The organism is Bacteroides sp. B1-V-101, from assembly GCF_023656585.1.
Taxonomy (GTDB): domain Bacteria; phylum Bacteroidota; class Bacteroidia; order Bacteroidales; family Bacteroidaceae; genus Bacteroides; species Bacteroides thetaiotaomicron.
The window spans coordinates 1-42,150 of sequence record NZ_JAMOKH010000051.1 but is presented as its reverse complement, the minus strand read 5'-3'; the positions used below and the strand labels follow the sequence as shown (position 1 = coordinate 42,150).

Genomic DNA, 42,150 nt, shown 5'->3' with positions numbered 1-42,150 from the left:
CGAACGATAGAAATCGCCAAGAAGTTCAAGCTGATAAGGACTAAAGGTCATGTCACTCTTTTTCATCTTTTATTCATTTTAGTTGATACTTATAGTAGTCAACCAAATCCAGGGTAAGACATTAGTTGATAAACAGGTTAAGCCAGGGTATACTGCATGCAAAGAAGCGGTAAACGGGCAAATAAACACCATCTTGATGGGGAATTATTCGATGAACCGATTGGGTATCCCGCTATAGGTCAATGTGATTTTATGCATCGCCCTTGTCACCGCCACATAAAGCATACTTTTATCTATGGTGGAGTGATAATTCTGATTATCAGCTTGTGGAACGATTACTTCATCAAATTCCAACCCTTTTGCCATGTGTGCGGAAGTGACAACAATGCCTTTTGTATAAGCTGAACTTAGACTTGACAAAAGCGATATGTTATCTGTATGGACTTGGAGTTTCTGGGCAAGTGCTTTTGCCTGAGTTTCTGTTTTACAGATTATTCCCAAAGATGTATATCCGGAGTTTCTGAAGTCCGATATCAAATTAACAAGGCCTGTCGTTTCTTCTTCTGTATTCTTGAATGGAAGAATTTCAGGTTGTTCTCCATGTCGCATAATGGGTTCCAGTTCATTGTTTGCCTGGATTTTCTGTGCCAGACTGGTAATTTCAAAAGTAGAGCGGTAACTCTTACATAGTTTCATTACTTCTCCGGTGGTAAACGTTTTTTGAATCATGGCAGCAGTTGAAGAACCATAGGGATTGACAGATTGAGAAGCATCTCCAAGAATTGTTTTCCGGCAGGGATAAAGTTTTTGGATCACCTTGTATTGTATGGGAGAATAGTCCTGCATTTCATCTATCAGAAGATGTCTGATATGAGTTTGAGTTCTATTCCCATCCAATGCGAGATGCAGATAAGCCAGGGGAGCCATATCTGCATATTCCAGCATACGATTCTTTCGCATCTTGAACATTTCAGGTTTTCCGGCCCATTCGAAAAAGTCTTTATAGATCTGGAGGTCGTTATTTCCTGAAAACATATTCTTAATTTCTTTTCTCAGCAGGTTTTTCTCAGCGGTAGTCACTGTAAGGTTATACTGGATTTTCATCATTTCCAGAATGTAATCTGCCATGGTTTCAAATCGTTGGCGTATGGGGTAACGATGGAATCGTTTGAACTGTTCCCCTACGAATTCTGCGGGAATAGTGATATACTTGGTGAGTTTTACATCAGTCGCTCTGAAATAGTGATTTTCCATATGGAGGATGAATTTGTCGAGTCGGGAAACAAATTCGAAAGAAGCTTTGTATTGTATCCGTTCGATAAAATCCGGAGCCGGCTTTTCCAGTAGTTCCGAGACTTGTCCGAAGAAATTCTGAAACTTATATTTGTTGTCAAGGACGGTGGAGAGAATCTGTTCCATGCTGGTTTCTGGTACAGTCGTTTCACCAAGTTCTGGAAGGACATTGGATATGTAATCGGCAAATACTTTATTAGGTGAGATGATCAGAATGTCTTTGGATGAAATTTTTCCTTTTTGTGTATAGAGCAGGTAAGCAATACGGTGTAAGGCAATAGACGTTTTTCCCGAGCCGGCGACTCCCTGTATGATGAGTACGGGCGTATCTTCGTTGCGGATAATCCGGTTTTGTTCGCGTTGGATGGTCATAACGATGTTTTTCATCTTGTCGTCTGCATTGGAACAGAGCTCTTTTTGCAAGATATCATCATGAACAGTGACGGAACTTTCAATCATATATTCCATCTTACCTTTGCGAATGCGGTACTGACGCTTGAGTGAAATCTCTCCATGCACTTCACCTGACGGAGAAGAATAAGTGGCCTCACCTGACTCATAGTCATAAAACATACCCGAAATAGGTGACCGCCAATCATATATCAGATTTCTTTTGTTTTTGAAATCGTAGAATGTGTGTATACCTATATATACAGGAAGTTTTTTGCCGCTGCTTCCATTTTCCTTAAAGTCGATTCGTCCGAAGTAAGGAATATCCAATATCTTACTCAGGCGATTGCGTTTGTCTATCACATTTTCGCCTCGTGCAAAATGATTCAGTATACTTTCACGCATGGAACGGATTTCATGAGGATCGATGTCTTTATTGGACCATAGATAATCTTTGTATTCCTGCAGAGTATCTATGTGCTCTTTAACAGACTTGTCTGTGCTGTTTATCGTATCATTGATGATATTGAGCACCTGTTGCAAATATGCTTTTTCCTGCTCTTCTGTTTCGTTGAATATCATATATAAATTCAGTTTGGGTATTAAAGTTGATTGAAAGGGTGGCAAAGTTAGCTAGATCCGGTGGGGTATTAAATAGTTATTTATAGCTATATATCAAGTCTTTTTCTTATTTTTGCGTGCTCATTTAATCTAGAAGAAAGATGGATATCCTTGATGTTGCAAGACGAAATCAGCAGAAAGCATGGGAAATAATAGAGAAAGTCAATGTTATACCGATATGGGAAAGCATTGGTGCACAGGTTAATCTGGTTGGTTCTCTTCGTATGGGGTTGCTGATGAAACACCGGGATATTGATTTTCATATATATACGTCTTCTTTAAGTTTAGCCGATAGTTTCAGGGCGATGGCGAAGCTGGCGGAAAACACGTCAGTGAAGAAGATAGAGTGCGTGAATCTGCTGCATACTGTTGAGGCGTGTGTTGAATGGCATGCCTGGTATCAGGATTCGGATAATGCACTCTGGCAAATTGATATGATACATATCCGGAAAGGTTCCCGATACGATGGATATTTTGAGAAAGTAGCCGAACGTATTTCTTCCGTCTTGACAGATGAGATTAAGCGGACAATTCTTCAATTGAAAAATGAGACACCCGAAAGTGAAAAGATTATGGGGGTAGAATATTATCAGGCTGTCATACGGGATGGAGTGCGGACTTATGCCGGGTTTGAAGAATGGCGAAAAGAGCATCCGGTGGGAGGAGTGCTGGAATGGATGCCTTAATCAGCTTAATATCCCCGTCTCATATCCTATTCGGATGGCTTCAATGGAATTTTGTACTCCTAATTTCCGTAATAGATTCTGTCGGTGAATATTGACGGTATGAATGCTGACACACAGTTTGTCTGCTATTTCTTTACTTAACAGTCCTTTTTGGATCAGGCGTAAAATTTCAGCTTCCCGTTTGGTGAGAGGATTGAAGGTCTGCAGTGACGGAGAAGGAGAGAACATCTCTCCATTTTTCAGATTGAGTACAGTACAGTCTACCGTTTCGGCCTCTTGTTGATCAGGTGAGATATCCATATTCCCAATTACCAGCCATGCTTTTCCATCGATGGTCTGCTCCAGAACCTGATGCCTGCTGACAACACGCACGTATTGTTGCCTCGCATTGAGAACACGAAAACTGTAAATATTAGAATAGTCATTTCGTTGTTCCGGAGGCAAACTGTATATAAACTGACTTAATTTTATTTGTAAGATGAGCAATTGCTCGCGGTCGTCGGGATGGATGCGCGATTCCAGATAATCACCCTGCCTTTCCAATGTTGCTATCTTGTGGGCATCATATCCCAGTAAATCTACAAAGTTCGGAGAAGCATAGGCATATCTGCATTTATATACGTCTACTACAAATGTACAGTTCCGGTTCATCTTCGAGAATTGATGAAGCATGGATTTATTCCGTTCCCACACGGCATAGTCGATGTCGGTAAAGGACAAACGTTGCTTTGCCCACAATTCTTCCCGTGTGATATCTGTTAGCTTGATTTCCCGCATGTATGGAACTGTTTTTTTGATTGAAGTATGACAAAAGTAGATATAATCCGTGATATTATCAAGGAAGGAGTAGAGATTTGCTTATTCTTATTGTTTCCATACAATAATCGTGCTAACAAATGATAATTATTGAACATCTCTTGAAAAATAAATAATAAAAAGATAGTTATCTAATTAATTGTGTTATCTTTGTTCCCAGAGTTTGAGTCACGAATCATTATTGTGTAGTTCTTCTTTATAATATATTATTAGTAAGTAGTCCTCTTCTGTAATTATCCTCCTCACTCCAAATTAGTATTTATTTTTAATAAAATTTTAGATGAACATTTACATTTCAGGTTTAAGTTATGGCACAAATGATGCTGACTTGACAAATTTATTTGCAGAGTATGGAGAAGTTTCTTCAGCCAAAGTTATTTTTGATAGAGAAACCGGCAGATCCAGAGGATTCGCTTTCGTAGAAATGACGAATGATGCAGAAGGACAAAAAGCTATTGACGAATTGAACGGAGTTGAATATGACCAGAAGGTTATTTCAGTGAGCGTTGCACGTCCTCGCGCTGAAAAACCGTCATACGGTGGTAACCGTGGAGGTGGTTATAACAATTCAAGAAGATATTAATATCAGAATAAATAAAAGCAGAAGATAATGTCTTCTGCTTTTATACAGACTATTACCGTTTCATGATTCAACGGAGGAATTTCTGTTATACGGAGAAAACGAAAAATCATTTTACATTTAAGTTCTGCTAATTCTGCCTCTTTTATGCGCAATATCAGGAGTATATAATCCTGCACTTTCCATTCTGACAATAGATTATTAGGCTTTTTTGTAATACAATGCTCTTGGAAGAAACAGGAGTGAGAGTTTAATAAATAATATCCAATCAAGCGAACAGCCAATGATGAAGGCGACTTTGAATACTTGAATAGAGTATGTTCGGAGTGTGTTGATTTTGAAATGGCCAAGCACAGAATAAAATATATGAAATCATTTTTTATAGGAAATATTGAAATTAAAGTACCTGTTATACAAGGTGGAATGGGAGTTGGGATATCATTGTCCGGTCTGGCGTCAGCAGTAGCAAACGAAGGAGGAGTGGGAGTTATATCGTGTGCAGGTCTGGGGTTGCTTTATCCCAAAGAAAAAGGCACTTATACTGAAAAATGCATCAGCGGCCTGAAAGAAGAGATTCGCAAATCACGCATGAAAACAAAAGGTATTATTGGTGTGAATGTCATGGTTGCCTTATCGAATTATGCTGATATGGTGCGTACTGCGATTGATGAAAAGATTGATGTGATATTTTCCGGTGCCGGGCTTCCACTTGATTTGCCTTCCTATTTGACTACGGGGAGTATTACGAAATTAGTACCTATTGTATCTTCTTCAAGAGCTGCCAAAATAATCTGTGACAAATGGCAAAAGAATTATAACTATCTGCCGGATGCGATAGTGGTAGAAGGTCCCAAAGCCGGAGGGCATCTGGGGTTTAAGAAAGAACAGCTGCAAGACCAGAATTATGCTTTGGATGTATTGATTCCCGAAGTGGTGGCGATTGCGGCCAGTTATAAAGAACAGAAACATATTCCGGTGATTGCCGCCGGTGGAATTTCGACAGGGGAAGATATTGCGCACTTTATGGAACTGGGAGCTTCGGGAGTGCAGATGGGAAGTATTTTCGTGACGACCCTTGAATGTGATGCTTCGGAAACTTTCAAAGAAGTGTATATTCACTCCAAATCCGAAGATGTTCTTATTATTGAAAGTCCTGTTGGAATGCCGGGACGGGCTATTGACGGAGAATTTATTCATAGTGTGAATAATGGTCTGGAAAAGCCGAGGAAATGCTCATTCCATTGCATTAAGACGTGTGACTATACAAAAAGTCCTTATTGCATTATTAAAGCGCTGTATAATGCGGCCAAAGGAAATATGAAAAAAGGTTATGCTTTTGCCGGTAGCAACGCCTTTCTCGCAGATAAAATAAGCAGTGTGAAAGAAGTGATGAATACACTGGAACGCGAGTTTTTCTTAGCGACTCACAAACTGGTTTAATATCGGAGACCTTGCATATTCAGTATTGAATGTGTTGTGCTCTCTTACTATATATAAAATTAACCGCTGTGCTGAAACAGCAAAAATAACATTTATGACATTTAAAGAATTAAATATAACCGAACCTATTTTAAAAGCAATTGAAGAAAAAGGATATACAGTACCTACTCCTATTCAGGAGAAAGCGATTCCTGTAGCATTGGCAAAAAAAGACATTTTAGGCTGTGCGCAGACTGGAACCGGAAAGACTGCTTCATTTGCAATACCTATTATACAACATTTGCATCTCAATAAGGGAGAAGGCAAGCGTTCGGGAATCAAAGCTCTGATTTTGACTCCTACCCGCGAACTCGCATTGCAAATCAGTGAATGTATTGAAGATTATTCAAAGTATACACGTATCCGTCACGGAGTCATCTTCGGAGGCGTGAATCAACGTCCGCAAGTGGATATGCTGCATAAAGGAATCGATATTCTGGTTGCTACTCCGGGGCGTTTGCTCGATTTGATGAATCAAGGACATATACGATTGGATAATATTCAGTATTTTGTTCTGGACGAAGCAGACCGTATGCTTGATATGGGCTTTATACATGATATTAAACGAATATTGCCGAAACTTCCGAAAGAAAAGCAAACTTTGTTCTTTTCGGCTACAATGCCTGATACGATTATTGCTCTGACTAATTCCTTGCTGAAGAATCCGTTGAAGATTTATGTTACACCGAAATCATCAACGGTAGATTCTATAAAGCAACTGGTTTACTTTGTAGAGAAGAAAGAAAAGAGCCTGTTGCTGATTTCAATTTTGCAAAAATCGGAGGACCGGTCGGTACTTATCTTTTCGCGTACCAAGCACAATGCTGATAAGATAGTTAAAATATTGGGTAAAGCCGGCATTGGCAGCCAGGCTATTCATGGAAATAAGAGTCAGGCGGCGCGGCAGTCCGCATTGGGTAACTTCAAGTCGGGTAAAACGCGAGTGATGGTTGCCACAGATATCGCTTCCCGGGGAATTGATATTAATGAGCTGCCGTTGGTTATCAATTATGATCTTCCTGATGTTCCTGAGACATATGTACATCGAATCGGGCGTACGGGAAGAGCAGGAAATGCAGGTATGGCACTTACATTCTGCTCTCAGGAAGAACGCAAACAGATTAATGATATTCAGAAATTGACAGGCAAAAAACTAAATAGGGCTGATTTTACAATTTAAGGTCATTCCCTTACATTATTCATTAAAATATAGTATAAATTAAATATAAGTTCTATGGCAAAATCCATTACGGTAGGTAAACGTGAAAATGAAAAAAAGAGACTCGCTAAACGAGAAGAAAAACAAAAGAAAAAGGATAGCAAAAAGTTATCCAGTAAAAGCAGCTTCGATGATATGATTGCTTATGTGGACGAGAATGGAATGATAACTTCGACTCCTCCGGCTGAAAACATTAAAAAGGAAGAGATAAACCTGGATGAGATAATCATTGCAACTCCGAAGAAAGAAGACGAGGAACCCGTTATATTGAGAGGGAGAGTTGAATTCTTTAATGGGGCAAGAGGCTTTGGTTTTATAAAGGACCTTGCCGGAGTTGATAAGTACTTTTTCCATGTTAATAATGTCGTTGGTAATATCTCGGAAGGTAATATTGTAACATTCGATCTTGAACGTGGTGTGAAAGGAATGAATGCGGTCAATATCTGTCTCGAAAAGAAACCGGTGGAGAATTAAAACAAAAAATGTAAGTATTGAAACTTATTTTTAGATATTCATTTGCTTAAGTGTAATATGATAAAATAAAAATCCCTTGAGTCTCAGAGGTTCAAGGGATTTTTTATGCGTAAAAATAGTATTGCAGGTAGACAGGGGAACGGAGGGTAACCGGAAGAAGAATGCAGCATATCGTACAAAAATGGCAAGAAATAATGATTCATTATCTCTACTATTTCATACCTTTGCCCGCTGAGTCTGAAATATTATTAACTTTTAAACGCAGAAAACATGAAGAACTTATTGATTACGGTATTTTTTCTCAGCTTGACTTTGCAGCTCTCTGCGGAGACAGGGGGAAGCAATCCTGTAATTGTAGAAAAAACTACAGCAAGTCTGGCGGAAAAGACGCCTGTTTATTGGCAGAAAATGGCAGATGGTATGTCGCAAGCCCTTATCAAGCATTTTTGGGGCGCAAACTTCAAAGGGTATGAGAATCGGTTTTATTTTAATTATGGTAGTGATCTTTCCAATATGACTACCAATCATTATTGGCCACAGGCACATGCTATGGATGTCATGGTAGATGCATATATGCGTACCGGAAGCAAACAGTATTTGAATATATACCCGTTATGGTGGGAAGGTGCACCGAAATTCAATTTTGCGGGCAGAGAGGAAGACCCATGGTGGAATGTGTTTGTAGACGATATGGAATGGATTGCTCTGGCACAGATTCGCATGTTTGAAAGCACTAAGAATACCAAGTATCTGAAAAAGGCGAGACAGACCTACGATGATTGGGTTTGGTCTACTTGGGGACCGGAAGATGAGGCTCCGTGGTTTGGTGGCATTACCTGGAAGACGGATGTGGTAAAATCTAAGAACGCTTGTTCCAATGGTCCTGCTGCCCTTATTGCTGCCCGGTTGTATAATTTTTATGATGCTATGGGCAAAAAGGCCGGAAAACCCAAACAGGCTTATCTGAATGAGGCCATTAAAATATATACATGGGAGAAGAATAACTTGTTCGACCGTCAGACAGGGGCAGTGTATGACAACATGAATGGAGAAGGCAAGATTACCAAATGGGTATTTTCGTACAACTCAGGTACTTTCTTGGGAGCAGCTCATGAACTGTATAAGATTACCGGTGATAAGCAATATCTGACAGATGCAGTAAAAGCGGCCAATTTTGTGATTGACCATTTGTCGACAAATGAAGGTGTACTCTCCGATGCAGAAGGTGGTGACGGTGGCTTGTTTCATGGCATCTTCTTCCGTTATTTTGTGAAACTGATTAATGACCCTGCACTGGATAGTGCCAATTATAATAAGTTTCGCGACTACATAACTCATTGTGCTACGGTTATGGCAGAACAGGGGGTGAATCAGAAGACTATGTTATATAGCGGTCGTTGGAGAAAAGCACCTGCTGATGATGAGAGTGTGGGATTGACATCGCATCTGACCGGTTGTATGCTGATGGAAGCCATGTGTGTACTTAAACACCGATAGAGTGAATAAGAAAAGAGATAAAACAAAAATCCCTTGAACTTTTGAAGTTCAAGGGATTTTTGTTACTGAGTTGATAGTGGTGCCACCAGCAACCGAAAGTCGGCTTGTATAGCACTATTTCTCAATAAGTTATATCTTTATTACGATGTTAGTCCCTTGAATAAGGTTTTCACAACTTTGCACCGTTCAACACAAGTTTGTGTCTTAGGTTCGATTTCTGCGTGCAAAGGTAGATATTTATTTGGAATTATCAATATTTCCAAGAACTTTTTTTGTATTTACTGCTAAAAGTCTGTTTGAATTTTGTTCAGTATTCTTTTAGGAGTTGTTTTGAGGATTTTTCTCTGTATCATTAAGAAGAATTGCAGGCTATGTGACGGAAGGTTTTCAATATCCATGAAGTATATAGAAAGAACTTTAGTCGAAATGTCAGGTATCAATTTTCCCAATAGATTGAATCGTAAAGGAGTATTTTTATCGAGTAATATGTATAACTACATAAACCCCACTGGTTTCGAAACGTGCAGCCACATTACAAATAGGGTAAATTTCAATAATGGATTGTTTTGATGAAAAAAACTCTTCAATATTAGACTTACTGACATAGGGCTGTCATAGAAGACGCTATCTTTGTATCAAAAAGTATTCAACTTAATATTATAGAATATGAAAAGATTATTTTTATGCTCATCATTTGCTGATGTTGCTAATCTATTTGTCGATTGTGCCAAAGAAGATTTGCAAGGGAAAATTATAGCTTTTATACCAACTGCAAGCCTTACAGAACCAATACGATTCTATGTAAAAAAGGGGAAAAAGGCTTTAGAAGAAGCAGGAATGATTGTTGAAGAAGTCGAGATTACCCAACTGCCCAAAGAGGAAATATCTTCTATATTACATAAATGCGATTATATCTACATAACAGGTGGAAATACATTTTTCCTTTTGCAAGAGTTAAAAAGAAAAGGTGTTGATAAAATTATATCTAAACAAGTGAAATTGGGTAAACTGTATATTGGGGAATCTGCCGGAGCAATAATAGCCTCTCCCGATGCAGAATATATGAGAAGTGTGAATTTTGATCCAATAGAAAAGGCTCCTGAATTGAAAGACTGTACTTCTTTAGATTTGGTCGATTTTTATACGATTCCCCATTATGGAAATTTTCCATTCAAGAAAAAAGGTGAAAAGATAGTTCAACTATATAATGAGAAGTTGCAGCTTATTCCTATAAGTAATAAACAAGCTGTTATTATTGAAGATTCAAATATTCAAATTAAAGATGCAAAATGAATAGAATAGACCGTATTTCTGCTATATTGATTCAGTTACAATCGTACTCGTTAGTGAAAGCACAGCAAATTTCAGAACGTTTTAATATAAGCATTCGCACTGTATATCGAGATATAAGAACATTGGAAGAGGCAGGCATTCCTATCATAGGAAATCCCGGTATTGGTTATTCACTTGCAGAAGGATTCAAATTATCTCCTCTAATGTTTACTCAAAAAGAGGCTTTGTCCTTTTTGATTGCAGAGAAATTAGTACATGAACTAACTGATTCAAATAGCAACGAACATTATAAGTCTGGAATAGAAAAGATTAGGTCTGTCATGCGTTTTGCAGACAAAAATATGTTAGAAACAATGGAAAAGTGCATGTCTGTATTGGATACTTATAAATCATCTACCTATAAACCTGATATTCTTTTACTTATTTTACAAAGTATATACCAAAAAAGAATTATTGAAATATCTTATTTGGGAAGTAATGCGTTAAGTGTTTCAGAACGAAAGATTGAAGCTGTTGGAATTTTCTTTTCGAGAACTAACTGGTATCTAATAGGCTTTTATCTTCCCAAAGAAATCTATCTTACATTTCGGATAGATAGAATTCAAAAAATGCACATTCTTAATGAATTACAATCACGGGAACATCCTCCTTTGGAAAAATTCATACGCGAGTTTTATGATAAAGAAAAATTACATGAAATCGTTATAAGAATAGAAAAGAATAAAACCTCCATAATGAATGATGATAAATATTATTACGGATTAACATCTGAGAAAGAGATAGGGGATATGTTTGAGCTTCATTTTCTAACATTTTCAATCAGTAAGTTTGCACATTGGTATCTGTCTTTTGCAGATAGTGCAACTATAATAAGACCAGATTCTTTAAAATATGAAGTTAAAAATATTATCAATAACATTTCTATTTGATTGCTGTCAAATAGTATTTTTAATCGACTAAATGAAAAAAATATTCGACCAAAGATTTTTCCGCTTATTGTCGGAATGCTCACAACGTAAAGTGTCTGCATCTGAATTTGCAGAAGCTATCGAAGAATTGGCGACCCATGTAGCCGATTTCAGTATCACAGAACAAGATTATAGCATTTTACTCCGCTATTTCTCTTTTGGTTTGTATCGTCTTAAATCATACCGTGTATGGTTTGAGCAGGAAAAAAATATCCTATTTGCATCTAATTGATGAAGCGATAGGGTTACTGAATACCGAAATACGCCTAATCGAATGGCGTATCAAGTACCCGGAACAGTTGCAGCAACGCACCAACAAACAAGCCCTTTCCCCTCTATATCTCGCTGACAGAACCACTCTTATCAATATCATGGAAATAGTTAGCGGGCTGTTCCTTTCCCAAAAGATTGTGTATCAAAATGGCAAGCCTGTTTATTTAGTGGACTTGACGAAAGCCTTTGAATGGCTTTTCAATATCAAGATAGGTGATTGTTACCAAAAGCATGAGGACGTGATAAAACGAAAGCCGGGCAAGCTGACAGAGTTTCTTAATGGACTGGCAGAGCTTATTCGCAAGGAACATGACAAGAAAGGGTACAGATAACCAACGGCTTACGATTTATTTATAGGGGATTCCATTAGCTCCCCCGTAATTTCTTTGCGTCCGTTTTCTGAACTTTGCTTCATCAATCGATTGACAGACCATAATGTATAATCAGAAAAATGAAGCAATCATGTATATAGACAATGACGATTTCAGCGTATGGATGCAGAAGCTGTACGCCAAATTGGAAGAACTCTGCAAGGATGTACGGGTACTGCGCAATGCCGACAGGGTGCTGCCCGAAGATGACAACCTGCTGGATAATCAGGACTTGTGCCTGCTCTTCAAGGTGAGTATCAAGACCCTGCAACGCTACCGGGCTATCGGTGCGCTGCCGTATTTCACAATCAGCGGAAAAGTGTACTATAAGGCTTCCGATGTCCGGGAGTTCATCAAGGAGCGGTTCAGCGTTACCACGTTGCGCCAGTTCGAGAAAGAACACTGCACGAAGAAAAAGAAGTGAATTAGAAAGCCGGGGCGGTTCTGCTCCGGCTTTGCTTTTGTTTTATGGCTTGCCTAATTTGTCGGCTTCCTCCTTTAGCTGCTCGGCTTGTTCGTTCAACAGCCTTGCCCGTTCCAACGCTTCCGCCTGTTTCCTGCTGCGGTATTCAAAGCCTTTCACCGAATTGGTCAGGCTTCGGATGAAAGCGTTGTCCCGTTCCCGGCTGAACTTCGTTTCCAGCAAATCAAGGCTGCTGCCGTCTGCCTTTCCTTTCATCAGGATATAGCGGTATTTTATATCGTTGTCCTGTAACCGTTGCATCCGTTCCGTAAAACGAATATTCAAGATTAGCGAAATGATACAGATAATAAAACCTGCTGAAAGAAGAAAAAACTTGGGTTTCAGGTAGGGAGTTACCCGATATATCAGTTTGCCGTACCATGAAACGGGCGTTATTTCTCCGGCTGGTGTATCATCAGCCGGGAACAACACCTTTAACCGCTCCTTGAAATATCGGTGCGAGGTCACGATAAGCCCCTTTATATCTTCAAGGTCTTGTTTTTGGTTCTCGGACTGACCTTTTCTGATACTGCCGATTTGGTTTAGAATCTCCTGCACCATGTTTTCAGGAATGCCGGATTTGCCCTGCATTTCCGAAATGCGCTGTTCGATAACGTCCAGTCGGTTAATCGTTTCCTCCCGGCTGGCTGGCGTTACCTGCTTCTCCTGCCGTTCTTTCAGTTCCGTAACCATAGAGAGAAGTCCCTCCAAAATTAAGTTATTTTCCATGTTCCTATAATTTTAAGTGTCGTTTCTTTTTCTTCTTTTTTCTTTCACCGGGATTGTCGGGTGTTTCATCAGCCGGAGAGGACGGGGCGGAGAACAGACCGCCCAAGCCTGTCAGTAACGGACTGTCGGCTTTGCCCAGTGTCTGCGATAGCTCCTGAACAGGTGCGGAAACCGTCTGTCGGTTGTTTCCGGCAGTGTTCAGCCCCGCATCCCCGAAACATTTATCCAGTTTGGAGAAACTGAAACTGCGGTCTATCTCCGAACCCTTGAACGTGTATTCACCTATGGAAAAAGATATGCCCTGCACTTCGCCAGTCTGTCCCCTGTGCTTGAAATGAATCCCGATACCCTTTTCTGCCAGCCGGGTTTGTAACTGCCGCCAGTTCCTTGATTTCCCGATTTCATCCTTTACGGCATTGTAAATCTCGTATTTGGATTTGTCCGGCTCTCTCAAACGGTGCTGTTTTACATGCTCCTTGCCTTTAGCGAAATAAAGCCCGTGTTTGGCTTTCAGCTTCTTGCATACCTGCTCGTTGCGGTACATGTCGTTCCTGTCCGAAATGGTCTTGCCGTTGTTGTCTATACGGTTGAACACGATATGTACGTGCGGATGTTCCCGGTCTTGGTGGCGCACGATGATGTACTGCGTATCGGTGATTTTCATTTCACGCATGTACTCCTGCGCAAGCTGTATCATTTTCCCGTCTGTCAGCTTGGGTGCGTCCACCGGGGAATAGCTTAGCGCAATATGTCCGACTGGCTTTTTCAGGTCGGGGTTCATCCCGGCTTGCAGTATGAAACTGCGTATGATGTCCCGGTTGCTTTCGGCTAATATTCCCTCCGCATGAAGCAAGGCTGCCTGTTCCTTGCCGAGTACATAGTTCACGCAGCCTTTAAATCCGCTTCCCTTTCTTATTTTTCCAATCATCCGACAGTTGGTTTATGATTTCAACAATCCTGTTCTTGAGTTTCACCAGTTCCACCGCTACCAGTGCAAACCCTCCGGCATTCGCCCGGTGCGCCAGCTGGTTGATGTTGTTGGCTTCGCCCGCCAGCTTGCGGATAGTGTCCGCATCCTGCCTGTTCAGCCGGGGCGTTACCTCTGCCGAAACGACCGCCTGCCGGACGTACTCGCTGACACGCAGCCCGGCTTCGGTGGCTCGCTTCCTGATTGCGTAGAACTGTAACTCGGTCAACTTCGTGCTGACTACCCGGTTCTGCTTGTCTATCCGGCTTTTTGCCGGGCGACCTCCCGGTTTGTTCCTTATCCCTGTCATACGTTTTTACTTTTAGGTGGTATCTTAAAAATTGCGACCAACGGGAGAAATTTTCTTTGCTGTCAAGCAAAGCAAGGTGTTTCGGTCTACCGAAACATAACCTTGCTCTCCCTAATCACACAGCCTGCCGTCGGTTCATGCCGCCAGCCTTGCAGGTCACATCCTTAGCCCTCTCTTTCTTTTTTCACCCGGATTTTGTCTGTTATCATGCTCCGGCTGGGGCTTGTCGGTAACTGTCAAATCTTGGGATTGCTTCACTTTAAGGCTACGCAGATAGTCGTTCAGGTCATTGTGACCGCTGTACAGGTGTGATGCGTCACGTACACGCCATTTGTATTCCTGCCTTATGGCTTCAACCGCTTTCCTCCCGGCTTCGTCATTGTCAAGCATACAATGTATATGCCCGTAACCAGCCAGCGGATATAAGGCTTTATCCGTGTTGGCGGTGGAGTTCAGGATAACGTAGTCCTGCCAGTCGGTGCAGGGTATATCCGGGCTTTTCTGTTGCCGGATAGTGAGGAATGAGAGGAAATCCAAAAAGCCCTCGAACACGAAACAGGTATCTCTCGGCTCTCCCTGCTGCCGTATATGGGTGATGTCTTTCGATGTGCTGCCCTTGAAACGGGGATTGCGAAGCTCGTAACCTCCTGAATCATTCCTGAACGCCAGCGCAAAATAAGGCTTGCCACCGATGCGGTAATACATTTCCTGCACGTATGGGGATGCCGTTCCGGGGGAAATCCCCCTTTCCTGCAAATAGCGTATGAGTGCCGGATTCTGTAACGGCTGTATTCTGCGTATCTCTATCGGGCTGGCTGCCTGCCTTTTCGTGTCCCTTTCGGGCAGTTCTTTCCCGTGAAAGGAAAAAGAGGCGGTGTCGCCCTGTTCCAGTCGGCAGATAGCACCGTAGGCGTTGCACTGTTGTTGCTTCATTACAAGGTCGATGAGCGTCCCGCCCTCACCAGTTCCGTAGTCACACCATAAATTGGCGTTATAATCCACCTTGAAACTTGGCGTGTTGTCCTCCCGTAAGGGGCTGCGGTACATCCCGTAGCTTCCCTTTTCCTTGGCTGGCTGGATTCCCAAAGAGTTCAGGTAATCTTTGATACTGATATTGTTGGCTTCCTTGTAGGTCATAATCTTTATTTTTTTATTTAACGATAGTAATAATGAAGCAAGAAGCGAGTAAGAAGAAGTACGGGACACTACTACATCTATCTTTTTCTTTTTCAACGGATTGTAGTACATGTAGTAACATAGTAATTATTTATCCTTTAAAAAAGGAATAAATATATTCTATATATTATATTGCCGTTTTTTCTTTTTCCCGGATTTTCCAAAAGTTTGGGATTCTATCTTACTTCATACTACATAATTGGTAAACTGTTGTTTATTAAATCATTATGTGTATATCAGACAATATGTAGAAGCTACTACATTCCGGTTCTACCCGTAATCATCCCCTGTACGGGAAGCCGGAACGGGCTTTATCCTGTACCCATATACCGGATAATGGTTGTTGTTGATGCGCTTCTGTACCCGCTTGAAACCGATTTTCCGCAATGATTCGCCCAGCCTTTTTTCGGATAGCTGGACGGGGGATATATTACGCAGGTATGCGAGTACCTGTGCCGTTGTCATGAAGAACAGGGCTTCTTCCTCCTCTGTCGGCTTCTCAAAGTATTGTGTCAGCATCTCAAACTCGATTGTCTGTACCTCAAATTCCGCATTTGTCAGGTGCAGTTCTTCAATCTCCGCATCATTGAACCAGTAGCGCACGCCCTGACGGTACAAGTACATGATTTCGGAATAGACGTTATCCATGCGGATGCTTTCTGCCGTGGGCTTGTCTATGTGCAGCACCTCGAACGGCAAAAAACGCCTGCTGCCTGTCGGGTCGGTCAGGAACTCGTTGCCGTTCACCGAAGCCATGAAGCTGGCGAGGTGCGGGTATTCCTCGATGTAAATATCATACGGTCTGCGGTACTTCACCGCCGGAGTGGTGATAAGATTCTTCAATGCGTTCTCGTTCTGCTTGTTGAGTTCCTTTAGCTGGTCGTCAATGTTGATGAATAGGTATTCGGCTATCAGTGTCAGGATATCTTTGCCCTGCGGGTCTATCTTCCCGGTGAACAGGTAGTTCTTAAGCGGTGTCGGGCAAAGGTTGTCCAGCCACCACGATTTGAATTGTCCCTGCCTGTCCCCGGTCAGTACCAAACAAGTATGGTTCTGACACCCCGTGTCGTTCATCGCGTTGGCTACCACACCGATAAGCCATTTCGTGAAATATTCCTCCCATTTGCCGGGGTTGGCTACCTGTACCGTGTTCAGAAGCCTGCCGATATGCCCGTGTTCGGCAGGATTAAGTAAGGGCAGGGCGTTGAAATACTCCTGTATGGGGTGAGCCTTTCTTGCGAAGTCGCTTTCCAGTATCATGCGTATGTTGTCGGTTGAGGTGGCTATGTCAGCCGTTGCGTCCAGCCTGCGCCTGAAAGTGTTCAGGGCGAATTTTGTAACGGGCTGGTACAAGTCCGAAGAACCCGCAGCCCGGTATTCCGTCCGGCTCTTTACGGTGTTGAACCGGAAATCGTACAGGACGTTCAACAGGCTTTCGATGCGCTCGTTCTTCGACTGCCAGCCCTCGATATGCCGTGTTTCATCACCTCTTTTCTTTTTCATCGGGAAGTCTGTTAGAAGCCGGGACATACTGCTGCTGCATCCACTTTTTGAGTTCCTCCATGTCGAAACGCAGGGTACGCCCACGCTTGACGCAGGGTATCAGTCCCTTGCTGGCTAAATGATACAGGTAATTGACCGAATACCCGGTTATGCCGCTGGCAACGGATATTTTGACTAACACAGGCTCTTTTCCGTCCTGCCGTTCTTCGGGCTGTGCGCCCATGACCGGGGCAATCATCTTTTCGATGTTCTCCAGCCGTTTGAAAATTTCTTCGAAAGGATTATTCATAGGTGCTTGTTTTTTGAATTAGCACCACAAATAAAATAAGAAAAATCGGTAAAAAACAAAGCGTCAGCCGTTTGGAATCGCTTTGCTGCGCTCTGCACCAAATTAATGTCGGTAAATAGAAAACGGCTTTGTGTTCATTACCTTACTTAATAAGTAAGTGGGGGAAACCGGGATTTCTGTTCTCTTATTGTTTCTTTCCTGCTCGTTTGGGGCAGTGGTGGACATTTTTGGACACGCAAGGTCATTTGCGGACAGAAAGAAACAACCTGTCATTCAGTCTTATATATTTGCACCAGTGAAGAAAAACGGAGTATTGATAATAATAAATATATCGGTTATGGAAATAGTGACGATTGAAAAGAAAACTTTTGAATTTTGGAAACAGAGGTTTGAAAATTTTGTGGGGCGTGTGGATGCGCTCTGTGTGCCTTTACGCAGGAAGCGTGACAAATGGCTGGATAACTGCGAGACCTGCCGTTTGCTGAATGTTTCAGCCCGGACGATGCAGACCTACCGTGACACGGGGAAACTGCCTTATTCGCAGATTAACAATAAGATTTACTATAAGGCTTCGGACGTGGAAACATTTCTGCTTAGCCAAGTAAGGGACAATTCTAAAAAGTAGGCGTATGGATTTGATAACGAAAGATTCCGAAACCACGCTGGTACTGTTTTCCTCCCTTGACAGGGTGCTGGAAAACGTGGAGTACGTGGTAATGAACTATCGCCCGGTATTGAACGGTGAACACTACTTGACGGGCGAGGAAGTGTGCAGACGGCTTTGCATCAGCAAACGAACGTTGCAGGATTACAGGGACACGGGACTGCTGGGATATGTGCAGCTTCCGGGAAAAATCATCTACCGGGAAAGCGAGATTTTAGACCTGCTGGAAAGGTATTACAGAAAATGAAATCTTGAAAACGTGAAATCTTGTTTTCTGTATTTATTGTTTGATTAATTAAAAGCCAGCAATCATGGTTTCTTGAAAACTATGTTGCTGGCTTCTTCATGTTTATGCGGATAGTCTTTTCAATATCTTGTTAATTTTGAATTTTTATGAATGCTTTCCCATTTTGATTCTCTATAATTTTCATTGCAGGTGTTGATGAAAATGTATGAGTTGTAGCATGAAACACAGACAGAACTAAATCTTGTAATTGAGAGTCTTTTTCAAGATATTCTATTTTTAACCCTTTTGATTCTGCTTTTTCACGGGATATATGGCGACCATGACTTTTAAAGTTATCGTGATTAGCCAAAAAAGATGCTATATTCTCTATAATAGGAGCTTTGACATCTGGAGCTTCTGTTTTGAACATGAATCTATTAAGCCAATCTCTAATTAAGTTTTCAGACATTTTGATATAATTTTCACATTGTGTAATGACAGAAGGACCATATTGATTAAGTAATATAGCCCATGCTTGTTTATTGGGTTCGTTTACTTCTTGTAATGCTTTATAGAATTGGTCAATTATTGCTTTTGCTGGATTACTTGTGGGACCGTTAGGACTATTAATAATCAACTGTGGGTCTACGGGACCTATATTAGAATGTTTTCCCATGACAATACTAGCTCCTGAACATGCAATCATTGTGGCAGCAGACATTGCTATTTGGGGAATAATAACTCTTACTTCAGGAAATTGAGCATGCAAATATTCGACAATACCTTCTGCTGCTTCGGGAGAACCTCCCGGACTGTGTATAATTAAATCTACAGGCTTTTTTTCAAGTCCGTATGAAACTTCCATCATTCCTTGCACATCTTCCTCTGTTACCGAAAGTAATTCGGGAGCTCCACCTTTTTGGGTAAAAGCAGTTGCGTACAAAATAATATTTCTGTTTGTATATTTAGATAGTTCAGAAAGGTATTTGCGTCGAATAAAATCAAAAGGAGCAGAATTCCCTTGGGCACTTTCGACTTTTAATTCTGTTAATATTTCACTCCATGTTGGCATAATTGATTCGGTTTAGATTTAATGTTATATTCAATTGAAGAATTTGCAGAAACAGTGTCACTGACGGTTTTATAACGAGTTCCACTAGTTATTTCCCATTTTTGTTTTTCTTGCTCTTGCAATATTTGATATATCGCAGGATTATTTACTTTTAAGTTTTCTATGATTCTGTTCATGGCTGTTATAACGATTACTTTAAATGCAAATATAGGCCTTTTTCCTTTTAAAAGTTTACAATTCAGCATTAAAGTTGCTGAAAAATGATATTTTTCTCTCTACGTATTGCATATCCCTTAGTATCGTTTGGTCTAATACCTTTGCGTAGTGCTGCGTCATTCGGGTGGATGAATGCCCCAGCATTTTAGCCACGTTCGGCAGTGACACGTTGTTAGCCAGCGCAATAACCGAAGCGAAACTGTGCCGGGCTGTGTGCGTGGTCAGGTTCTTTTTAATACCGCAAAGGTCGGCAATCTCTTTCAGGTAGCTGTTCATCTTCTGATTGCAGGGAACGGGCAACAAAGTTCCTTTATCCATGCAGTAGGGGTTATCCTTATACTTTTCAAGTATCTGTTTGGGAATGCTCAAAAGCGGGATGTTACAGAGGTTGTTTGTCTTTTCACGGGGTTTCACTATCCACAGGTTGCCGTTGCTGTCCTCTGAAACGTGTTCGGGGCGTAAGTTATACACGTCTATGAATGCCAGCCCGGTATATACGCAGAAGATAAAAACATCCCGTACCAGTTCCAGCCGTTCAATCCTGAACTCTTTCTGCCATATCCGGTTTATCTCGGCTTGGCTTAGGAACTGTTTGTTTACCTCCACCTCGTGAAACTTGATTCCTGCAAACGGGTTCTTTGTCAGCCACTCGTTGGCAATGGCAAGGTTTATCACTTTCTTAAAACATTTCATGTACCGGATAACGGTATTCTGTGCGCAATGCTTCTCCGTCTTTAGGTATAAATCGAATTTGCGTACCAGTTCCCCGTTTACCTCACGCAGTAACATATCATCTACCTTGTAATCCCGTTTAACCAGTTCCATGAGGTATTTAAGGCAATTGTCGTAACGTCTTACGGTGATGTCGGCATAGTCTGTCCCGATTAGCTTCCGGCAGTTGTCATTATGTTCCTTGAATACATTATACAATGTCTTGAAAGTTTCGTCCTTTCCCTGATAGCGGTTCACTATGGCACGTGCGGAGATAATCTTTCCCTCCAGTTCCAAGTCTTGGTAAATCTGATAGAATTTCACACGCAGGGCGTCAATGTAATGGTTAAGTTCTACGGAGTTTCGGTCTTTGCCTGTCGACTTCTCTTTTTCCTGCGACCAAAGTGGGACTTTTACACTCCGCTTTAGTTGAAGTTCCACGTATAGGCGGTCATAAGTGACACGCACACGCACGGGTGCTTCCCCGTTTTTTAACAGTTTGCTACGCTTGATGAAGAACAACACGCTGAATCTTTTTCTTTCCATACGGCTCAATTTTTAATGATACAAAGTTAGGAAATCGAACCGAGAACCCTGTTATGTAAAATAGTGCAACGTGCTGTAAAAGAATGAAGTAAATACCTCGCAGTGGAACATTTCGGGCTTTTAAAAACAGTCCCTTGAATAAGGACGTATGGTTTGCTTCAATCCCACTAATTTTGCCTATTCTTGGAAAAGGAAAATCCCCGAACTTCTTTGAAATTCAGGGATTTACATCGTTTTGCCTTCTTAAAAAGTGGTGCCACCAGGAATCGAACCGGGGACACAAGGATTTTCAGTCCTTTGCTCTACCAACTGAGCTATGGCACCGTAAGGCTAATTCAACTCAGTTGTTTCTCTTTTGCGGTTGCAAAGGTAGTTAAACTTTTGGATTCTGCAAGGGTTCTATAAATAAAAAACACTGATAAAAAGCTACTTTGCTTATTATCAGTGTTGTATGGAATGAAATATTTTTCAGTATATAACTGAGAAAATCTATTTATCTTCTTTCAGCGGATTCCATCCCTGAGCTTTCAATTCAAATTCTTGTCCGTCACGGGTAATCAATGCGCAACCGAGTTCGGGTTTGGTGATATGCCCGATGAGACGGATTCCCTCCATCTGTGATACTTTCTCATGATCGGCAATGGGGACAGTGAAAAGCAATTCATAATCTTCACCGCCATTCATAGCACAAGTGGTTAGGTTCATGTTGAATTCTTCTGCCATGACAGCCGTCTGATAGTCAATAGGAATATGTTCCTCATAGACACGGCATCCGGTATTACTTTGTTTGCAGATATGCATTAATTCGGATGACAGGCCATCGGAGATGTCCATCATGGATGTGGGGACAATATTGGCAGCCGCCAGTTTTTCGATGATATCTTTACGGGCTTCCGGTTTCAACTGGCGTTCCAGCAAGTATTCTTTGCCGGTGAAGTCCGGTTGGACATCCTTTTCGCCTTTCAGTACTGTTTTTTCACGTTCCAGAAGTTGCAGCCCCATATATGCGGCACCCAAGTCACCGCTGACACAAATCAAGTCTGTTTCTTTGGCTCCGTTGCGGTAGACTACTTTATCTTTGTCAGCGTCTCCGATACAGGTGATGCTGATGGCAAGTCCCGTAAGAGAAGAGGATGTATCGCCTCCGATAATGTCAACATGATACTGTTGGCATGCCAGACGAATGCCTGAATAAAGCTCTTCCATGTCCTCTACGCTGAAGCGTTTGGAGAGAGCGAGCGATACGGTAATCTGTCGCGGAGTACCATTCATTGCATAAATATCGGAGAAATTGACTACGGCCGATTTATATCCCAGATGTTTCAGAGGGACATAAGTCAGGTCGAAATGAACACCTTCCATCAATAGATCGGTAGTCACTAATATTTGTTTCTCCGAAGGGTAGGAGAGGACGGCGGCATCATCACCCACTCCGTATTTGGTAGATTCGTTTTCTGGTTTAATTCCCTCGGTGAGGCGGTCGATCAGACCAAACTCGCCGAGAGTTGCTATTTCAGTTCGCATAAATAGAGTTTAGTATTAAGCACGGTTGATAAGTTCACGCATGATAGTGGTCATTTTAGGTTGGGCTGCGTCCGCTGCCTTCTGAACTTCTTCATGCGATACTTCTACAATTTTTCCTTCTACTCCCAAGTCAGTGATGACGGAGATTCCGAATACCTTGATTCCGCAGTGGTTGGCTACGATCACTTCGGGAACGGTAGACATACCGACTGCATCGGCACCCAGAATGTGGAATAGTTTATATTCAGCAGGAGTCTCGAAAGTAGGGCCTTGCGTACCGATATAAATTCCATGTTGTACCTTAATGCCTTTTTCCTGAGCAATCTCGTCAGCTTTACGAATCAGTTCCTTATCATATGCTTCGCTCATATCCGGGAAGCGTGGACCATAAGGAATATTCTTGCCACGAAGCGGATGTTCGGGGAAGTAGTTGATATGATCGGTGATAATCATCAGGTCGCCGATTTCAAAAGCTTCGTTTGTACCACCGCTGGCGTTGGACACAAACAATGTTTTGATACCCAGCTCACGCATTACACGTACAGGGAAAGTCACTTCCTTCATGGAATAACCTTCATAATAATGGAAACGCCCCTGCATTGCCATGATGTCTTTGTTGCCCAACTTGCCGAAAATCAGTTTACCGCTATGACCTTCGACAGTAGATACCGGGAAGTTAGGAATATCCGAATACTTTATTTCATACTTCTCGGTGATCTCGTCTGCCAAACTGCCAAGTCCGGTGCCAAGGATGATGGCTGTTTCAGGACTGGTGTGCATTTTCCCTTTCAGAAAAGCTGCTGTTTCTTGTATTTTCTCTAACATAGCCAATAATGTGTTGGTTAAATTTATCTTGTTGATTTTGTAATATCTCAATCTCAATCGGCAAGGCGTAAATAAACGGTTTCAGTTCCTCGCTCAATACCGGATGATGAATCAGGCGGGTTGCATCTTTCTCGGTGGTGACAATCAGTTTATGTTCACCTTTCAGTTTTCCGAATCGTTCCTTGATCTGTTGTATGTCCCGATGACTGAAATGATGATGGTCGTCGAATGAAAGCGAATCAATCTGATCGGTATACATTTTCAACTCTTCGAGAATAGGCGCAGGTGATGCAATGCCCGTTACCAGCAGAATATCCGTATTCGTTAAAGCACTCAGCGGTAACTCATTCACTGTAGAATCAATCTCTGAATTTGCTGATGGAAATACCGGTTGCAGATTTCCATAACGAAACGATGAGAAGTATAACTGCTGATAAGGATAGAGGTTCAGTCGTTTTGTGATAATATTATAGTCAATCGGCTTAATATCCTGCGGGCACTTTGTGACAATGACGATTTGTGCCCGGTTTTTACCGTTGACAGACTCGCGCAGACGACCTGCCGGAAGTAAAGTATCGTCGCAGAAGAGGCGGTGATAATCCGTCAGCAGGATGCTTAGTCCCGGCTTGACGTAACGGTGCTGGAAAGCATCATCCAGCAATACAACTTCAATGGACGGTTCTTTGATGGATAGTAATTGTTCTATGCCATGGCAACGGTTCTCATCGACAGCTAGTGTGACAGACGGGAACTTGGTATGCATCTGGTAAGGCTCGTCACCGATGCTGCGTGCAGTACTTTGGGGAGTGGCAAGCACATATCCTCGGCTATGCCTTTTATATCCCCGGCTTAATACTGCCACATGATAGTTATCACGAAGCAGCTTTATCAGATATTCGGTGTGCGGCGTCTTTCCCGTGCCGCCTACAGACAGGTTGCCGATGCAGATGACAGGAACACCAAAACTCTTTGACCGGAGGAATCCCCAGTCAAAGAGTTTGTTTCTTACTGTTACCACTGCCCCGTAAATCCATGAGACAGGGTAAAGCCACTTATGTATCTTGATAAAGTGTTCGTCCATGCAGTACAGTTTACTTGATATTTAGTTCAAACGGAATGCGTGCCTGAATCATGGAACGCTCTTTTAAATTTTTCAGCATACCGAATTGTTGATAATACTCTCCTAACTTGCTTTTCAATATTTGTGATTCCACATAATTAGTGGGTTTCGTATTGAGCAGTGAAGAAAGGAGGTCTTGTTTTGCCGGATAAGAAACAACTGTATATCCTTCGATTCCTGCTTTCCTGACAGCAATCTCCAAAGCTGTATCAATACCTCCGAGTACGTCTACCAGTCCAAGTTCTTTAGCAGCTTCTCCTGTCCATACACGACCTTCAGCTATTTTCTCAATGGCCTCTTTGCTCATATGGCGCCCCTCAGCGCAGCGATTGACGAATGTATCATAACCTTGGGTAATCATCATCTGCATCAGTGTCTTCTCATCCTGATTGAAAGGACGCATGATATTTCCAAAATCTGAAAATTTATTTGTTTTTACCACATCGTAGGTCAAACCGATCTTTTCTGATAATTCCTTAACATTCGGTACCATACCGAAAATTCCGATGGATCCCGTCAATGTAGTCGGCTCTGCAACGATTGTATCGGCTACACAAGAGATATAATAACCACCTGATGCGGCATAATCACCCATAGAAACAATTACTGGTTTCTCTGTTTTCAGTTCTTTCACGGCATGCCAGATTTGTTCGGATGCAAAAGCACTTCCACCCGGTGAATTAACACGGAGAACGACAGCTTTTACATCCTCGTCATCTTTTAGCTTACGCAAGTCACGAATAACTTTTGTGCCTACAATTCCCTCTTCAGAAGTTGAAGAACCGCTGTAATCTGTGATTTCTCCGGAGGCATAATAGACCGCTACGATGTTACCGCTTTTATCTTTCGGCATGTTTTTTTTCACATTGATCATATCACTCAACCCTAGCACCGGAAGGCGGTCATCTTCTTTCAAGTCCACCCACTGTTTAAGATAATTGCGAACATCATTGCGGTAAATCAATGTGTCCGCCAAGCCACATTGCACACTTTCCTCTGCCGGATAAAACATCAGCATACGGTCAGCTAAAGCATTCAGTGAATCTACGGGGAGGCTGCGGGAAGCAGATACCCCTTCGGTAACCTGTCCCCAGATCGAGTTGATAAAAGCTGTCACCTGTTCACGATTGGCAGGACTCATTTCTGTAGAAATAAACGGTTCTACGGCGGATTTATAAGTACCTACTTTAAATATCTGCATTTCTACCCCGATCTTTTGCAGTAAGTCTTTATAAAACAGAGGAGCGGAAGCGATGCCTTTCCACTCAATCATTCCTTTCGGATTGAGCAATACCTTGTCCGCTACACTGGAAAGATAATAAAGTCCTTGTGTATAGCTATCTCCGTAGGCTATGATGAACTTTCCGCTTTCTTTAAAGTCGAGCAATGCGTTACGGATTTCCTGCAAAGATGCATACGAAGTTCCGAGCATACTTGCCTGCAGATAAATTCCTTTGATATTTTCATTTTCTTTTGCTTTTTTGATGGAAGAAAGAATATCGTCCAGCCCGTATGTATTGGAGTCGTCGCTGAACAACTGTGATAAGATACCTAACGGACTCTCCTGAGTGCGTTCGACTAATACACCGTTCAGGTCGAGCATCATCACAGAATTCTTTTTCACTATTGTTTCTGTATCCGCGGTTGATACAATGCCGAACAATGTTACCATGCCGATAATAAATAATACAATGCTTGACAGGATGATACCGGTCACAGTGGCGAGCGTAAATTTCAAGAAATCTTTCATTATACTATTGTTTTTTTGAGTCAGCTTGTTTTAAAGCTAACAAAGATAAATAATTGAGTTGATATTTATTCAATAAGTCGTGCGAATTTTTGTTTTGTCACAATGAATCAGGTTTATTTGCTTTTAGAATGCTGCCCGGAACAGGGTAGATATAAATTTTGAATGATCGGACTTGGGGACCATTTTTCTATTGTATTTTAGTGTAGCATTGAGAATTATTCTCTAAATTTGTAGCATTAACTTAACATTATGATTATCATGAAAAGAAAATCCCCTGTGATGGCCGTTGCTTTGGCGGGACTGTTTATGTACACTTCCTGTTCTCCGACGGAGCAAGCGGAAACGAAAGATTACACTCAGTATGTGAATACCTTTATTGGTGCTGCTGACAATGGGCATACATTCCCCGGAGCTTGCTATCCTTTCGGAATGATACAGACCAGTCCGGTGACGGGTGCAGTAGGTTGGAGATATTGTTCGGAATATACTTATCAGGACTCTCTGATCTGGGGCTTCACTCAGACTCATCTGAACGGAACCGGATGTATGGATTTGGGGGATATTCTGGTGATGCCGGTTACCGGTACCCGTGCCCGTGCATGGGATGCTTATCGCAGCCATTTCCCGAAAGACAAGGAAGCTGCTACTCCGGGATATTATACAGTCGAATTATCCGATCCGCAGGTAAAGGCGGAACTGACTGCTTCTATCCATGCAGCTCTTCATCGTTATACATATCATAAAGCGGATTCAGCTTCTCTGCTGATTGACTTGCAGCACGGACCTGCCTGGAGAGAAGAACAATATCATTCACAAGTGAATAGTTGCGAAGTGAACTGGGAAGATGCTCAGACGCTGACCGGACACGTGAATAACACGGTCTGGGTTGATCAGGACTACTTCTTTGTGATGAAGTTTAATCGTCCGGTAATAGATTCGCTTTACCTTCCGATGGGAGAAACTGAGAAAGGAAAGCGAATCATTGCTACTTTCGACTTGAAGCCGGGAGATGAACTGATGATGAAGGTGGCCCTTTCGACTACCAGCGTAGAGGGAGCAAAGAAGAACTTGCAGGCTGAAATACCAGACTGGAACTTTGACGGTGTGAAGCTGGCTGCCCATGACGAATGGAACATCTATCTGAGTCGCATTGACGTAGAGGGTACGGATGATGAAAAGACGAATTTCTATACTTGTTTTTATCACGCACTGATTCAGCCTAACCAGATTTCAGACGTAGACGGTATGTATCGTAATGCTGCCGATTCGATTGTGAAGGCCGGAACAGGAACATTCTATTCAACCTTCTCTTTATGGGATACTTATCGTGCCGCTCATCCATTCTATACATTAATGGTTCCCGAACGTGTGGATGGTTTTGTTAATTCATTGATAGAACAAGGTGAAGTACAAGGCTTCCTGCCTATTTGGGCATTGTGGGGAAAAGAAAATTTTTGTATGATCGGCAATCATGGTGTATCTGTTATTGCTGAAGCCTACCGAAAAGGTTTCCGTGGTTTTGATGCGGAACGTGCTTTCAATATGGTGAAGAAGACACAGACTGTATCTCATCCGTTGAAGTCCGACTGGGAAGTGTATACGAAATACGGATATTTCCCGACAGATCTGACAAAAGCGGAATCCGTCTCTTCAACTCTGGAATCGGTATATGACGATTATGCGGCAGCTGACATGGCCCGTCGTATGGGAAAAGAAGAAGATGCTGCTTACTTTGCGAAACGTGCAGATTATTATAAGAACTTATTCGATTCACAGACGAATTTTATGCGTCCGCGTAAAGCTGACGGAACCTGGAAATCTCCGTTTAATCCTAGTGATGTAGGACATGCGGAAAGTACAGGCGGTGACTATACGGAAGGAAATGCATGGCAATATACCTGGCATGTGCAACACGATGTTCCCGGTTTGATTGCTCTCTTCGGTGGAGAAGAACCTTTCCTGAACAAGCTGGATTCCCTGTTTACAGTGAAACTGGAAACAACCCAGGCTGATGTGACAGGTTTGATCGGACAGTATGCACATGGTAATGAGCCCAGTCATCATGTTACTTATTTATATGCTTTGGCAGGGCGTCCGGAACGTACACAGGAACTAATCCGTGAAATCTTTGATACTCAATATAAGAACAAGCCTGACGGACTTTGTGGTAATGATGACTGTGGTCAGATGTCCGCATGGTATATGTTCAGTGCAATGGGTTTCTATCCGGTAGATCCGGTAAGCGGTGATTATGTATTCGGAGCTCCTCAGTTACCGAAGATTGTGCTACATCTGGCTGATGGAAAGACCTTTACTGTGATCGCTGAAAACTTATCGAAGGAACATAAATATGTGGATAGTATCACGCTGAATGGCGAACCTTATACAAAGAATACGATTTCTCATGAAGATATTCTGAAAGGTGGTACACTCGTATATAAGATGAAATAGACTGTATACAGAGTAGTATAAAGAAGATCCCTCCAAAGTTTTTTTTCTTTGGAGGGATTTTTGGCTTTATATGCTTTAAATTCGAATAATTCTCTAAATTTGTGCTATTAATCTGACTGGTACATTCATGGAGAATACTGAAACTTTAATAGTGGAACAACTGAAGATAGGCAATGAAAATGCTTATCGTTACATATATGATCATCACTATGCCCTGCTCTGTTATGTTGCCAATGGTTATCTAAAAGATCAGTTCCTTTCCGAAACCATTGTAGGAGATACTATCTTTCATTTATGGGAGATACGTGAGACTTTGGATATTTCAGTCTCTATCCGTAGTTACCTGCTGAGAGCTGTCCGTAATCGTTGCATTAACTATCTTAATTCGGAACGTGAAAAGAGAGAAATAGCATTTTCTGCTCTTATGCCCGATGAGATAACGGATGATAAAATCATACTGTCCGATTCGCATCCGTTAGGTATTTTACTGGAACGTGAACTTGAAAACGAAATATATAAGGCTATCGATAAATTGCCGGACGAATGCCGTCGGGTTTTTGCTAAAAGTCGCTTTGAAGGAAAATCATACGAAGAAATTTCCGGTGAACTGGGAATATCTATTAATACAGTTAAGTATCATATAAAGAATGCTTTAGCTTCTTTACACGCTCATTTGAGTAAGTACCTGATTTCTCTATTACTATTTTTTTTCAGGTAAAGCGAAAAAAAATCATTTTCTGACTACCCTTAATTAAAAAACAACTGTCTCCTTTATAGAAAGCATAAATATGGAAGAAGAAAATAAACATATTGATGAACTGATTGCCAACTATCTGACTGAAGGTCTGGATAAGAACGCTTTAGATGAACTAAAAACATGGATTGCCGCATCGGCTGAAAATCAGCAATATTTTATCCGTCAGCGGGAGATCTGGTTTTCAGCTGTAAGTCGTGAAGCCGCATCTGTCTATGATAAGGATAAAGCGTTTGAGAATTTTAGAAACCGTGTCGAAAGTCAGAAGGAAATTCAGAGCACTTCCCGTCGAGGTTTTAGCCTGTCAGCGTTGTGGCGTTATGCTGCGGTTGTTGTAATCATAATAGCGGTGGGATGTATTTCTTATTGGCAGGGAGAGGTGAATGTGAAAGATACTTTTGCAGATATTTCAGTAGAAGCCCCTTTAGGATCAAAAACAAAACTTTATTTGCCGGATGGCACATTAGTCTGGCTTAATGCCGGTTCACGCATGACATACTCGCAGGGGTTTGGTGTCGATAACCGAAAAGTAGAACTGGAAGGGGAAGGATATTTTGAGGTAAAGCGGAATGAGAAGATTCCCTTTTTCGTAAAGACTAAAGACTTGCAATTACAGGTGTTGGGAACAAAATTCAATTTCCGTGACTATCCGGAAGATCATGAAGTGGTCGTTTCTTTGCTGGAAGGTAAGGTCGGATTGAACAACTTGTTGAGAGAAGAAAAAGAAGCAGTCCTTTCACCTGATGAAAGGGCCGTATTAAATAAGGCGAACGGGCTTTTGACTGTAGAGTCGGTTACCGCATCCAATGCGTCTCAGTGGACGGACGGTTACTTGTTTTTTGATGAAGAACTCTTACCGGATATCGCCAAAGAATTGGAACGTAGCTATAATGTGAAGATTCACATAGCCAATGATTCCTTAAAAACATTCCGCTTCTATGGCAACTTCGTTCGTCGTGAACAAAATATCCAGGAAGTACTGGAAGCACTGGCTTCTACGGAAAAAATGCAATATAAGATTGAAGAACGTAATATAACTATCTACTAACCGGTTACCAGAGATTATAATGCTATGATTGTTTAACCTTAAAAATTGAAAAGTATGAATAAAGAGAAAAATACAGAATAATCTTTAGCTGACAAATAAGGAGAGACAAATAAAAAACCGGAAGATTTCGGACATCTCCCGGCTCCTTGAATCTCTTCTTTCAACAATCATCTAGTGTGAATATGTTTTCAAAAGAGAATGTGCAAAGTTAGCAAAATACATCTCTTTTAAAACGAGTTATTCAAGTTTTAATTAATAATTTGTTTATTTTATGAATTACAGGAAGAAGGCCATATTAATGGTCATGGCTCTGTTTTGCCTTAACATAGCAATACTAGCCCAGGCTGTTTCATTGAAAATGGATAACGTTTCAGTGAAAGAAGCAATGACCCAGTTGAAGAATAAAAGCGGATATTCTTTCGTTTATAAAGTCGGAGATCTGGATACAAAGAAGATTATAACTGTAAAGGCGAAAGAGCTGAATGAGGCTATCGATCAGATATTGTACGGACAAGACGTTGTCTATGAAGTGAAAGGGAAGAATGTAATTGTTCAGAAAGGACAAGCCAGGCAGAATACTTCAAAGGATGGTAAAAAACGTAAGATCACAGGTGTGGTGAATGATGTTAACGGCGAGCCTATTATCGGTGTTACCATCAAGGAGAAAGGGACAACTAACGGAACGGTATCGGATATAAATGCGAAGTTTACGTTGGAAGTATCACCGGGAGCGGTATTGGAACTGTCTTACATCGGCTATCAGCCTTTGGAAGTGAAAGTTGGAAATCAGACAGATTTATCCATCGTTTTGTATGAAAAGCAAGAATTGCTGGATGAAGTTGTGGTAGTGGGATACGGTACAATGAAGAAAAGTGACTTGAATGCTTCGATTGTTTCTGTAAAGTCTGAGAAACTCAATAAAGCAGCTTCACCGAACTTCTCTGAAATGTTGATGGGACGTGCGGCAGGACTTACTGTAAAACAGGGGAGTGCACAGCCCGGTGGTGGTATTGAAGTTCTGATTCGGGGTGCGGCTTCTACCGGTGCGGGGAATGATCCGCTGTATGTGGTCGATGGTTTCCCCATAGTGAATGCCGGTGTCAATCCGGGAAGCGGTAATCAGTGGACGGCAGGAAGCAACAGCCCTTTGAGCAGTATTAACCCTAACGATATCGAATCCATAGAGATTTTGAAGGACGCTTCGGCAACTGCCATTTATGGTGCGCGGGGTGCTAATGGAGTTGTTCTGATTACGACAAAAAGAGGTACTCAGGATACGAAAGTAGAGTATAACATGAATATGTCGTTTCAGACTATAAATAAACGACCGGAATTATTGACGGCCGGAGAGTTAATGACTACTCAGAACAGTTACTATAAAGAACAGTATTTAATGCAGAATCTGGTATATCCTTATGGGAATACAGATCCGGGTGCTGTCAGCCCTTATGTGCCTATGTACACGGATGAAGAAATAGCAAAAGCCGGAAAAGGGACCAACTGGTATGATATGATTACCCGTACAGGTCTTATCCAGCAACATAACCTCACAGTGACTTATGGTAATGAAAAGATGAGATCATTGATTTCGCTGAACTACTTCGATCAGAAAGGAGTGGTGAAAACATCCGGTTATAAACGCTATAGCTTCCGTTATAATCTGGACCATAAAATAACGAAATGGTGGGATTATGGTATTTCTGCCACAGCCTCTTATGTAGTCGATCAGAATGCGACACTGGGGGGAGGATATGACAGTACGGCAGGTATTATTGAATCGGCGTTAAGTTATAGTCCGACAGTGAAGGCGGAACGAGACCTGACGACCGGCAAATGGATGGAAGATCCTAAGCAGGCATTGCTCAATCATCCTTTGTCTTATCTCGACATTGAGGATGAGACAAAGACCAAGCGTTTTCTGGCAACAGCATTCACTAATTTCTATTTTATAAAAGATGTGTTCTGGTTGAAACTGTCTGCCGGTGCGGATATCCGCGACGGGTCCCGCCATAGCTACTATCCGATGACTACGAAATATGGAAGTAGTGTGAATGGAGATGCGAATATCAATTCCGCCAACCGTGAAGACTATGTGGCAGATATGGTTTTCAATTTTCAGAAGACTTTCAAGGAGAGACATAAACTTCTTGCATTACTGGGATATTCGTATCAGGTGCAGAATGATGACGGAGCGTATGCACGTGCTATGGGATTTATGTCTGATGCGTTGATGTATTATAAACTACAGGCAGGTGAAACGCGTCCGGTGGTCAGTTCTTATAAAAATAAACACGTGTTGGCTTCTTATTTTGGTCGTGCCCAATACTCTTTCAAAGACAAGTATCTGTTTACTTTTACTGCCCGTATCGATGGTAGCGACCGTTTTGGAAAGAACAACCGTTATGCTTTCTTTCCTTCGGGAGCATTTGCGTGGAGAATGAATCAGGAAGATTTTCTGAAAGATGTCAACTGGCTCTCCGATGCCAAGTTGCGTGTCAGCATGGGACAGGTGGGTAATGAAAATCTGCCTAACGATGCTGCTTCCGAGTACTTTGCCTTTGACGGCAGAAATTATTATCTGGGAGATACAGAAAAGAGAGGAGTAAATCTGGGAAAGTTCGGTAATCCTGATTTAAAGTGGGAAACGACTACAGAAGTTAACTTCGGACTGGATTTCGGTTTCTTCCGGAATCGTATCAATGGTAGTGTAGATGTTTTCTTTAAAGAGGTAAAAGACCTGCTGAGCTGGCGTTCGCTGCCGCATACAGCTGTCACTACCGGTATATGGTCCAACATTGGAAAAACAAAAAGTACCGGTTTTGAACTGACGCTGAATACAGTGAACCTGGAAGGACCGTTACATTGGGAATCGACATTGACGTATACTTCCTATCGTGACAGATGGAAAGAACGTGATCCGAAAGTAATCCTGGCTCCTTATGTCAAAGAAAACGATCCGGTAAGTGCTATCTATACGCTGATTCCGGACGGTATAAAGCAGGCGGGTGAAGATACGCCGGCTATGCCGGACTTGTTACCGGGACAGCGCAAATATAAAGATGTGAACGGACTCGATGAGGAAGGGAATCTGACAGGAAAGCCTGATGGGAAAATAGACCAGGCAGATGTCGTATATCTGGGGACACGTGCACCGAAGTTTACTATGGGATTCTCGAATGATTTCCGGTACAAAGGATTTGATCTGAATATCTATCTTTATGCTTCGGTTGGCGGATACTCCTATCCTTACACTCAGGTAGAACACGGGGTGTATGGTGGAAACGGCATCCAGAGGCTGAAAGACAATAATAACTTTTTGGCGGATATAAAAAATCGTTGGACTTCCGACAACATGAGTTCTGCTATGCCTAGTGGCGAAGTGAACAGCTATGATAGCTACGGTGCTCCGAACTGGGAGAAGAATACATATTTACGTCTGAAGAGCGTAACGTTGGGATATGATTTGAGCAGACTGTTTAAAGCTGATAAGTTGAAAGTAAGATTTTACTTTTCCGGTCAGAATCTGCTGACGTTTACCGGATATAAAGGACTCGATCCGGAAGTTGAAAACGACCGGGCGTCATATCCTCAACAGAAGACTTTTTCATTTGGACTTGATGTGAAATTTTAAACTGGAATGTCATGAAGAAATTAGCTAAAAAACTATTATTACTATTTATAAGCATTCAGTTTGTAGCCTGTGAGGGGAGCTTGGAACCTCACTTGTATGGAGTTGTAGATACTGGAAATGCGTTTAATACTCCTGCAGACCTTTCGGCTGCAACGGTTGCCCTTTATTATGAATTACGCCAAAAAGGCTGGGGACCTTATTTGTTTTGTGATGGAAGTTCTTTTGTAATGGATGAGGTTTCAACCGAAGAATGGACTACCAAATGGTCATGGGTTGCTTTTCTGAATGGTTCGTGGACGGATGCTGACCAGATGGTGAAAGGATTCTATAACTGGACTGCTCCTAATATCACCCGTTGCACTTATACGATAGCGAAAATGGAAGAGTCTCCGGTAACCCAGTCGGTGAAAGACTTGTATATTGCGGAGGTCCGGGCGCTCAGAGCCTTTTTCATGTTCGATTTATATCGGCTTTATGGTCCTATGCCAATGATTCTGGAAGCCGACCAGGCAATCAATCCGGATCCGGATTATAAACCTTACAGACCTACGTCTGAAGAAGTCGGAACTTTCCTGAGGACAGAACTGCGTGCTGCTGCCGACGCACTTCCGGTAGAACAAGCTGAATATGGACGCATCACAAAAGGAGCTGCCCTGCATTATTTACTGAAATATTATATGCATGAAAAGCAGTGGCAGAATGCTCTCGAAACGGCAAATGAGATTATCGGTCTGAATTACTATGAACTGGAGAAGGATTATGCAAGTATATTTTCAGCTCAGAACGAAGGTAATAAAGAACTGATGTTTGTTGTGAGGGCTGAACCACTGGCAGATTATGGTAATCATACATATGCAAATATTTTGCCGGGTGACTACGCTTCACCTTATGGAAACATCGTAGAAGGATGGTCCGGACACCGGATGCCGTGGGAATTCTATGATACGTTTGATGAAAATGACCGGCGAAGAGCTTTGGCACAGGCCGAATATACATCAAAGTCCGGTGCTACAGTTGATTTGAGGGCCAGTGGTGATGTAGGTGCTTTGCCTTTGAAATATGGGATTGATCCTGAAGCTACAGGCACATGGGCAGGCAATGACAAGGTACTCGACCGATATGCAGAAGTGTTGTTATTTAAGGCGGAAGCATTGAATGAACTGAATGGTCCTAATCAGGGGAGTGTCGATCTGATTAATGATATCCGGAAACGTGCTTTTGGCTTTGGCACCTCTCTGCCTGCAATACCCGTTTTTAAAGAGAGCTTTGACGGAGAGTTTGTTGACAATGTTATAGGGATATTCTCGATGAATAACTACGATCAGGCCGGTGGATCTGCCTGGAAGTATGATGTGGATAAAAACAACACGTTGAATAACGGAAACAGCTTACATGTGGAAGTTGAATCTTCGGGTACGGAATTCTGGACTTTGCAGATGCGAACAGAACCTTTGGTTGCAAAAGGGCGTAAGTATTCAATAAAGATGAAGTTGAAAGCCTCGAAAGACATTCAGTTTGAAATACGCGTTGAAGGACCATTGAGCCACATGGAATCCATCTCTTTGAAAGCAGGCGAAGTAAAGGAATTCTCCACACAGACAGGTAAAGCTACGGAAGATCAAAATTGTGCTCTGTTCCTTGCCTTGGGAAATTCCGGAAGCGGATATGAACTTTGGATTGATGAAATCGAGTTTACAGCAATGGAACAGGCTGCTGATGGTGGAGACGCTATCATAAAGCAATTATCCGATTTCCCGGATAAGGAGTCGTTGAGAGACTGGATTCTGAAAGAAAGAGGTTGGGAGTTCTGGTATGAAGGAAAGCGCAGGGAAGATTTGATCCGGATGGGGAAATATGTAGAAACCGGTAAGAAGTATAGTACTAATTTCTCAGAGAAGAATCTTTTGTTCCCGATTCCTACTTCGGTTATTATTGAAAATTCTCATATCGAGCAGAATCCTCATTATTGATCTTGAACAATTTATTTATCAGTTTTCAATAGGTATTTTATTAAATAATCATTGATATATGAAAAAGTTAAAGCATTCTATTCTTTCGCTCTTGTTATTGATGGGAGCGTGTATTGTCAGTTGTAGTAATGATGATGGACAGACTTCCTCCACCGATCCGGATGAAGTAGGGGGAGAAAGTTTCACGATTCCTGTATCGAGTTTGCGTTTGCGGGACCCGTTTATTCTGGTCGACAAGAAAACTTCGATGTATTATCTTCATTTCAATAATAACTTGAAAATCAGAGTTTATAAAAGTAAAGACCTGTCCACGTGGAAAGACGAAGGATATTCTTTTATAGCTAAAACTGATTTCTGGGGGCAACAGGATTTTTGGGCACCGGATGTGTATGAATATGAAGGACGTTATTATTTATTTGCTACTTTCAGTAATGCGGGAGTGAAGCGGGGAACTTCTATTCTAGTTTCCGATAGTCCGAAAGGTCCTTTCACTCCACTTGTAAACAAGGCGATTACTCCTTCCGGCTGGATGTGTCTGGATGGATCTTTGTATATTGACAAAGAAGGAAATCCCTGGCTGTTGTTCTGTCGTGAGTGGCTGGAGGCCATCGACGGTGAAATTTATGCCCAACGGCTGGCGAAAGATCTGAAAACGACAGAAGGTGATCCGTATCTGTTGTTCAAGGCTTCGGAAGCTCCCTGGGTAGGCTCTATTACAAGTTCCGGGGTGACAGGCAATGTTACGGATGCGCCTTTTATCTATCGTCTGGATGATGGAAAACTGATTATGCTATGGTCCAGTTTCCGAAAGACAGATGGAAAATATGCTATCGGGCAGGCTGTCTCGGCATCAGGTGATGTGCTTGGTCCTTGGGTGCAGGAGCCCGAAACGTTAAATAGTGACGATGGCGGACACGCGATGGTATTCAAGGATCTTAAAGGCAGGCTGATGATTTCTTATCATGCACCGAATTCGCAGACGGAACATCCGGTGATAACACCTATTTATATTAAGGATGGAAAATTTGTAGCTCTGAATTAATGTGGCTTTTTCTTTCTGAACCGTCTATTGTATATAGATTCAGTTGACAGAAATAAATAATCTATTTTGCGGGTATATGTCTCATTATTTAGAAGGAAGTGTTAACTTTGGCGAAATAGATTCTGTTGACCGATGTTGCCGTTATTGTATAGAAGGTAAAGTCAGAAAAGTAAATAAATAATTTGAAGAGCTTATGAAAATAAGAAATCTGGTGTTTGGTGCCATTTGTGGCATTATATTCTTTTCCTGTTCGGAGTCTGGTGGGGGAAAAGAGGTAGAGATGGATCGCTTTGTCACAGACCTGATGGGTAAAATGACGATCCGTGAGAAGCTGGGACAGTTGAACCTGCCTTCCGGTGGCGACTTGGTGACAGGCTCGGTGATGAATAGTGAGCTTAGTGATATGATTCGCAAAGAAGAGATCGGTGGCTTTTTCAATGTAAAAGGAATCAAAAAAATCTATGACCTGCAACGGCTGGCAGTGGAAGAAACCCGATTGAAAATTCCCTTGATAGTCGGGGCGGACGTCATACATGGTTATGAAACGATTTTCCCGATACCGTTGGCCCTCTCATGCAGTTGGGATACGTTGGCTATTCAGCGGATGGCGCGGATTTCTGCCATTGAAGCCAGTGCGGATGGCATTTGCTGGACATTCAGCCCGATGGTAGATATCTGCCGGGATGCCCGTTGGGGACGTATTGCCGAAGGAAGCGGTGAGGACCCTTATCTGGGTTCACTGTTGGCAAAGGCCTATGTGCACGGTTATCAAGGTGACAGTATGCAGGGAAAAGATGAAATCCTTTCTTGTGTAAAACATTTCGCCCTCTATGGAGCATCAGAAGCCGGTAAGGATTATAATACAGTCGACATGAGCCATCTGCGTATGTATAACGAATATTTTGCTCCTTATCGGGCGGCGGTTGAGGCTGGTGTCGGTAGTGTGATGAGTTCTTTTAATATAGTAGACGGCATACCGGCTACGGCAAATAAATGGCTGTTGACAGACGTGCTTCGTGACGAATGGGGATTTCAGGGACTTTTGGTCACAGACTACAATTCCATTGCTGAAATGTCCATTCATGGTGTGGCTCCTTTGAAGGAAGCCTCTGTCCGTGCTTTGCAGGCGGGGACGGATATGGACATGGTTTCCTGCGGCTTTCTCAATACGTTGGAAGAATCGCTGAAAGAGGGGAAAGTCACCGAAGCACAGATTGATGCAGCTTGCCGTCGTGTGCTGGAGGCTAAGTATAAACTGGGCTTGTTTGCCGATCCATATAAATATTGCGATACGTTACGTGCGGAAAAAGAACTTTATACACCTGAGCACCGTGCAGTTGCACGCGAGGTTGCGGCAGGGACGTTTGTTCTACTGAAAAATGAGAATCACCTGCTTCCGTTGGAGGAAAAAGGGAAAATTGCATTAATAGGTCCGATGGCAGATGCACGCAATAATATGTGCGGAATGTGGAGCATGACCTGTACTCCGTCCAGACATGGTACATTACTCGAAGGAATCCGGTCGGCAGTAGGAGACAAGTCTGAAATACTTTATGCCAAAGGCAGCAATGTATATTATGATGCGGAAATGGAAAAAGGAGCTGTCGGCATCCGTCCGTTGGAACGTGGTAATGATCAGCAACTGCTGGCCGAGGCATTGCGTACGGCTGCCCGTGCCGATGTGATTGTGGCTGCTGTGGGTGAATGTGCGGAAATGAGTGGTGAATCTCCTTCCCGTACTAATCTGGAAATCCCTGACGCTCAGCAGGACTTATTAAAAGCATTGGTGAAAACAGGTAAGCCTGTGGTACTGCTCCTGTTCACCGGTCGTCCTTTGATCTTGAACTGGGAAAGCGAACACATTCCTTCTATTCTGAATGTATGGTTCGGAGGTAGTGAGACAGGGGATGCCGTTGCCGATGTTCTGTTTGGCAAAGCCGTCCCGTGCGGCAAGCTGACTACTACCTTCCCTCGTTCGGTAGGGCAACTTCCTTTGTTCTACAATCATTTGAACACCGGACGTCCGGACCCGGACAACCGTGTTTTCAACCGGTATGCCAGCAACTACCTGGATGAGGGTAACGAACCTCTTTATCCTTTCGGATACGGTTTGAGTTATACCGACTTTGTATATGGCGACCTGCAGCTCAGTTCGGAAACCTTGCCGAAAAATGGAAACCTGACAGCTTCCGTTACCGTCACCAACAAAGGGAACCATGACGGCTATGAAACGGTACAAATCTATTTGCGTGATATCTATGCGGAAGTAGCGCGTCCGGTGAAAGAGCTGAAAGGCTTCGATCGTATCTTCCTGAAAAAAGGAGAAAGCCGTGAAGTGAAGTTTGTACTTACGGAAGATGACCTGAAATTTTATAATTCCGGGCTGCAATATATCTACGAACCGGGAGAGTTTGACGTGATGATAGGTACGAACAGTCGTGATGTACAGACAAAGCGCTTTATTGCGGAATAATTATTTTGAAATCTAATATATTAGTTACAACCATGAAAAAACTTACATTTTTATTATTATGTGTCTTGTGTACGCTTTCGTTGCAAGCTCAGAAGCAATTTACACTAGCCTCACCTGATGGAAATCTGAAAACGACAATAACCATTGGCGACCGGCTGACTTATGACATTACATGCAACGGCAGGCAGATTCTGACTCCTTCTCCCATATCAATGACGTTGGATAACGGGACTGTCTGGGGAGAAAATGCGAAATTATCCGGAACTTCCAGGAAGAGTGTGGACGAGATGATACCATCTCCTTTCTACCGTGCCAGCGAATTGAGAAATCATTATAATGGACTGACCTTGCGTTTCAAAAAAGACTGGAATGTAGAGTTTCGTGCATACAATGACGGTATCGCCTACCGTTTTGTGAATCAGGGGAAGAAGCCTTTTCGTGTGGTGACGGAAGTATCTGATTATTGTTTTCCATCGGATATGACTGCCTCCGTGCCTTATGTAAAAAGCGGTAAAGACGGTGATTATAACTCCCAGTTTTTTAATTCTTTCGAGAATACGTATACAACGGACAAACTGTCGAAGCTGAATAAACAGCGCTTGATGTTCTTGCCGTTGGTAGTAGATGCGGGCGATGGAGTGAAAGTCTGTATCACAGAGTCCGATCTGGAAAATTATCCGGGACTTTATCTTTCTGCTTCGGAAGGCGCGAATCGTCTGAGCAGTATGCATGCTCCTTATCCGAAGCGTACGGTACAGGGTGGTCACAACCAGCTTCAGATGTTGGTGAAGGAGCATGAAGACTACATTGCCAAAGTGGATAAGCCGAGAAACTTCCCCTGGCGTATAGCCGTGGTTACTACCACCGATAAGGACCTTGCCGCTACCAATCTCAGCTACCTGTTAGGTGCGCCTTCACGTATGTCCGATCTTTCATGGATTAAACCGGGAAAGGTTGCTTGGGACTGGTGGAATGACTGGAATCTGGATGGCGTTGATTTTGTGACCGGAGTAAATAATCCGACTTATAAGGCATATATAGACTTTGCTTCTGCAAACGGTATCGAGTATGTGATACTTGACGAGGGATGGGCAGTGAACTTACAGGCGGATTTGATGCAGGTTGTCAAGGAGATTGACCTGAAAGAACTGGTAGATTACGCAGCTTCTAAAAATGTAGGTATCATCCTTTGGGCCGGTTATCATGCATTCGAGCGTGATATGGAAAATGTGTGCCGTCATTATGCCGAAATGGGAGTAAAGGGTTTCAAAGTGGACTTTATGGACCGTGACGATCAGGAAATGACTGCATTCAACTATCGTGCCGCTGAAATGTGTGCTAAATACAAGCTGATTCTCGACCTTCACGGCACTCATAAGCCTGCCGGATTGAACCGTACTTATCCGAATGTGTTGAATTTCGAAGGAGTCAATGGGTTGGAGCAGATGAAATGGAGTTCACCGTCAGTAGATCAGGTGAAGTATGATGTGATGATTCCTTTCATCCGTCAGGTTTCCGGTCCGATGGATTATACGCAGGGGGCGATGAGAAATGCTTCCAAAGGTAACTATTATCCCTGCAATTCTGAACCGATGAGTCAGGGAACCCGTTGCCGCCAGCTAGCCCTGTACGTGGTGCTTGAATCTCCTTTTAATATGTTGTGCGATACTCCGAGCAACTATATGCGTGAACCGGAATCAACGGCATTTATCGCAGAAATACCAACTGTATGGGATGAAAGTATCGTTCTTGACGGTAAAATGGGAGAGTATATTGTGACAGCACGCCGGAAAGGGGATGTCTGGTATGTAGGTGGAATTACAGATTGGAGTGCACGTGATATTGAAGTCGATTGTTCTTTCCTGGGTGATAAATCTTATCATGCTACTTTGTTTAAAGATGGTGTGAATGCTCATCGGGCAGGTCGTGATTATAAGTGTGAGTCCTTTCCGATAAAGAAGGACGGTAAACTGAAAGTTCATCTGGCACCGGGAGGAGGTTTTGCCCTTAAGATAAAATAATTACTTTAGAGTTGAAACTAGTTTTTTATCGTCACCCGTCACCTTTTTAGAATAAAGTATTAATATATAAACCAATAGCGGTGACGGCAAATGCTGATGGCTAAGTGACGGCAAGAGTTTTACGCTTTTTGCCGTCACTTTTTGTGTTGTAAACTGATCCTTGGTCTAGCATATTATTCTCCTAGAGATAATCAGGCTCTCTCTTTACGCTCCACAGTGATTTGATAGCCGTTTTGCTCTCATGCTCTAACAGTTCGTCTGTATCCCTTTATTCATCGATGTTTTAGTAGTTAGAGATCCAATGGTAGCAGAGTGAGAGCAAGTGTTTGCTCTCACTCTTCCATGTATCATTATCTGTCATTTGTTTGATATTGTCATTTGATTTACAGTGTGTTAATATCTGAGGTATCAATTATTAACGATTGATGTTTCAGACATTAATAATTGAGAAATCAGTCTTTAATGGTTGATAACTCATCTGTTTTTGAGTGATAAGTGATTTATTGTTTCTTGGAAGAGCAGGTTAATCGAACAGTTGGTGCGGTCAAGTTAATTGAATCATATAAGTAAGGCATCAGTTCCTGCCTTGTGTCTTACCCTGGATTTGGTTGACTACTATAAGTATCAACTAAAATGAATAAAAGATGAAAAAGAGTGACATGACCTTTAGTCCTTATCAGCTTGAACTTCTTGGCGATTTCTATCGTTC

36 protein-coding genes and 1 tRNA gene are annotated in these 42,150 nt (G+C 42.2%); 21 read left to right on the top strand and 16 right to left on the bottom strand.

The genetic code is table 11. From position 1 onward, the window contains the following. Window positions 1–204 precede the first annotated feature (204 nt). Window positions 205–2,265 (bottom strand): HelD family protein, encoded by a 2,061-nt coding sequence (locus tag NBH01_RS23795; RefSeq protein ID WP_225680400.1) that lies wholly within the window; start codon window positions 2,263–2,265, stop codon window positions 205–207. Between the two features lie 140 nt (window positions 2,266–2,405). Here NBH01_RS23795 and NBH01_RS23790 point away from each other — a divergent pair, with 140 nt between their 5' ends. Further along, the gene (locus NBH01_RS23790; RefSeq protein ID WP_008765473.1) at window positions 2,406–2,990 is read left to right on the top strand and encodes a hypothetical protein; all 585 of its coding nucleotides are present in this window, start codon (window positions 2,406–2,408) and stop codon (window positions 2,988–2,990) included. On the opposite strand, the gene NBH01_RS23785 is transcribed toward NBH01_RS23790, so the two are convergent. Next, window positions 2,991–3,767 (bottom strand): helix-turn-helix transcriptional regulator, encoded by a 777-nt coding sequence (locus tag NBH01_RS23785; RefSeq protein WP_008765472.1) that lies wholly within the window; start codon window positions 3,765–3,767, stop codon window positions 2,991–2,993. 319 nt (window positions 3,768–4,086) lie between these two features. Here NBH01_RS23785 and rbpB point away from each other — a divergent pair, with 319 nt between their 5' ends. The 10 genes from rbpB to NBH01_RS23735 all read left to right on the top strand — a co-directional run bounded on the left by rbpB (window position 4,087) and on the right by NBH01_RS23735 (window position 12,384). Beyond that, window positions 4,087–4,389, top strand: a complete 303-nt coding sequence (rbpB, locus tag NBH01_RS23780) for an RNA-binding protein RbpB (RefSeq protein WP_008761179.1) — start codon at window positions 4,087–4,089, stop codon at window positions 4,387–4,389. 363 nt (window positions 4,390–4,752) lie between these two features. Then, entirely contained in the window at window positions 4,753–5,826 is a 1,074-nt protein-coding gene (locus tag NBH01_RS23775) for an NAD(P)H-dependent flavin oxidoreductase (RefSeq protein WP_177613324.1), read from the top strand. 94 nt (window positions 5,827–5,920) lie between these two features. Beyond that, entirely contained in the window at window positions 5,921–7,045 is a 1,125-nt protein-coding gene (locus NBH01_RS23770) for a DEAD/DEAH box helicase (protein ID WP_008761181.1), read from the top strand. A gap of 54 nt (window positions 7,046–7,099) precedes the next feature. Then, complete coding sequence (locus tag NBH01_RS23765) at window positions 7,100–7,558, top strand: cold shock domain-containing protein (protein WP_113748222.1); 459 nt, start codon at window positions 7,100–7,102, stop codon at window positions 7,556–7,558. Window positions 7,559–7,828: 270 nt separating this feature from the next. Further along, a complete protein-coding gene (locus NBH01_RS23760; RefSeq protein ID WP_062694655.1) occupies window positions 7,829–9,055 on the top strand; it encodes a glycoside hydrolase family 76 protein in 1,227 nt (408 codons plus the stop codon). Between the two features lie 666 nt (window positions 9,056–9,721). Beyond that, window positions 9,722–10,348: a Type 1 glutamine amidotransferase-like domain-containing protein gene (locus NBH01_RS23755; protein ID WP_004315354.1), complete on the top strand. Its 627-nt coding sequence runs from the start codon at window positions 9,722–9,724 to the stop codon at window positions 10,346–10,348. Next, the gene (locus NBH01_RS23750) at window positions 10,345–11,277 is read left to right on the top strand and encodes a helix-turn-helix transcriptional regulator (RefSeq protein WP_005645910.1); all 933 of its coding nucleotides are present in this window, start codon (window positions 10,345–10,347) and stop codon (window positions 11,275–11,277) included. Before NBH01_RS23755 ends, NBH01_RS23750 begins: the two co-directional genes overlap by 4 nt. Window positions 11,278–11,308: 31 nt before the next feature. Then, window positions 11,309–11,548, top strand: a complete 240-nt coding sequence (locus NBH01_RS23745) for a hypothetical protein (protein ID WP_005645908.1) — start codon at window positions 11,309–11,311, stop codon at window positions 11,546–11,548. Further along, window positions 11,502–11,921 carry an RteC domain-containing protein gene (locus tag NBH01_RS23740; RefSeq protein ID WP_005645906.1) on the top strand — a complete coding sequence of 140 codons (420 nt, stop codon included), beginning with the start codon at window positions 11,502–11,504 and terminating at the stop codon, window positions 11,919–11,921. The genes NBH01_RS23745 and NBH01_RS23740 overlap by 47 nt, the downstream gene beginning before the upstream one ends. Window positions 11,922–12,051: 130 nt before the next feature. Then, window positions 12,052–12,384, top strand: coding sequence for a helix-turn-helix domain-containing protein (locus tag NBH01_RS23735; RefSeq protein WP_005645903.1), 333 nt, complete (start codon window positions 12,052–12,054; stop codon window positions 12,382–12,384). 42 nt (window positions 12,385–12,426) lie between these two features. Here NBH01_RS23735 and NBH01_RS23730 read toward each other — a convergent pair whose 3' ends face one another. From NBH01_RS23730 to NBH01_RS23705, 6 genes are all read right to left on the bottom strand, one after another. After that, window positions 12,427–13,152: a hypothetical protein gene (locus NBH01_RS23730; protein WP_005645893.1), complete on the bottom strand. Its 726-nt coding sequence runs from the start codon at window positions 13,150–13,152 to the stop codon at window positions 12,427–12,429. Between the two features lie 4 nt (window positions 13,153–13,156). Then, window positions 13,157–14,080, bottom strand: coding sequence for a relaxase/mobilization nuclease domain-containing protein (locus NBH01_RS23725; RefSeq protein WP_057326903.1), 924 nt, complete (start codon window positions 14,078–14,080; stop codon window positions 13,157–13,159). Beyond that, window positions 14,046–14,429: a MobC family plasmid mobilization relaxosome protein gene (locus tag NBH01_RS23720; RefSeq protein WP_005645888.1), complete on the bottom strand. Its 384-nt coding sequence runs from the start codon at window positions 14,427–14,429 to the stop codon at window positions 14,046–14,048. Before NBH01_RS23720 ends, NBH01_RS23725 begins: the two co-directional genes overlap by 35 nt. Before the next feature lie 156 nt (window positions 14,430–14,585). Further along, window positions 14,586–15,566, bottom strand: a complete 981-nt coding sequence (locus NBH01_RS23715; protein ID WP_250700337.1) for a toprim domain-containing protein — start codon at window positions 15,564–15,566, stop codon at window positions 14,586–14,588. A 309-nt stretch (window positions 15,567–15,875) separates the two neighbouring features. Next, window positions 15,876–17,108, bottom strand: coding sequence for a virulence-associated E family protein (locus NBH01_RS23710; RefSeq protein ID WP_005645885.1), 1,233 nt, complete (start codon window positions 17,106–17,108; stop codon window positions 15,876–15,878). Next, on the bottom strand, window positions 17,089–17,397 hold the full coding sequence (locus NBH01_RS23705; protein WP_005645883.1) for a helix-turn-helix domain-containing protein: 309 nt from the start codon (window positions 17,395–17,397) through the stop codon (window positions 17,089–17,091). The genes NBH01_RS23710 and NBH01_RS23705 overlap by 20 nt, the downstream gene beginning before the upstream one ends. A 337-nt stretch (window positions 17,398–17,734) precedes the next feature. Between NBH01_RS23705 and NBH01_RS23700 the strand changes: the two genes are divergently transcribed. Both NBH01_RS23700 and NBH01_RS23695 read left to right on the top strand, forming a co-directional pair. Next, window positions 17,735–18,022 carry a helix-turn-helix domain-containing protein gene (locus NBH01_RS23700; protein WP_005645881.1) on the top strand — a complete coding sequence of 96 codons (288 nt, stop codon included), beginning with the start codon at window positions 17,735–17,737 and terminating at the stop codon, window positions 18,020–18,022. Between the two features lie 4 nt (window positions 18,023–18,026). Then, entirely contained in the window at window positions 18,027–18,308 is a 282-nt protein-coding gene (locus NBH01_RS23695; RefSeq protein ID WP_005645879.1) for a helix-turn-helix domain-containing protein, read from the top strand. A 130-nt stretch (window positions 18,309–18,438) separates the two neighbouring features. Here NBH01_RS23695 and NBH01_RS23690 read toward each other — a convergent pair whose 3' ends face one another. The 8 genes from NBH01_RS23690 to sppA all read right to left on the bottom strand — a co-directional run bounded on the left by NBH01_RS23690 (window position 18,439) and on the right by sppA (window position 26,051). Then, the gene (locus tag NBH01_RS23690; RefSeq protein WP_005645877.1) at window positions 18,439–19,359 is read right to left on the bottom strand and encodes an SDH family Clp fold serine proteinase; all 921 of its coding nucleotides are present in this window, start codon (window positions 19,357–19,359) and stop codon (window positions 18,439–18,441) included. Then, on the bottom strand, window positions 19,335–19,535 hold the full coding sequence (locus tag NBH01_RS23685) for a hypothetical protein (RefSeq protein WP_005645875.1): 201 nt from the start codon (window positions 19,533–19,535) through the stop codon (window positions 19,335–19,337). Before NBH01_RS23685 ends, NBH01_RS23690 begins: the two co-directional genes overlap by 25 nt. 55 nt (window positions 19,536–19,590) lie before the next feature. Beyond that, a complete protein-coding gene (locus tag NBH01_RS23680; RefSeq protein WP_005645871.1) occupies window positions 19,591–20,832 on the bottom strand; it encodes a site-specific integrase in 1,242 nt (413 codons plus the stop codon). 251 nt (window positions 20,833–21,083) lie between these two features. Further along, a tRNA-Phe gene (locus NBH01_RS23675) sits at window positions 21,084–21,156 on the bottom strand. 165 nt (window positions 21,157–21,321) lie between these two features. Beyond that, entirely contained in the window at window positions 21,322–22,356 is a 1,035-nt protein-coding gene (thiL, locus tag NBH01_RS23670) for a thiamine-phosphate kinase (protein ID WP_008765468.1), read from the bottom strand. A gap of 15 nt (window positions 22,357–22,371) precedes the next feature. Further along, the gene (locus tag NBH01_RS23665; RefSeq protein WP_008761225.1) at window positions 22,372–23,181 is read right to left on the bottom strand and encodes a purine-nucleoside phosphorylase; all 810 of its coding nucleotides are present in this window, start codon (window positions 23,179–23,181) and stop codon (window positions 22,372–22,374) included. Then, window positions 23,120–24,262: a tetraacyldisaccharide 4'-kinase gene (gene lpxK, locus NBH01_RS23660; RefSeq protein WP_008765467.1), complete on the bottom strand. Its 1,143-nt coding sequence runs from the start codon at window positions 24,260–24,262 to the stop codon at window positions 23,120–23,122. Before lpxK ends, NBH01_RS23665 begins: the two co-directional genes overlap by 62 nt. 10 nt (window positions 24,263–24,272) lie before the next feature. Further along, window positions 24,273–26,051 (bottom strand): signal peptide peptidase SppA, encoded by a 1,779-nt coding sequence (gene sppA, locus NBH01_RS23655; protein ID WP_008765466.1) that lies wholly within the window; start codon window positions 26,049–26,051, stop codon window positions 24,273–24,275. Window positions 26,052–26,309: 258 nt separating this feature from the next. Between sppA and NBH01_RS23650 the strand changes: the two genes are divergently transcribed. The 8 genes from NBH01_RS23650 to NBH01_RS23615 all read left to right on the top strand — a co-directional run bounded on the left by NBH01_RS23650 (window position 26,310) and on the right by NBH01_RS23615 (window position 41,441). Next, window positions 26,310–28,502, top strand: a complete 2,193-nt coding sequence (locus tag NBH01_RS23650) for a GH92 family glycosyl hydrolase (RefSeq protein WP_008765465.1) — start codon at window positions 26,310–26,312, stop codon at window positions 28,500–28,502. A gap of 127 nt (window positions 28,503–28,629) precedes the next feature. Beyond that, on the top strand, window positions 28,630–29,220 hold the full coding sequence (locus NBH01_RS23645) for an RNA polymerase sigma-70 factor (protein WP_008765464.1): 591 nt from the start codon (window positions 28,630–28,632) through the stop codon (window positions 29,218–29,220). A gap of 70 nt (window positions 29,221–29,290) precedes the next feature. After that, window positions 29,291–30,304: a FecR family protein gene (locus NBH01_RS23640; RefSeq protein ID WP_250700336.1), complete on the top strand. Its 1,014-nt coding sequence runs from the start codon at window positions 29,291–29,293 to the stop codon at window positions 30,302–30,304. A gap of 271 nt (window positions 30,305–30,575) precedes the next feature. Then, on the top strand, window positions 30,576–33,935 hold the full coding sequence (locus tag NBH01_RS23635) for a SusC/RagA family TonB-linked outer membrane protein (RefSeq protein ID WP_008765462.1): 3,360 nt from the start codon (window positions 30,576–30,578) through the stop codon (window positions 33,933–33,935). Window positions 33,936–33,946: 11 nt separating this feature from the next. Next, window positions 33,947–35,905: a RagB/SusD family nutrient uptake outer membrane protein gene (locus NBH01_RS23630; RefSeq protein ID WP_225658394.1), complete on the top strand. Its 1,959-nt coding sequence runs from the start codon at window positions 33,947–33,949 to the stop codon at window positions 35,903–35,905. A gap of 58 nt (window positions 35,906–35,963) precedes the next feature. Further along, complete coding sequence (locus NBH01_RS23625; RefSeq protein WP_016269673.1) at window positions 35,964–36,947, top strand: glycoside hydrolase family 43 protein; 984 nt, start codon at window positions 35,964–35,966, stop codon at window positions 36,945–36,947. Between the two features lie 193 nt (window positions 36,948–37,140). Then, window positions 37,141–39,420 (top strand): beta-glucosidase BglX, encoded by a 2,280-nt coding sequence (bglX, locus tag NBH01_RS23620; RefSeq protein ID WP_225658393.1) that lies wholly within the window; start codon window positions 37,141–37,143, stop codon window positions 39,418–39,420. A 32-nt stretch (window positions 39,421–39,452) separates the two neighbouring features. Beyond that, window positions 39,453–41,441 (top strand): retaining alpha-galactosidase, encoded by a 1,989-nt coding sequence (locus NBH01_RS23615; RefSeq protein ID WP_225658392.1) that lies wholly within the window; start codon window positions 39,453–39,455, stop codon window positions 41,439–41,441. Window positions 41,442–42,150: the final 709 nt, after the last annotated feature.

Excerpts from the sequence above, each read along its gene's own strand:
- NBH01_RS23615 (WP_225658392.1), top strand. The coding sequence starts at position 39,453 with ATGAAAAAACTTACATTTTTATTATTATGTGTCTTGTGTACGCTTTCG.
- NBH01_RS23755 (WP_004315354.1), top strand. The coding sequence starts at position 9,722 with ATGAAAAGATTATTTTTATGCTCATCATTTGCTGATGTTGCTAATCTA.
- NBH01_RS23665 (WP_008761225.1), bottom strand. The coding sequence starts at position 23,181 with ATGTTAGAGAAAATACAAGAAACAGCAGCTTTTCTGAAAGGGAAAATG.
- NBH01_RS23650 (WP_008765465.1), top strand. The coding sequence starts at position 26,310 with ATGAAAAGAAAATCCCCTGTGATGGCCGTTGCTTTGGCGGGACTGTTT.
- NBH01_RS23735 (WP_005645903.1), top strand. The coding sequence starts at position 12,052 with ATGTATATAGACAATGACGATTTCAGCGTATGGATGCAGAAGCTGTAC.
- NBH01_RS23750 (WP_005645910.1), top strand. The coding sequence starts at position 10,345 with ATGAATAGAATAGACCGTATTTCTGCTATATTGATTCAGTTACAATCG.
- NBH01_RS23785 (WP_008765472.1), bottom strand. The coding sequence starts at position 3,767 with ATGCGGGAAATCAAGCTAACAGATATCACACGGGAAGAATTGTGGGCA.
- lpxK (WP_008765467.1), bottom strand. The coding sequence starts at position 24,262 with ATGGACGAACACTTTATCAAGATACATAAGTGGCTTTACCCTGTCTCA.
- NBH01_RS23690 (WP_005645877.1), bottom strand. The coding sequence starts at position 19,359 with ATGCCAACATGGAGTGAAATATTAACAGAATTAAAAGTCGAAAGTGCC.
- NBH01_RS23645 (WP_008765464.1), top strand. The coding sequence starts at position 28,630 with ATGGAGAATACTGAAACTTTAATAGTGGAACAACTGAAGATAGGCAAT.
- NBH01_RS23640 (WP_250700336.1), top strand. The coding sequence starts at position 29,291 with ATGGAAGAAGAAAATAAACATATTGATGAACTGATTGCCAACTATCTG.
- NBH01_RS23775 (WP_177613324.1), top strand. The coding sequence starts at position 4,753 with ATGAAATCATTTTTTATAGGAAATATTGAAATTAAAGTACCTGTTATA.
- sppA (WP_008765466.1), bottom strand. The coding sequence starts at position 26,051 with ATGAAAGATTTCTTGAAATTTACGCTCGCCACTGTGACCGGTATCATC.
- NBH01_RS23695 (WP_005645879.1), top strand. The coding sequence starts at position 18,027 with ATGGATTTGATAACGAAAGATTCCGAAACCACGCTGGTACTGTTTTCC.
- NBH01_RS23685 (WP_005645875.1), bottom strand. The coding sequence starts at position 19,535 with ATGAACAGAATCATAGAAAACTTAAAAGTAAATAATCCTGCGATATAT.
- NBH01_RS23630 (WP_225658394.1), top strand. The coding sequence starts at position 33,947 with ATGAAGAAATTAGCTAAAAAACTATTATTACTATTTATAAGCATTCAG.
- NBH01_RS23765 (WP_113748222.1), top strand. The coding sequence starts at position 7,100 with ATGGCAAAATCCATTACGGTAGGTAAACGTGAAAATGAAAAAAAGAGA.
- NBH01_RS23745 (WP_005645908.1), top strand. The coding sequence starts at position 11,309 with ATGAAAAAAATATTCGACCAAAGATTTTTCCGCTTATTGTCGGAATGC.
- NBH01_RS23710 (WP_005645885.1), bottom strand. The coding sequence starts at position 17,108 with ATGAAAAAGAAAAGAGGTGATGAAACACGGCATATCGAGGGCTGGCAG.
- NBH01_RS23625 (WP_016269673.1), top strand. The coding sequence starts at position 35,964 with ATGAAAAAGTTAAAGCATTCTATTCTTTCGCTCTTGTTATTGATGGGA.
- NBH01_RS23730 (WP_005645893.1), bottom strand. The coding sequence starts at position 13,152 with ATGGAAAATAACTTAATTTTGGAGGGACTTCTCTCTATGGTTACGGAA.
- NBH01_RS23720 (WP_005645888.1), bottom strand. The coding sequence starts at position 14,429 with ATGACAGGGATAAGGAACAAACCGGGAGGTCGCCCGGCAAAAAGCCGG.
- NBH01_RS23700 (WP_005645881.1), top strand. The coding sequence starts at position 17,735 with ATGGAAATAGTGACGATTGAAAAGAAAACTTTTGAATTTTGGAAACAG.
- NBH01_RS23790 (WP_008765473.1), top strand. The coding sequence starts at position 2,406 with ATGGATATCCTTGATGTTGCAAGACGAAATCAGCAGAAAGCATGGGAA.
- NBH01_RS23770 (WP_008761181.1), top strand. The coding sequence starts at position 5,921 with ATGACATTTAAAGAATTAAATATAACCGAACCTATTTTAAAAGCAATT.
- NBH01_RS23725 (WP_057326903.1), bottom strand. The coding sequence starts at position 14,080 with ATGATTGGAAAAATAAGAAAGGGAAGCGGATTTAAAGGCTGCGTGAAC.
- NBH01_RS23635 (WP_008765462.1), top strand. The coding sequence starts at position 30,576 with ATGAATTACAGGAAGAAGGCCATATTAATGGTCATGGCTCTGTTTTGC.
- thiL (WP_008765468.1), bottom strand. The coding sequence starts at position 22,356 with ATGCGAACTGAAATAGCAACTCTCGGCGAGTTTGGTCTGATCGACCGC.
- NBH01_RS23680 (WP_005645871.1), bottom strand. The coding sequence starts at position 20,832 with ATGGAAAGAAAAAGATTCAGCGTGTTGTTCTTCATCAAGCGTAGCAAA.
- NBH01_RS23705 (WP_005645883.1), bottom strand. The coding sequence starts at position 17,397 with ATGAATAATCCTTTCGAAGAAATTTTCAAACGGCTGGAGAACATCGAA.
- NBH01_RS23715 (WP_250700337.1), bottom strand. The coding sequence starts at position 15,566 with ATGACCTACAAGGAAGCCAACAATATCAGTATCAAAGATTACCTGAAC.
- NBH01_RS23760 (WP_062694655.1), top strand. The coding sequence starts at position 7,829 with ATGAAGAACTTATTGATTACGGTATTTTTTCTCAGCTTGACTTTGCAG.
- bglX (WP_225658393.1), top strand. The coding sequence starts at position 37,141 with ATGAAAATAAGAAATCTGGTGTTTGGTGCCATTTGTGGCATTATATTC.
- NBH01_RS23795 (WP_225680400.1), bottom strand. The coding sequence starts at position 2,265 with ATGATATTCAACGAAACAGAAGAGCAGGAAAAAGCATATTTGCAACAG.
- rbpB (WP_008761179.1), top strand. The coding sequence starts at position 4,087 with ATGAACATTTACATTTCAGGTTTAAGTTATGGCACAAATGATGCTGAC.